Consider the following 53,173-nt stretch of genomic DNA (forward strand, 5'->3'; position numbering starts at 1 on the left):
TAGCCGGCACCGCCGGTAACGAGTACCTTCATGATGTCCTTTCGAGCAAAAATTCCGGTGTGAACCGGACGGAGCATGTGCTGTTGAGCTGTATCTAATGGTACAGGGGTCGGGGCAACAGAATGGTTTTATGCACTGTGCGCTTGTGCACTCCGGTGTGAGCACGTGGGAGGCGTTATTGAGATGTGTCGCCACTCGCCCCCACCTCGCTGTATAGATTGCGTCTAATCCCACCAGAAATACCACTGGCGGCTCTGGTGAATGAACTCCGTCAGCTGCTCAACATCTTCAAACACCTGGAACGGAAGATCGGAACAAAATGCGAACTGCTCGACCGCCAGATTCTTCGCCTCGATCGGGTCGGTGACGGGGCGTTCCACCAGAAACTCCAGGCAGTCAGCACCGTCAAGAGCCGCCGGGATGGCACCGTACTTTTCACGCCAATAGTGGGTGAACGCCAGCTGCGTTTCAGCGTTCGGGCAGTCATTCCAGCCGCCGAAGGGCAGGTACGCGGGAATATCGGCGGGGTCATCGGTCGGAATCTGTAGCAGAAGCATCTCGCCTTGATCCTCCTCATCCGCAAGCTCGTAGCGGAGCAGAGCAGAAAGAGTCGGGGCGTCAGCTTCTGACTCCTCATCGGGCAGAAAATCGGAGCTCATAAACTCGTCAACAAGCTCGTTGAGGTTGAAGTCGTCCGGGTCGTCCTCACTAGTATCTTCGCCGTCGCCTACAACCCGGCGCAACTGCTGAGCAATGGTGACGCTGCCGTACTCTTCGGCGGAGGCGGCACCCCGGGCGGTACGGTAACGCTGCAGGACGGCACGAGTGTAGGCGCTCACCTGCTCGGGGGTCAGAGTCTCAACATCGTCAATGATGTCGTGCTCAAGGGACACCGCGATAACCATGCTTTCAAGCACCGTATCGTTCAGGTTCAGGAAGAAGGGGACGAACCCCTCCGCGCGCCCCAGCTTAGCCAACTCATCGTAACGAGTCATGGCATCAGCGGCAGGAGCGCCCACCGCAATACGCTCGTGCGGGTAGAGGAAGAGGCGCGTAAAGTGCCGGTAGGTTTCGCTCATCGTCGACTCTGACTTAATCGATTCGGGCATCTAAATTCCTCTCTGAACTGTGCAGGTGGTCAGTCATGGCGGGTGCGCTATACCCGGTACTACCAGCCTAGCGAAAGCCCGAGCAACCCGCCCTGAAAACGGTCATCGTAGCCACCACGGATTTGCGCCCAGCCTGTGAGAGCGGCGGACGAGGGAAGACAGGGCACAGAAAAGGGGCCGGGATGCTTCACGCATCCCGGTCCCTAAAGTTCACGGGCCGACCCCCAACGTTCGCAAGGGCAACCAGCGCTAGTCCAGGTGCAGACTAGTTCAGATGCAGACTAGTTCAGGTGCAGTGCCTCGTTCAGCTCCACGGTGTTCTTCGCACGCGGCAGAACCTCAATCGCGCCGCTCAGCGAATTACGGCGGAACAGCAGATTCGACACGCCGGACAGCTCCGCAGCCTTCACCACGCGCGCCTCCTGACCGGGCAGCAGCACGCTCACGCGCGAACCTGCGGTCACGTACAGACCAGCCTCAACCACGCAGTCATCACCCAGGGCAATACCGATACCGGACTCCGCACCCAGCAGGGAACGCTCACCAATGGATACGCGCTTCTTGCCGCCGCCGGAGAGGGTGCCCATCGTGGAGGCGCCGCCGCCCACATCCGAGCCATCGCCCACCACAACGCCCTGAGAGATACGGCCCTCAACCATGGAGGTGCCCAGGGTGCCGGCGTTGAAGTTCACGAAGCCCTCGTGCATCACGGTCGTGCCGGAGGCCAGGTGCGCGCCCAGGCGCAGGCGATCGCCGTCGCCAATACGCACGCCGGCGGGAACCACGTAATCCACCAGGCGCGGGAACTTATCAATGTGGCTCACGCTCAGGTGACCCAGCTTGCGCAGACCAATCGCCAGCTTCTGGAACTCGGCAGCGAGCACCGGGCCGTGGTTGGTCCACGCCACGTTCGCGAGGGTGCCGAACAGGCCGTCCAGGTTCAGCTCGTTGGGGCGAACCAGGGTGTGGGAGAGCAGGTGCAGACGCAGGTACGCGTCGAGTGCGTCTTCGGGTGCCTCATCCAGGTTGATGGAGGCGGTGCGCACCTCGGTACGGGCGTTGCGCGCCGGGTGCTCGGCGGCCAGGTCCTCCAGCTCGTCCGCGATGGACAGGTCGGGGGTCTGGGTGAGGGAGGGGGCGGGGAACCACGCATCCAGGACGGTGCCGGCGTGCTCGCCAGAGACAACAACATTGACCAGTGCGACGCCGGAGGCGTAACGGGGAGTGTTTTCAGACATGCACACCATTATATGGGCTGTAGCACACCGAGCATCAGGGCCGTCGGCGTTCGTCTCACGAACAGAAGCGCGGGCCCCGGGATGCGGGGCGCCCCCAGCCTGTATCGTGGAGGGATGACTGTGAATCACCACGCACCCCTGGACCTGAACGTATCCATGCCCGAGCTGACCCGCGCCCTGCTCGACTACGAATCGGTATCCGACCACGAGAAAGACCTGGCCGACGCCGTGTACGCGGCGCTCGCGGCCTACCCGCACCTGCACCTGACCCGTGACGGGGACGCCATCATTGCCCGCACCGAATTCCCGCCGCTGCCCAGCGAAGAGGGGGAACGCACCCGCATTATCCTGGCCGGTCACCTGGACACCGTGCCCCTGCCCACCGTTGAGGGTTCCCTCGGCACCGTGCCGGCAACCGTCCGCGAGGAAGACGGCGAGTACGTGCTCTACGGACGCGGCGCGACTGACATGAAGGGCGGCGTGGCCGTCCAGCTGAAGCTTGCCGCTGAGCTGACCGCGCGGGACACCGACTACAACCTGACCTACATCTTCTACGACCACGAGGAGGTCGCGAGCGAGCTCTCCGGCCTGGCGCGCCTGATTCGTAACCACGGCGAGCTCATCACCGACGCCGACTTCGGCGTGCTGCTCGAGCCGACCAACGGCACGATTGAGGGCGGCTGCAACGGCACCATGCGTTTCTTCGTGCGCACCCGCGGCCTGGCCGCCCACTCGGGCCGGGCCTGGCGCGGCGAGAACGCGATCCACGCCCTGGCGCCCGCGCTGGCGGCGCTCGCCTCCTACGAGCCGAAGACCATTGCTGTGGAGGGCCTGGATTACCGTGAGGGTCTGAACGCTGTGCAGATTTCTGGTGGCGTGGCCGGCAACGTGATTCCCGACGCGGCGGCGATGCACGTGAACTACCGCTTCGCCCCGGACAAGACCCTGGACGAGGCTGTTGCCCACGTTCGCGAGGTGTTCGCCGGGTACGAGCTGGACTTCGTGGACCTCTCCCCGGCGGCCCGCCCCGGCCTGGACACCCCGCTGGCCGCCTCCCTGATTGAGGCGGTGGGGCAGGAGCCCCAGCCGAAGTACGGTTGGACGGACGTGGCGCGCCTGAGTGAAATCGGAATCCCGGCCGTGAACTTCGGCCCCGGTGACGCCCTGCTGGCCCATACCGATAACGAGCACGTACGCTTCAGCCAGCTGACCCGCTGCCACGCGGACCTGCGCGCCTGGCTACTCAGCGACCGCGACGACGAGGACTAGGAGGAGAGCTAGGAGGCGCTTCCCGGCCCGGTTGCGTGCCGAACCCCGTGCGCGAACCCCGTGCGCGAACCCGGACCAAAGCCCTCCGCCTGCCGGCCACCGCGTTGTCGCCCCGGCCGGCCGGCATCTCACAGCGTCATAGAAGGGGAGACAACGCATCTCTCTTCTAAGATGGAGAGTATCCATACACGTTATTCGAGAGGACAGAGTTGAACATTCTTCTGATTCTGCTCGCCCTGATCCTGCTGGTCATCGCCTCGCTCACGGTGATTGCGCTCGGCGGCCACCGCGCCGTGCCCGGCGCAGCGTTCTTCAACGCCGTGGGCCGTGACGGCCTGGGAGTCTTCGACACGGTCGACGACCTGGACGTCATCGCCAAGCCCTTCGTGGCCCCCGCATCGCAGGCCGTGCCCGCCGAGGGCCCCCGGGCCGTGCAGGAAGAGCCGGAACCCCTTCCTCTGGCCGTGCCGCATACCGGTAACGTTGAGCGGACCCTGAGCGCCCACGACTTCGTGGATCACCATGTGGACAAACCCTCGGGCGCCTCCGCGGTATCCTCCGCCGAGAAGCCGCAGAGCGGGGAGGCCCGATGAGCGCACGCGCCGGGCTCACCGAATCGAGCGAGCCGGCGGAGCATACCGCATCCCGCGTCGAGCAGAACCGGTCCGAGTCCTTCGACGAAGCCCTGACATGGATGTACACCTCCTCCGCCGAGCGTCTGCGCCGCGTGGGGGAGCGTCTGCGCGCCCTGCCGGCCTGGCTTTCGGTGCTGCTCATCTACGGGATTTCGCGTATGTGGGGCTTCGTGGTGTTCGCCGTGGTCGGCCAGCAGCAGCTGCGCGGCCCCTGGGGCGAGCATCTGAGCTACCTCTCCTTCATCAGCACCTGGGATGCCGGCTGGTACGAGCAGATTGCGCTCAACGGCTACCCGAGCGAGCTGCCGGTCAACGCGATGGGTGTCGTCCAGCAGAATCAGTGGGCGTTTTACCCCATCTTTCCGCTACTCTCGCAGGGAATCAGCCGCCTGACGGGCATTGCCTACTACCCGGTGGCCGCCACCGTCGCGTTGTTGGCCGGTTTCGCGGCGGCCTGGATCATCTACCTGCTCTTTGACGCCTCGGTGAAGGCGGCCCGCCTCGCGCGTTCCGGATCTGACTCCGCCGATGCGGAGAGCTCCTCCTCGCTGGCGCTGTGGGGCACGGCCCTGGTGTCGTTCCTGCCGGTGGCTCCCGTGCTTCAGGTGCCTTACGCCGAGTCGCTGAACCTGGTGTTCCTGGCCGGTGCACTGCTGTGCCTCGTGAAGGGGCGTTACGGCTGGCTGGTGCCGGTTGCGGCCCTGGCCTGCCTTTCCCGCCCGGTGGGCGTTCCGCTGGGTGCAGCGGCGGGCCTGTGGTGGTTCGCCTGCTGGGTTCGGTCGAGTCGCGCTATGGGCATTGGCACGGCGTTTGTGCGCCGTGCGGGGCAGCTGCTGAGCGCCCTGCTGGTGTGTGCGTGCGCGCTGGTGTGGCCCGCGATTGCGTGGTCGGCTACGGGCCGTGTGGATGCGTACACGGCCACGGAGACGGCGTGGCGCGGTACCCATTTGGCGCCGATTCAGCCGTGGCTGACACAGGGGTACATCTACTTTGGGTATGCGGCCCCGATCCTGCTGGTTCTGCTGATCCTGGGTTTCGTCGCGCTGTGCCTGAGCCCGGTGGCGCGAAGCGTTTTGGCGGCCCCGCTGAATCTGTGGTGCGTCTGCTACTTCGCCTACCTGATTCTGTTCCTCAACCCGCAGTCGTCGACGTTCCGTCTGCTGCTACCGCTGTTCCCGCTGGTCGTGGTGATTGCGGCGCTGAGCCGTTCGCGAGCTTACCGCTGGGCGTTGCTGGTTGCGGGCGCGTGCGCGCAGTGGGGCTGGGTGGGCTGGCTGTGGCATTGGAAGCAGCTGCCCGGCGGTGGGGATTATCCGCCGTAAACCGCTGATTCTTTCCAACGGGTGCTTGGGACCGCCGGTGTGCTGCCGGCGGTCTTTTACGTTCGGGAGGCGGGCGTGTCTGCGGTAGGAGCCGCAGCGTTTTAACCCGGCGGTGGAGACTACCCGCCGTAAACCGCTGTTGTGGCGTTCTTAGCCGAGGGCGCAATACTTTCGGCGGGGCTTTAGCTCGCGCATCCCGCAGGTCCAGAGCTTAAAGACACGTTCGTATGGGCCCTTTTGGTCGGCGGCACCGGCCCGGAGCTGATAATCTATATTCTGTGTTTGGTATTAGTGGCACCGAGTTGATTATTCTGGCCATCATCACGTTTGTGGTGATTGGCCCCGAACGCATGCCCGAATACGCCCGTCAGATTCGCGAGTTCGTCAAGACCGTGCGCCGCATGGCCTTCGACGCTAAGGACGACTTCAAAGAGGCCCTGGGCGAGACGGGCCTGGAGGACATCAACTGGCGCCAGTACGACCCCCGCCAGTACGATCCCCGCGTGATTGTGCGTCAGGCATTCGCCGAGGACGACGCCGAGCGCGAGCGCGAGGCGAAGGCCCGCGAGGAGGCGCTGCTGAAGGAGCAGGAGAAGGCTGAGAGCCATTCCCTCCCGCGAGGCGCGTACGCCCCCTTCGACGTGGACGCCACCTAAGATTTTGAAACGAAAGAACCCCGCACCGGTCACGGCGCGGGGTTCTTTTTTTCAGTGTCAGCTTTCTATCGGCGGCTTCTAGCGGCTCTAGCCCTAGACGAAGAGCGGCAGGCTCTGCCCCGCCCTCGACTCGCCGGAGTGCAGAAGCTTCGAAGCGATGGACTGGATCTCTTCGGCGGTCGCGGAGTCGGGGCGACCCCACACGACGGGCATGCCCTCGTCACCGCCGGTGCGCAGGTTCACGTCCAGGGGGACCGAGCCGAGCAGCGGGACGGGGTAGGAGAGCGCCTCCGAGAGACGCTCGGCGAGCACCTGCCCGCCCCCGGAACCGAACATGTCGAGCACGGTGCCGTCGGGCAGGGTCATGGCGGCCATGTTCTCGACTACGCCCACGACCTTCTGACCGGTCTGCAGGCTCAGGGTGCCGGCGCGTTCGGCCACATCCACGGCTGCGTGCTGCGGGGTGGAGATGAGCACAAGCTCCGCATTGGGCAGCAGCTGCGCCATGGAGATGGCAATATCGCCGGTGCCGGGCGGCAAATCGAGTAGCAGCACATCCAAGGCACCGAAGTGCACGTCCATGATGAACTGCTCCAGCGCGCGGTGCAGCATGGGGCCGCGCCAGGCCACCGGCTCGTTACCCTTGAGGAACATGCCGATAGAAATCACGCGAATAAAGCCGCCGCCGACCTGCGCATCGCCCCAGCGGCGGGCGGGGGCGGGAACATCCACGGTCGGCGGAAGAATCAGGTCGTCCAGGCGCGTGGGGGCGTCGGTGATGCCGAGCAGGCCCGGAATCGAGAAGCCGTGCACATCCGCGTCGATGATGCCCACCGAGAGCCCGCGCGAGGCGAAAGCCGCCGCAAGGTTGGCCGTCATGGAGGACTTACCCACGCCGCCCTTGCCGGACACCACGCCGAACACGCGGGTCAGCGAGCCGGGGGCGGTGAACGGGTTGGTGCGTTCGGGCTTGAGCATCGAACGCAGGGCGGACCGCTGCTGCGGGTTCATCGCGCCCACCTGCAGCTGCACTCGCTCGATGCCCTCGACGGTGGCGGCGGCCTCGCGCACCTGCTGCTCGATGGTGTTCTTCAGCGGGCAGCCCTCGATGGTGAGCAGAACCTTCACCTCGGCCCAGTGGCGGCCGGGAATCGGCTCACCGCGCTCATCCAGCTCGGGATGCACGAGCGCGGTCTCGACCATGCCGAGCTCCGTGATGGGGCGGCGCAGCTCGGGGTCCTCCACACGGGCAAGGGCCGCGTAGAGCGCGTCCTGCAGCGGGTTATCGGCGCTCACGGGCGCCTCCCTCCGGGGCATCGCCCGAGGTCTTGGCCGGGCTCTCGGCCTTCCGCTCGCCCGGGTCCTCAGTGTGCGCGGAGCCCTTGGTCTCCTCGCCCTCGGTCTCCTCACCCTCGATGCCGTCGGAGGGGTCAATATCGTCGATGGCCTCCTCCAGGTCCTCAATGTCCTCGCTGATGTCCTGCAGCTGCTCGGCGTGGCGCTCCTGCTCCTGCGCAATGTTCTGCAGTTCCTCAAGAATGTCGCGCAGCTCGCTACGGACGAAGTCTCGGGTCGCCACCTCGCGCAGGGCAATACGCAGCGAAGCGATCTCGCGGGTCAGGTACTGGGTCTCCTCCAGGTTCTGCTGATCGCGCTTGCGGTCCTCGGAAGCCACCACGCGGTCGCGGTCATCCTGACGGTTCTGCGCGAGCAGCAGCAGGGGAGCGGCGTAGGAGGCCTGCAGGGACAGCATCAGGGTCAGCAGGGTGAAGTTCAGGCTACGCGGGTCGAACTGCATCTCTTCCGGCGCCAGGGAGTTCCACGCCAGCCATACGCCACAGAAAATGGTCATCCACATCAAGAACTGCGGGGTACCCATGTAGCGCGCAAACGCCTCGGTCATGCGGCCGAAAGCATCCGGGTTGGGGCTCGAGAACAGCTTCGGCTTGCGGGTGCCGGGGGTGCTCAGCTGCGAGTCGCCGCGCTGCGGGCGGGAATCGCCGCGCTCGCGGTTGCGTTCAGCGTACTTCTTCTCCAGGCGGTCCTTGAGAAGACGCGCCTTATCGATGCGGGGGTTCTCTTCAGTACGGTTTGCGTCGCGGCGGTTCGAATCAGGCAAAGCGTCGTCCTACCTTTCGTACGGGAGTTCCATCATCGTAAGTTCGCCAGTCTTCGGGCAGGAGAGCATCGAGCACGTCGTCGATGGTCACCGCGCCTACCAGGCGGTGCGAATCGTTCACAATGGGAACGATGGTCAGGTCGTAGGTCGCGAGCACGCGAGCCAGCTCTTCGAGGCTAGCCTGGTCAGAGACCGGCTCGGTGTCGGTATCGAGGATGTGGCCGATGGGCTCGCTCGGCGGCACGCGCAGCAGCTTCTGCATGTGCACCAGGCCCAGGTACTTACCCGTCGGGGTTTCCAGGGGCGGGCGGGTCACCATGACGGCAGCCGCCATCGCCGGAGGAATCTCCTCGGCGCGGATGTGCGCAAGCGCCTCGGCAACGGTCGCCTCGGGGGAGAGGATAATTGGCACCGGGTTCATGAGCGAACCGGCGGTACCCTCATCGTATTCGAGCAGTCGACGCACGTCGTCTGCCTCATCGGGTTCCATGAGTTCCAGCAACTTCTCACGCTGGGCGTCGTCCAGTTCGATAAGCAGGTCGGCGGCGTCGTCCGGTTCCATCTCTTCGAGGACCTGCGCGGCGCGCTCGTCGTCCAGGTGCGACAGAATCTGCACCTGGTCCTCGGCGGGCAGCTCCTGCAGAACGTCCGCGAGGCGCTCGTCCTGCAGCTCGGCGGCGATTTCGACCATGCGCTTATCGCTCATCTCGTGGATGGCGTCCGCCAGGTCGGCAGGCTTGGAGTTTTCGTGGTTGGCCACGAACGCGGTTGCCGCCTGCGGTTCCACATCGGTGGAGAGCAGAGCCTCGTCCCAGTCGACGATGAGGGTCTCCTTGGAACGGCGGCGCCACGTGCTGGAGCCGGAGCTGACGCGGGAGACGAACAGCTCGGTCACGCCCCAGTCGCCGTTGCGGCGCTGCTCAATCGCGACGTCTTCAATAACGGCGTCGCCGCTGCCGTCAAGCAGGCGTACGCGGCGGTCGAAGAGCTCACCGACGATGAGGGTCTCGGAGTTGCGCTGCTCGAAGCGGCGCAGGTTCACCAGGCCGGTCGAAATAATCTGGGAGGCGTCGATGCTGCGCACGCGGGTCATGGGCATGAACACGCGTTTCTTGCCGAGCACCTCAACGATGATGCCGACGACAATCGGCTCGGTGCCCTTGGCGGGGCGGGCGCCGGCAATGGAGGCACCCAGGCCGCGTTTGAGCACGACAACATCGCGGAGACGGCCGAGGCGGTCACCGAAGGGGTCAAAAACGTCGAGGCCCAGAAGGCGGGCAATGTAAATCTTGCTGGGGGCGCTGAACTTAGAATTGCTCACCCCTCTAGGGTACGCTTCGCCGCCTGGAATCGCACTTTGAGCGTTCTCGTTCTCAGCGGTGCCCGCAGGGAAGCCCCGCGGCCGGGCCCGGACAGGCCGGTACAATTAATGCCATGACTTTTCAGCTGCCGAATCTGCCCAATACCCCGCCCTCCTCGTTTATGGCCTCGCGCCTGGCCCAGGCCAACGGCCACCCCCTGCCGAGCGGCGAGCCGGTCGCCTCCTTCGTGCGCCACGACGACGCGCTATCCGCTTTTGACGTGCTGAACGAGCAGCAGTTCCCGGTGACGGCCCTGTACCTGGTCAACGACGGCATCCGTCAGGTGGAGTACCCCGTGCAGACCGGCTACGGCCGCGCCCTGCTGGTATCCGCCATCCAGGGTGTCATGATCGGTCTGCTGTACTCGATGTTTGTGGCGGCCGGCGGCACGAACTTTATGAGCGCGCTGCTCTCAACGGTGCCGATTTCAGTGGCCATTTTTGTGCTGTGGCGCGTGTTCGACCTGCGCCGCGGCCGCGGGGTTCGCTACCCCATGCGCACCGAGGCGATTCCCTCGCGTACCGTGCTGTACGCGCTGCCGGAGTACGCCCAGGAGGCGCGCCGCGTGCTGGGCGGTCATTCCCGCTTCTCGGCCGCGGTTGCGGCCGCGCGTGCGGCGACCGCCCCGGAGGCTTCGCAGGCGCGTGCCGCTCAGAGCACCGTCTCGATGAACGGTGCGCCGGTTCCGACCGGTGCCCCAAAGGCGCCCTCCTACCGTTCGCAGGCCGGTAGCCAGCCCGCCCCCAACCAGAACCTGCCCGAGCGTGATACCACCGCGCAGAACACGATGGCGCAGAGCGCGGCCCCGAACATGCCCGCGCCCGTCCAGCCCGCCGCTCGGGAGGCGGCAACCGCCGAACAGGTAAACAGCGCGCAGGCGACCGATCAGAAGGCAACGCCGCAGAAGCGTCCGGCTCAGCGCTTCGGCCTGCGCGTGGACGACCCGGAGGAATACGCCAAGCTGATTCAACCCAAGCCCGAGCGTCCCACCCCGCGCCCGCAGGGCCTGCACGATAAGTCCTCGAAGGACTCCGAATAGGCTCCAGCCGCCACGGCGGAAAACAGGCGGAGAAGACGGCGACTGAGAAGAGACGCGAAAGCCCCTCACCGATTCACTCGGTGAGGGGCTTTCCTCATGCATAGACAACCGGTACTAACCGGTACGTCCGGCGGGGATGGGGTTACGCCTCCTTGGAGAGCTTAGCCATCCACTCCTCAATCTCCTCGACGGTGCGAGGCAGTGCAGCGGAGAGGTTCACGTTGCCGTCCTCGGTGCAGAGCACGTCGTCCTCCAGGCGGATGCCGATGCCGCGGTACTCCTCGGGAACCGACAGGTCCTCGTCCTTGAAGTACAGGGCCGGCTCGATGGTGAAGACCATGCCCGGCTCCAGCTCAGCCCACATGTAAAGCTCAGCCTTAGCCTGCGCGCAGTCGTGCACGTCCAGGCCCAGGTGGTGGCTGGTGCCGTGCGGCATCCAGCGGCGGTGCTGACCGCCCTCAACGGTGAGCGAAATATCAGCGGAAACCGGCAGCAGGCCCCACTCTTCCAGGCGGTGCGCCAGAACGTTCATGGCGGCCTCGTGGATCTCGTAGAACTTGGTGCCCGGCTTAGCCACAGCGAATGCGGCGTCGGCGGCATCCAGCACGGCGTTGTAGACCTTCGCCTGAACCTCGGTGAACTTGCCGTTCACGGGGAAGGTGCGGGTCACGTCAGCGGTGTACAGGGTGTCGTCCTCAACACCGGCGTCCAGCAGCAGCAGCTTGCCCTCGTCCACGGTGCCGTTGTTACGAATCCAGTGCAGGATGGTTGCGTTGTTACCGCAGGCCGCGATGGTGTCGTAGCCCAGGTCGTTACCGTCGGTACGTGCCACGGAGAAGAACGCGGTCTCAACCACGCGCTCGCCGCGGTGGTGCTTCACGGCCTTGGGCAGCTCGCGCACGACCTCTTCGAAGCCCTTGACGGTCATGTCAACGGAACGCTGCAGGTTCTCAACCTCGATAGCGTCCTTAATCAGGCGAGCCTCGGAAAGAGCCACGGCCAGCTCGGAGTCCAGCTTGTCAGCCTGCTCCAGCTCCACGCCGGTGTTGTAGCGGGAGGTGTCAACGAGAGCGTCAACAGCCGGGTCAACGTTGCGGACCAGGCGGATGTTCACGCCGCCCAGACCCTGGTTGCCGGCGTTCTTGGTGATGGCCACCTCAAGCTCGGACAGGTCGCGGGTGCGGATGCCGAAACGCTCCGAGAACTCCTTCAAGGTCGGGCGGGGGCCAACCCAGAACTCGCCGTAGCGTGCATCGGCGTAGAACTCGGTGGTGTCGCGGCCGGCCAGCGGGCGGAAGTACAGGGTCACCTCGTGGTTGGAACCGTTGTCGCCGGTACCCTCCTCGACGGGCTCAAAAATCAGCACGGCGTCCGGCTCGTGGTCAACGCCCAGACCGGTCTGGTGAGCGAAGGCCGAGTGCGGACGGAAGCGGTAATCGCAGTCGTTCGAACGGACCTTCAGCGGGCCTGCGGGCAGAACCAGGCGCTCGCCGGGGAAAGCCTTGGAAATCTTGGCGCGGCGCTCAGCTGCGTAGTCTGCTACGGGCTCGCGGGTGTAGCCGCCGTCCTCGGCCTTGGCCCAGTCCTTAGCGATGAATTCGGTAAACGCAGACGCTTTGGGGGTGCTGCGGTGATCAGTCTTCTGAGCTTCGGTGCTCTTCTTATTGTTCTCAGTCATGCCTTAATCATATCGCCTTCGCCACAGATGGGCGCATATTCGGGTCCCCACGACCAAATAGTCGGTGGGCCGCCGCCAATGTTGGTAGGGTGGAAGAAGAGAAAGACACCGTAGACACCATTCAGACACAAATCCCCGAGAAACGGGCCCCGCCGCGTGAGGCGGCGCGAGCACCCGTACGGGGTGAGGAGACGGAGCGGCACATGAGCCAGGCAGAGACGAACCCGACGGCCCCGACGGCCCCGGAAGGTCGAGAGCACAACGGACGCTACGATCTGCACATCCACTCCGCCATCTCAGACGGCACCCAGAGCCTTGAAGAGCTGGTGCAGCTCATCGCCCAAACCGGGCTGGCCGGGTTCGCCCTGACCGACCACGACACCGCATCCGGGTGGGATAGGGCCTCCCGCCTGGCCGAGGAACACGGCCTGGACTTTCTGCCCGGCGCCGAGTTCTCCTGCCGCTACCACTACACCGAGGACCGCCCCCGCACGAAGACGATTCACCTGCTGGCCTATGGATTCGACCCGGTGCGCTCCGAGCTTGCACACCGCGTGGAGCAGATTCGCCTCAGCCGCGAGGGCCGCGCCCGCGCCATCCTCGAACGCCTGGCCGCCGACTACCCGCTGACCTGGGACGACGTGCTCGCGCAGGTGGGGGAGGGCAACGCCGCCGTGGGCCGCCCGCACATCGCCGACGCGCTGGTCGCCGCCGGAATCGTGCAGGACCGCACCGAGGCCTTCAACCGCCTGCTCTACACGGGCAGCCCCTACTACGTGCCCCAGCAGGCCCTGGACCCGGTGGAGGCGGTGCGCCTGGTCCGCGAGGCCGGCGGCGTGCCGGTCATCGCGCACCCCATGAGCACGATGCGCGGGCCCGCCCTGAGCCTGGAGTACCTGGGCAAGCTGGTGGATGCGGGCCTGGCCGGCGTGGAGGTGTACCACCGCGAGAACTCCGCGGAAGACCGCGCGCGCCTGCTGAAGTTTATTGAGGAGCGCCGCGCGGCGGGCACCGACCTGCTGGTGACCGGTTCGAGCGACTACCACGGCGCGGGTAAGCCGAACCTGCTGGGCGAAAACACGACGGACGCGGCCACGGTGGCGCGCATCCGCGAACAGATCGCGTAGGGCGGCTGACGGGCCGCACCTATTCACGCCTATTCACGCCTATTCAACGAGCCCACGCAGGGGCGGGACGGAACCTCAGAAGATTCCGTCCCGCCCCTTTTCGCATACGGGTTGCGCCTCTGGCGGCGCGGTTAAGCCGGCCCGAATTACCGGGCAGGTCGAACGAGCTGAGCCGGCCTGAAAAGCAGAACCGGCCGCGCGGTTACAGGCTCTCGCGGGAGGCCCGGTGCTGCAGCACCTCATCGGCCGTGGAGGCGGCGGCCTCCGCAGCCTTCGCCGCGCGAGCCTTCGCGCGCGCCTGGCGCTGGCGCTGACGGCGCAGTTCGTTCCGCCCGTCGACGCGCATCTTCCGGTCCACCGCATCCATCGACCAGTGACGCACAAACTTGCACGAGGCGCCCTCAACCGGGTGGGTCGTCTCGGTCAGCGTCTCCAGCACAGCCTTGAGCGCGTGGCGGCTCGCCGCCGTCAGCGCGTCTCGGCTCGTACCGCCGCGCACGCCCACCGTGCGCTTGGGGGTGAACAGCACGCTCGCCCCGCGGGGCACGCCGCGGTACGCCTCGAAAGAGACCGGGTCCACGTTCAGGCGCTTCGCCATGACCTCAATCGCCGGGGGATTCTGGTCCACGCACACGAACTTGCGGCCCAGCTGAGCCGCCGCCGCGCCCGTCGACCCCGAACCCGCGAAGAAATCCAGCACCCAATCGCCCGGGCGGGAGCTTGCCGCAATCATGCGGCGCAGCAGGCCGGTGGGCTTCTGCGTGGGATAACCCGTCTTCTCCTTACCCGTCGGCGAGACAATCGTGTGCCACCACACGTCCGTGGGGAGCTTGCCGCGCGAGGCCTTCTCCTCGGTCACCAGGCCGGGGGCCATGTACGGTTCGCGGTCTACCTCGGCGGTGTTGAAGTAGTAGCTGCGGTGATCCTTCGCGTACACGAGGATGTTGTCATGCTTGGTCGGCCAGCGGCGCGTGGACTTCGCGCCGTAGTCGTACGCCCAAATCAGCTCGTTAATGAAGTTCTCACGCCCAAAAATCATGTCGCACATGATCTTCACGTAGTGCACTTCGCGCCAATCCAGGTGCAGGTACAGGGTGCCGTCCTGCGCGAGCAGGCGGTGCGCCTGCTCAATGCGCGGGGCCAGGAACGCCCAATAGTCCTCGAAGGAGTCGTTGTAGCTCGCCAGGGTCTGCAGGGTGCTCGAGTAGCTCTTGCCCTTGAACCCGGTGCGGTCGCCCTTCTCGGAGGCCTCCGAGCTCAGCGTGCGGCGCGTCTGCTTTTTGCCCGTGTTGAAGGGCGGGTCAATGTAGATGACCGTGAACGCGCCGTCGGGTAGCTCGCGCAGGTAGTGCAGGTTATCGGCCTGCACAATCAGGGAGGGGCCCTGCGGGTCGAACGTGCCCGAACGCAGGCCGGGCTGCGCGGAGGCGTCACCCGGCTCGGCGGGGGAGGGCACGGCGGGCGCCGGGGATACTGAGATACCCAACCCTAGCCCTCAGCACCGGGGCGCTCGGCGCCGGAACGCTCGGAGGAACGGCGGCGGGTGCGGCGGCGCGGCTGACGCTCCGCGGACTTGCCCTCCACCGGCTGGCCCTCAACGCGGCGGGTGCGGCGACGCTGGCGGGGCGCACGCTCGGCGCGGGGTGCCTCGGACTCAGAACCCGAACGCTCGGAGGAACGCTCAGCCGAGCGCTCAGAGCGGCGGCGGCCCTCGGAACGGCCGCCCTTCTCGCCATCGCGGGAACGGCCACCGCGGCGGCCGCCCTTCTCACCGTCGCGGGAACGGCCACCGCGTCCACGGGAATCGCGGCGGGAACCGCGACCGTCACGGCTTTCGCGCTCCTCGCGGGCGTTGGCGAAGAACTCGTCGCCCATGCCCTCGGCCACGCGCTCCTCGCGGGGCAGGCGGCCCTTCGTACCGAGCGGAATGTTTAGGTCGTAGAAGAGGTGCTCGGAGGAAGAGTAGGTCTCCACAGGTTCGGGCACGCCCAGCTCGAGGGCGTCGTTGATGGCCTTCCAGCGGGGCAGGTCGTCCCAGTCCACCAGGGTGATCGCGGTACCCTCGTTGCCCGCGCGGCCGGTGCGCCCGGTGCGGTGCAGGTAGGTCTTCTCGTCCTCGGGCACGCGGTGGTTAATCACGTGGGTCACGTCGTCGACGTCGATACCGCGGGCGGCCACATCGGTGGCGACCAGGATGTCGACCTTGCCGGTGCGGAAAGCCTTCAGCGCCTGCTCACGGGCCACCTGGTTCAGGTCGCCGTGCAGGGGAGCGGCCGCGAAGCCGCGGTTGACGAGCTCCTCGGCCACGCGGGCGGCGTCACGCTTGGTCTTGGTGAAGATGATGGTGCGGCCGCGGCCCGTGGCGCGCAGGATGCGGCCAATCATCTCGTCCTTGTCGAGGTGGTGGGCGCGGTAGACGACCTGGCGAATCGACGCCTTGGTCTTCGAGGCGTCCTCGGGGTCGGCGGCGCTAATGCGCATGGGCTTGGTCATGTACTGGCGCGCCATGGCAATCACGGGGCCGGGCATGGTGGCGGAGAACAGCATGCTCTGACGCTTCTCGGGCAGGTAGCTGAGAATCTTCTCCACCGAGGGCTGGAAGCCCAGGTCCAGCATTTCGTCGGCCTCGTCGAGGACCACAATCTTGACCTGCTTGAGGTTCAGGAAGCCCTGCTTGTACAGGTCGATGATGCGGCCGGGGGTGCCCACGGCCACTTCCAGGCCGCGGCGCAGTAGCTCGGCCTGCGGCTCAATCGGCACGCCACCGTAGAGGGTTGCGACGCGGGCGTTGCGCAGCTTCGCGGCGAGAGCCAGGTCGTCGCCCACCTGAATGGCGAGCTCGCGGGTGGGAACCAGAATCAGGGCCTGGGGTGCGCCGGGGTACTCCAGGTCGGCCCAACCCTCGTCGTCGCGGCCGACCACGCGCTGGATGGTGGGCAGACCGAAGCCGAGGGTCTTACCGGTACCGGTCTTGGCCTGGCCGATGATGTCCTGGCCGGACAGGGCCACGGGAAGGGTGAGCTCCTGAATGGGGAAGGGGGAGGTGATGCCCACTTCGGCGAGGGCGTCGCTAATGTCTTGGCGTACGCCGAAGTCCGCGAAGGACTTGGGCTGCTGAGCGGTTTCCTGCGTATTCGTATCAGTCACTGGACCGTATCTTTCTACCCCGCGCGCGGGGTGTGTCGTCTCCCCGAAGGGGTAGGGGCCAGTGCCAGCGGGGCTGTGCAATGGCCGGTCGATATCGAAAGCCGGCCGCGGGAAATTCTAGTGCGGGAAATTCTTCCGAGAACGCCGCGCTCGAGCTGGTCCGGCGGGTGGGCCGGTGCGGTGTTGCGGGCTCGCCGCCCGGCGTAGGGGGTGCCGGGGTGCGGTGCCGCGCTGCGGCGTGATACTCGGGGTACAGGGTGGGTACGACCGGTCATTCACTTAACCCCTCAATATTAACCCGGATCGCTCCGGAACGCACCATCGGGAGGCTGTGGTGTACGCCCCTCGCGGCCGGTGCGGAGGCGTGCGGGAGGAATGCGGAAAGGGGCGAGGAACACTGCGAGAGGCCCCGCGGATGCGCAGCGCCCCGCCGCTCCGCGGGTGAATCGCGGAGCGGCGGGGCGTGCAGGGTACGATGCGGCGATTAGGCGCCGATGCCGAAGCCCACGTGGCGCTTGGCGTCGCTACCGAGTTCGACGTAGCTGATCTGGCCGCCGGGAATCAGGGTGGTGTTGCCCTTATCGTCCATGATTTCCAGGATCGAGCCGTCCTCGATGGCCTTGGTGACCTTCTCGGTGAGAATTTCCTTAGCCTCGCTGGTCTCGACAACGATTTCGCGGGTGTTGTGGCGAACGCCAATCTTGATTTCCATGGTTCTCCTTGCGGATACTTTCGGGGCTCGCCGCCGGCCAACCGCGGTCGGGGCGCGCCTCTGCTTCGTTCTGTCTCTACCCTCTACTCTAGCGCGCGAGTGCCCCGCGGTACGGCCCGCCGCGGGCACTTCGCCCCGGGCTGAGAGCGAGCTGGGCTGAGCATATGCCGGGTACAGCGGGCACGGAAAGGGCCCGGCGCGCATGTTCGCCGGGCCCAATACACAAGCTCTATCGCCTAGTCGTCAGCAACCTGAATACCGTACAGAACCTCCAGTGCGTGCACGTACTCGTCCGTGCGGCCCTGAGCCGCCAGCATCTTCGCGCGCACCGTCGGGGTGTGCAACAGGGACTTCACGGTGCGGCGCATCGCGATTTCCAGCTGCTCGGCGGCGGCACCGCATCCGAACTGGTTGCGGGCCTTCTCCAGCTCGGAGTCGAGCACCGCCATCGTGTGCGAGCGCAGGGCCACAATGGCCGAGTCAATCGTGCGGGCGCGCTGGCGTGACAGGAAGGCGGCCAGCTCGGACTCCACGATGCGCAGCGCGGTGGCCACGGCCTCCTCGGTCTCTTCGGGGGCGGCCAGGCGCACCGACTCGAGCGTAATCAGCTCGACGTTCGGCAGGTCGGCCACAGAGGGATCGAAGTCGCGCGAGAGGGCCAGGTCGAGGATCGTGTGGTGACCGGCGGGAATCTGCTCGGGCTGAAGCGGTGCGGAGCCGCCCGAGCAACCGATAATCAGGTCGGCCTCGGCCATGGCCTGCTCCGTGCCGCCCTCGGGCACCGCGAAAACATCGCGCTTGGCGGCGAACTCGGGGGCGCGTCCGGAACGGGAGTTCACCCAGATGTCGGTGCAGCCGCGGTCGCGCAGGGCCGCAATCGTGGCGCCCGCGTAGGCGCCAGTGCCGAACACCAGGGCGCGGCGGGTGGGCCAATCCTTCTCGGTCACCTCGTCGGCCAAATCCAGGGCCACAGAGACGATGGAGCGTCCCTGCGAGCCCAGGAGGGTGTGCTGGCCGACCTGGCGGGCCGTGTGCGCGGCGTGTTCGAAGAGCTGAACCAGCTCGCCGGGCAGGGGGCGCTCATCCCGCTGTGCCTTCTCCTGGGCGGAGGCGAGGGCGCGGCGTACCTGGCCGGCAATCTCGCGCTCACCCACGACGGCGGACTCCAAGCCGGAGGCGACCGTCAGCAGGTGGCGGACGGCGTCCTCGCCCTCGTACAGGTCGAAGCTGCCGGAGACGAGCGCGGAATCCAGTCCGGACCGACCGGAGATGCTGGAGGTAATCATGTCGCGGATGGCGGGCAGGTGCGCGGCAATAGGGAGCTGGACGTACATCTCGAGGCGGTTGCAGGTGGCCAGGACCACCGAACCGGTCACGCCCAGCTGACGGGCGTCGTCGCTAGAGAGGACGTCGGGTATGCCAGAGGCACCGGCGCTCAGGGCAGCGACGGTGGTTAGATCTACTGTGTGGTGCGATGCCACAAATGCATAAGTACTCACTAGTGACTAATCATAACCGCCGGGGGTGACGGGCTGTAAAGCGCGCATAACCTAAGTGACTTCATGAAGTGTCATGTTGGCGGGGTGCGGATGAGGAATAACGGGGAGCAACTACTTTCTAAAGGGCTCAAAAATAGGCACGGGAGATAAGGAAAGTAAACACGGGTCGTTGCGGGTCATATGACCCAATGTATAAATAATCACTTTCGCTGGGTTCCCGGCTCTCCAAATGATGCCTTATGAGCCTCCCACTAGGGGTTTTATTCATCGGTGGCCGCGAATAGCCTCGCCCTGCTCCCGCTACATCGCGGATCAGATAAGGTAAGCCTGACACATAACATAGTGAACCTTGGGGGAACCTAAGCGTGACAAAGTGTCGTAAAAACGCCCACATAAACCTGTCACACTAGACACTATGAGCGAAAACCAGCAGCACACACTTCCGGCCGAAAGCTCTGCACCCTCGCAGACCCTGCCCACGCACCCCACCGACGCACAGCGCCCCCTGCTCACCGACGAGCAGCTCGCGCACCTACCCGCACAGCACCCCCTGCGCGCCGGAACCGCCGCATCCTCGCCTATGCTCCAGGCCCTCACCGGCCGCCCCTCAAGCCACCGCCCCGTCTGGTTCATGCGCCAGGCCGGCCGCTCCCTGCCCGAGTACCGCCGGGTACGCGAGGGCATCCCCATGCTGGAAGCCTGCCTCACCCCCGAACTGGCCGCGGAAATCACCGTGCAACCCGTCCGCCGCCACAAGGTCGACGCCGGCATCTTCTTCTCCGACATCGTCATCCCCATGAAGCTCGCGGGCGTCAACGTGGACATCGTGCCCGGTAAGGGCCCGGTCCTCGACCGCCCCGTGCGCACCCTCGAGGATGTGCGCGCCCTGCCCGAGCTGACCGAAAGCGCCCTGGACCCCATCCGTGAGGCCATCGCCGCAACCGTCGAAATGCTCGGCGATACCCCGCTCATCGGCTTCGCCGGCGCACCCTTCACCGTGGCCGCCTACATGGTTGAGGGCGGACCCTCCCGCGACCACCTGCGCCCGCGCACCATGATGCACGCCGACCCCGCCGCCTGGCACGAGCTGGCTTCCTGGGCCGCCCGCACCGCCGGCCAGTTCCTGCGCGCGCAGATTGAGGCGGGTGCCTCCGCCGTGCAGCTCTTCGACTCGTGGGCGGGCTCCCTCGGCGAGGGCGACTACCGCCGCTACGTGCAGCAGCACTCCGCCGAGACCCTGGACGCCGTGCGCGAGTACGGCGTGCCGCGCATCCACTTCGGCACCGGTACCGCCGCGCTGCTGCCCGCGATGCACGAGGCCGGCGCGGACGTCATCGGCGTGGACTACCGCCTGCCGCTCTCCGCCGCAAACACCCTGCTCAACGGCGCCGTACCCCTGCAGGGCAACATTGACCCGGCCCTGCTCGCCGCGGGCTCCGAAAGCCTCTACGCGCACGTGGACGAAGTCCTCGCCGAAGGCTCCGCCGCCCCCTCGCACGTGGTGAACCTCGGCCACGGCGTACCCCCGACCACCGACCCGCAGGTACTGACCGACCTGGTTCGCTACATTCACGAGAAGACGGCGAACTAGGGCGACGAACTCGCGGGGCCGGCGTAGAATCGGCACCGTGGGAACCCACAACCACCGGCCACCAGCTGACAGACAAAGGAGAAAACCATGGGGAATCACGATAACCAGGCGCACCGATACACCGCGCAGGGACAGTCCTCCACCGCACGTCTGGCGGCACGAGCGGCTCACCGCGCCAACGACAAGGCGCCCACCGCGATCGTTATCGGCGGCGGCCCCTCCGGCCTGATTGCGGCCCGCCGCCTTGCCGCGGCAGGCCTGCGGGTGACCCTGCTCGAGCAGCGTCCCCACCTCGGCGGTGCCGTGGGCGCGCACGAAGTCGGCGGTCTACTGCTGGACTCCGGCGCCGAATCCTTCGCAACCCGCAGCCCCATCGTGCGCGAACTCGTCGAGGAGCTCGGCCTGGGCGATCAGATCGTCACCCCCAATTCCTACGGTTCCTGGCTGTACCTGCCGCAGGGAGCCTGCCGCACCCCCAGCACCGGCATTATGGGTATTCCCGGCAATGTGAGCGATAAGTCGCTGATTCCCGTCATCGGTAAGAGCGGCCTGCGCCGTGCCCAGCTGGACCGCCTCCTGCCCGCCTCCGTGGGCGAGAAGGCGAAGACCCTGGGCGAGCTCGTGCGCCTGCGCATGGGCCAGAAGGTGCTCGATAACCTGGTCGCACCCGTGGTCTCGGGCGTGTACTCCACCCACCCCGACAAGCTCGACGTGGACGCCACCATCCCCGGCCTGCGCGCGGCCCTGCGCAAGCACGGCTCCCTCTCGGCAGCCGCGGCCGCCTTCCGTTCGGCGGCCCCCGCCGGCTCGCAGGTTGCGGGCATCGTGGGCGGCATGAACCAGCTCTCCGAGCGTCTCGTGGAGGAACTCTACGAGGCCGGCGTGCGCATCGTGACCAACTTTGACGTCATCGCCGTGGACCGCGACGAATCCACCGGCCAGTGGTTCATCATCCAGCGCCACACCACTGACGGCGAGAACACGCCCCTCTACGCCGACTACCTGGTGCTCGCCACCGACGGCCCGACCGTGGCCCGACTCATCGGCCCGCACGTCTCCACCGCCCTGCCCGCCGTGGAACCCGGCCCCGAGGTCGCCCTCGTGACCCTCGTCGTAGATGCGCCGGCCCTCAACCAGCACCCCCGCGGCACCGGCCTGCTCGTCTCGGAACAGGCCACCGCCGTGCGCGCCAAGGCCCTGACCCACGCGACCGCCAAGTGGCAGTGGGTGGCCGACGAGGCCGGCCCGGACCGCCACGTGGTGCGCCTGTCCTACGGCCGAGGCGGCGAGGACTCCCGCTTCTCCGAGGTCGCCCTGGCCGACGAGCAGCTCATCACCCTGGCCCTGCGCGACGCAACCCGCATGACGGACGTGCCGCTCACCCGCAACAATCTGGTGGATGCGGACGTCGTGCGCTGGCGTGGTGTTCTGCCCGCCTCCACGCCGGGTCACCGCAAGCGCGTGCAGGAGTTCCGCGAGCGCGCCAGCGAGCTGGGCACGCTCAGCACCGTCGGCTCCTGGGCCGCAGGCTCGGGCCTCGTGGCCACGGTGCGCGACACCTACGAGCAGATGGACCGCCTCATCACCCACGCCGCCCAGAACTGGGAGAGCGTGAAGGCCCCCGAACCCAAGCAGGATGCGGCGGGCACCCCCGGCACCCCCGGCGCCAAGCCCAAGGGCGCGTAGCGTCCCCTCAAAGACTTCCCACGCCTGTGGGATGCCTCCTACCGCTTCGGGCGGGAAGAGCGCAGAATATTCACTAATCAACCGGTGCGCGGCTACGGAAGCCTCGCACCACGAACAGCGGGTTACCGCTGAGGAAAGGAAGAGAAGAACCATGTCTCACCCCCACGCAGCACAGGGCGGCCACGGCCACGGCGGTTACACCCACCCCGGCCAGGGTTACGGTGGCGCACCCAAGGGCTACGCTGTTCAGCACTCCGCAGCCGACGAGAACCGTCGCGGCCGCGAAGAGGGCGAAACCCTGCACTACGCCCTGTACACCGTGTTCGCACGCTCCGGCGCACGCCCGGCAGAGGCTAACACCGACGAGGCCCGCGCTGAGTTCGAGAAGGTTGCCGAGCAGCTGGCCGCCGAGGGCGTGACCCTGCGCGGCATCTACGACGTCTCCGCAATGCGCGACAACGCCGACATCATGATTTGGACCCACGGTCAGAGCCCCGAGAAGCTGCAGGCAGCCGTGCGCAAGATTCGCCGCACCGCACTGTTCTCCGGCACCACCATCGTCTGGTCCACCATGGGCGTTCACCGCGAGGCCGAGTTCACCCGCAACCACGCACCCGCCTACGCCCGCGGCAAGGCCCCCGAGGCTTGGGTCTGCGTGTACCCCTTCGTGCGCTCCTACGACTGGTACTACATGAACCCCGAGCGTCGCGCCGAGATGCTGAAGAACCACGGCATGAAGGCCATCGACTTCCCGCAGGTTCTGGCCAATACCGTCGCATCGTTCGGCCTGAACGACTACGAGTGGGTCCTGGCTCTCGAAGCACCTGTGCTGGTTGACCTGGTCGACCTGATGCGCCACTTCCGCAACACCGAGGCTCGCCTGCACGTTCGTGAAGACACCCCCTTCTACACCGGTCGTCGCATCGGTGCCGATGAAGTAGCCGAGGTTCTGGCGTGAGCCAACAGCCTCACGGCGCTACCCGCGGATGCGGTTGCTCCCACCCCGGTTCGTCCAGCGCGGTAGAGGCCGCCGCCGAGAACACCTCGGTTGCGTCCTCCGCCGCCGGCGCGGCCGGGGTGGCGGCGCGTCCCGCGCGTTTCGCCCCCGCACACACAAACCCCTCGGGCGAGGGTACCCTGAACGGCTCCCTCCTGCCCGATGATGTCATCCCCAACCGCACCGATCCCGCCAACACGGCCTCCAACGGCCCGGCGCGGCTGACCGAGCAGACCCTGGGGGAGTACCGCAGCGAGCGGACCATCATCCGTGTTCGCGCCGAGGAACCCCGCCCCTACGACCTGGTGATTCTCTCCTCCTTCGGCGGCCCCGAGGGCCAAGAGGACGTCATCCCCTTCCTGCGCAACGTGACCGCCGGCCGCGGCATCCCGGACGAGCGCCTCGAAGAGGTCGCCACCCACTACCGCGCCAACGGCGGTGTTTCGCCGATTAACGAGCAGAACCGCGCCCTGCTCGCCGCGCTACAGCAGGCGCTGGCCGAGCGCGGCCCGCACATCCCGATTACCTGGGCGAACCGCAACTGGAAGCCCTACGTGAAGGACGTGCTCGCCGAGGCCTACGAGAACGGCCACCGCAACGTGCTGGTGCTGGCCACCAGCGCCTACCCGGGTTACTCAAGCTGCCGCCAGTACCGCGAGGACTACGGCATCGCGCTTCAGCAGCTCGGCCTGGAGGGCCGCATGCACGTGGGCAAGATCCGCCAGTTCTTTGACGTTCCCGGCTTCGCCCGCGCCTTCGCCGACGGGCTGAAGGACGGCCTGGCCACGGTGCGCGAACAGCTTGCCGCACGCGATAGCGGTTCGCTCAATCCACGCCTACGCATCATGTTCTGCACCCACTCGGTACCCACCTCCGCCGCAAACGAGGCGGGCCCGCGCGGCGTGAACTACGAGGGCGGCTCCGCCTACGTGGAGAAGCATCTGCAGGTCGCCCGCGCCGTGCTTTCGCTCGTGCGCGATGAGGCCCCGCAGCTTCTGCAGAACGTCGAATGGGAGCTGGTGTACCAGTCCCGCTCCGGCCCGCCCTCCATGCCCTGGCTGGAACCGGACGTCAACGACGCCCTGGAGGCGCTGCCCACCCCCGCCAACCCCGGCGAGGACGGCGAGGCCCCCGTGGAAGGCGTCGTGCTGGTGCCCCTCGGCTTCGTCTCCGACCACATGGAGGTGAAGTGGGACCTCGACACCGAGGCCCTGGACACCTGTGAGCGCCTGGGCGTGGTGGCCGTGCGCACCCCGACCCCCGGTACGCATCCGGCGTACGTGGAGTCGCTGCGCCGCCTGATTGAGGAGCGCGTGGAGAACGGCGTTCCCGCCGACCTGAGCCCCGGTCGCGAGAGCGTGTGCGCCCCGAGCGCGAGCGGCCAGTACGGCTGGTTCGACGAGTGCGAGCCGGGCTGCTGCAAGCCGGGCCGTGGCGCGGAGAAACCCGTCATCGCCGAATATTGCACCGGATGCACCGACCGGTCCGAAGAGGACTAGAGCAGGAGAGAAATGAGCCACAGCGAGTACATTCTGGGCACCCGAGGCTCCGCGCTCGCGCTCACCCAGAGCCGTCTGGCGGCCGAATCCGTCACCGAGCTTTACGCCAAGCACCAGCCGGGCGGTGAGCCCGCCGAAAGCGTGAGCTTCGAGCTGCGCACCGTCAAGACCGAGGGCGACGTGCTCACCGGCCCGCTGGCCACCCTGGGCGGCACCGGTGTGTTCGCCGCCGCCCTGCGCCAGCGCCTGCTGGACGGTGCCGACGCCCCCGCCGAGCAGCGCGTGGACATGGCCGTTCATTCCCTGAAGGACCTGCCCTCCGCGCCCTGCCCCGGCCTGGTCGTCGCCGCAACCCTCAAGCGTGAGGACCCGCGCGACGCCCTCGTGGCCCGCGACGGCCTCACCGTCGACACCCTGCCGGAGGGCTCCCGCGTGGGCACCGGCTCGCCGCGCCGAGCCGCCCAGCTGCGGGCCCTGCGACCCGACCTCGAGATCGTGGATATCCGCGGTAACGTGGGCACCCGCATCGGCCGCGTGAAGGGCCTCGAGGAGCACTCCGGCAAGCAGGTCGTCCTTCGCCAGAATACCGAGACCGACGAGCACGCAGACCGCGGCGTGGGCACCGAACGCCTTGGCGATTGCGACGCCGTGGTGCTGGCCGTCTCCGGCCTCAAGCGCCTGGGCAAGGAACACCTAATTACCGAGTACCTGGACCCCAGCCGCATGCTGCCGGCCCCCGGCCAGGGCGCCCTGGCCCTGGAGGTGCGCGAGAGCGAGTTCGGCAACCCCGATCCGGCCGTGCTCGACGACGCCGAGCTGGCCCGACCGACCCGCTCCCTGGGCCGCGCGCTGATTACCGCGAACCACTACGAGACGCGCCTGGCCGTCAGCGCCGAGCGCGCCCTGCTGCGCCGCCTGGAGGCCGGATGCGCCGCCCCCATCGGCGCTTTCGCCGAGATCGTTGAGGGCGACCTGGTGCTCAGCGCCGTGGTGGCCTCCCCGGACGGCACCGACCTGCTGCGTCACACCTCCGCGACCTCCGAGCTGGATGTGCCCGGCGCCGAGCGTCTGGGCGTGCGCGTGGCCGAGGACCTGCTGCAGATGGGTGCCGCCGCCCTGGCCGGTCTGGACGTCAAGTAGCCATGGACGAGGAGCAACGCCCCGCCGAACGGGGTGCCACGGTTCTGCTGACCCGCTCGGCGGCCCAGGGCGCGGCCTTCGCGCACGCCCTCGCTGAGGAGTGGGAGGCTGAGCGGGCCGCTAAACCGTCCGCTCGCGAAAGCACCAGCGAAGAGACCCGCGAAGGTGACAACGGGGAGGGCCCGCGGGACCCCTCGCAGGACCGCCTGCGGAACGCCGCGGCCCCTCGCGTGCTCTTCGCGCCCCTGCAGCAGGCACGCACCGTGCCCGCCACCGAGGAGTTGCGCGGTGCTCCCACGCTCCTGGAGTCCGGGGTCTACGCCTGGGTGAGCTTCACGAGCGCACACACGGTGCGCGCCTGCGCCGAGCTCTGGGGTGAGGACTTCGCCCGCGCGGTTCACGCCGGGGGAGCGCGCATCGCCTGCGTGGGTGCGGCAACCGCCCGCGCCGTGCGCGCCCAGCTCGGGCTGGACGCGGACTTTCAGCCGAGCGTTCAGAGCGCCGCCGGCATGCTCGCGGAGCTCGAAGGGCCCGCGGCCGGGGCTGTCTCAACCGATTCAGCCGCGGCCGGGCCCGCTTCAACCAAGCCCGCCACCGTGCTGGTTCTGGAGGGCTCCAACGCCCGCCCGACCCTGCGCGAGGGCCTCAAAAACCTGGGCTGGTCGGTGACCGCGCGCGTGCTCTACGACATGGTGCCGGCCGAGCGGGTGGAGCCCGGCGAGCTGAGCCTCAGTGCCGCCCGCGCCCTCCTGCGGGGCGCAGACGCCCCCAACCCGGACGTAATCGTGGCGACCGCCCCCTCCCGCCTGCACGCCCTACTCGACGGCGCGCCCGCGCTAGGACCCGAATCCGTGCCGCCGGTGGTGGCGATTGGGGCGACCACCGCATCCGCCTGCCGCGCCCTCAACCTGCGCCACGTGCAGGCCGATTCACCCTCCCCGAGGGATTTGGCGCGCGCCGCCGTATCCCTCATTTAGGCGCATCCCTCATGCAGGTTCCCCACAGCTAAGACCACATATTTCTATCGAAGTTTTCAGGAGAGATCATGAACCTCACCCGCCGTCCCCGCCGCCTGCGCACCACCGCAGCCATGCGCTCCCTCGTCGCTGAGACCACCCTGCGCCCCTCGCAGCTGATTCAGGTGTTCTTCGTGCGCGACGGCATTGACGAGAAGCAGCCGATTCGCTCCATGCCCGGCCAGTACCAGCACACCCTGAAGAGCATCATCCCCGCCGTGCGCGAGGCCTACGAGGCGGGCATCCGCTGCATCGACCTGTTCGGTATTCCCCGCGACGAGGATAAGGACGAGATCGGCTCGACCGCCTGGGATCCGCAGGGCATCCTGAACCGTGCGATTGCCGTGTGCCGCGAGGAGTTCGGCGACGACCTGGTGGTCATGGCCGACACCTGCCTGGACGAGTTCACGAGCCACGGCCACTGCGGCGTGCTGGTCGATGACGGCCACGGCACGCTCGTGGTGGATAATGACGAGACCGTGGAGCTGTACTGCAAGATGGCGGTTTCGCAGGCCCGCGCGGGTGCGCACACCGTCTCGCCCTCGGGCATGATGGACGGCCAGATTGCGGCCATGCGCGCCGCCCTGGACGAGGCCGGCTTTGAGGATGTGTCGATTATGGCGTATTCGGCGAAGTACGCTTCGGCGTTCTTCGGCCCGTTCCGTGACGCTGTGGAGTCGACCTTTAAGGGCGACCGTAAGACCTACCAGCAGGACCCGGCCAACCGCCGCGAGTCGCTGCTGGAGGTGCGCGCTGACCTGGAGGAGGGCGCGGATATGGTTATGGTGAAGCCTGCCGGTAGCTACCTGGATATTGTGCGTGAGGTGGCGGAATTTTCGCCGGTGCCCGTGGCCGCCTACCAGGTGTCGGGCGAGTACGCGATGATTGAGGCGGCCGCCGCAAATGGCTGGATTAACCGTAAGGCCGTGGTACTGGAGTCGCTGCGTTCGATTCACCGCGCCGGTGCGGACGTTATCCTGACCTACTACGGTACGGAGGCGGCCCGCTGGCTCCGCGAGCTGGACGCCTAAATCCCTCCCTCTTTGAACGCTGAGAAGCCACATGCTGTGTGAACAGCATGTGGCTTCTTTAGTGTTATACGGCTATCGGTTTACTTGTACTGCGCCTTCTGGAAGGATGCGCGGCGCGCCGCCTCCTCCGCGTGCTTACCCGCGGGGATGTGACCAAGGGTCGTGCAAATCGCGCGGCCGTCCAGGAAGTACCCGGCCAGCTTCTCGCGGTCGGCGGGGGAGTCGAGTCGAGCCCAATCCCCCTGCTCCAGCTTGAACGCGAGCTGCGCAATCAGGCAGTCAATATTCGGGTCCTTCAGCGGGAAGGTGCGCTTGCTGCCGTTGGGGAGCATCACCTCCACCTTCCACTGCGCGGGATCCTTCGCGTCCGTCTTAATCGCGTCCGGGTTATTCGGGAGCACCCGGAACGCCCGGAGCGTCGAGTACTCGCGGGTCTTCGCCGGCAGCAGCACGCGGCCGGTCACGAAGGAATCGGGGTTGAACAGAATATAGCTGCGTACCTGCGCCCACGCCGTCAGGAGCGAGATTACCGCGCCGATTCCCAGGAGCATCGAGGTGTGGCCAACGTAGGGGAGGGCGATATCCTCCATCTCGAGCCCCGAGAGCGAGTACAGGAAGTACAGCAGGGCCTGAGCCGCCAGGAACTGCAGAATCCAGAACCCAACGCGGTCCAGACGAATCGGGCCGATGCCGGGAACCGCACCCTTCACGCGGAACGGCGCGCTCAGCCGACCCAGGGTCGCGGAGTAGATGCGGGGCATGCCCAGCGTGCGCTCATCGGCGCTGAAGCCGCGGGCCGTACGCCAGCTGCGGCGGCCCCAGCGGGCACCCGCGTACACCATGAGGAACGGCAGGATGAGCGCCGGTAGCAGGATGCCGTCGTAGGCGATGTCCCAGTACAGCGTAAAGATGGACACCATCACGACCCACGCCCACGCGTACATCAGCACGTGCAACCAGCCGCCCACGATGCTACTGCCGGGGATGCTCTCCAGCTGCTTCTTTGCCCGCTTCGTCACCGAGCCCTTCTGGGCAGAAGAGAGCGGCAAACCGCTCGCGGCCATATCCTCGAGGCGGATTCTCGCGGCCTCAACGGGATCCCCCTTGACCGCCACGAAAAGCTCCCGCGCCTTGGCGGCGGGAATATTCACCGGGTAGGCGATATCCACCAGCAGGCAGGCGAAGGTGTACGCCATGAAGGCAATCAGCCAGACATCACGCACCGGCTCCAGGGGAATTCCCAGGGCAGACAAATCCATGGGTTTCTCCTCTCTCTATTCGCTCGCGTCTAGGCGGATGCGGCAGCAGCTGCGGCGGCCGGAAGAGCCGAGATGATGCGGTCCATGGCCGCGTCGTCGTGAGCGGCAGAGACGAACCAGGCCTCGAACGCGCTCGGCGGCAGGTACACGCCGGACTCCAGCATCGAGTGGAAGAACGCGGTGTAGCGGCTGGTTGCCGAGGCCTTGACGTCCGCGTAGTTGTGCACGCCCTTCTCGGAGGTGCCGAACGCCACCGAGAAGAGGTTACCGGCGTTCTGGATGGAGTGGTCCACACCCGCGGCGGTGAACGCCTCGGTCAGGGCTCGGCGCAGCTGGGCGCTGCGGGCGTCCAGGGTCTTATAGACCTCTTCGTCGGCCAGGGTCAGGGTCTCAATGCCTGCGGCCACCGACAGCGGGTTACCCGAGAGGGTGCCGGCCTGGTAGACCGGGCCGACCGGGGCCAGGTACTCCATGATGCGGCGCTTACCGGCCAGGGCCGCGATGGGCATGCCGCCGCCGATGACCTTGCCGAAGGTGAAGATATCGGGAACCCAGCCGCCGTCCTCGGGGGCCGCGTAACCCCAGTAACCGGCCGAGGAGACGCGGAAACCGGTCAGCACCTCGTCAAAGATGACGAGCGCGCCGTTGGCGTGGGCAATCTCGTGCAGGCCGCGGTTGAAGCCGGGTTCGGGGGCGACCACGCCCATGTTGCAGGGGGCCGCCTCGGTGATGATGGCGGCAATCTGACCCTCGTGGGTTTCGAAGGCCTCGCGCACGGCGTCCAGGTCGTTGTAGGGCAGCACGATGGTCTCCGCGGCGGTCGCGGCAGTCACGCCAGCAGAACCGGGCAGCGCCAGGGTTGCCACGCCCGAACCGGCCTCGGAGAGCAGCGCATCCACGTGGCCGTGGTAGCAGCCGGCAAACTTAATAATCTTGTCGCGGCCGGTCACGCCGCGGGCCAGGCGAATCGCGGTCATGGTCGCCTCGGTACCCGTGGACACCATGCGCACCTGCTCAATCGCGCCGGGAATCGCGGCGTTAATGCGGTTGATGACCAGCTCGGCCAGCTCCGCCTCGGGGGCGCTCGCCGCACCGAAGGACAGGCCGCGCGTGGCGGCCTGCTGAACGGCCTCCACGACCTGCGGGTGCGCGTGGCCCAGAATCGACGGGCCCCAGGAACAGACCAGGTCAACGTATTCGTTGCCGTCCGCGTCGTACAGGTAGGGGCCCTTAGCCTTCGCCGCAAACGCAGGAGTGCCGCCCACAGAATTGAAGGCGCGCACCGGGGAGTTCACGCCGCCGGGAATCACCGCGCGGGAACGCTCGAATAGCTTCTCGCTGGCTTCGTGGTGTAGCGGGTGGGTGGGGGAGGGGGTCATCGTATCGGTGCCTTTCAAACGAGACGGCGAATTCAAGAATTACAGGGGACGAGGCGTGCCGGGCGGCAGAGCCCGCGCGCCGCTAACGTCCCGTACCCTAACCATCATAGGTGCTTCAGGTAAACCGCAGGTGACGAGCGTCTGAACGTACCGAAAGGTGACGATAAAACACTCCGGACGGGCGGGGTAACGGGCTGAGAACGCAGCTGGGTCGCGCGCGTGGGGGGGCTACGCGGTAGGGGACCGGTAGCGGTTTAGCGCAGGTGGCGGTCGGTATCCAGGCGGTTCAGCACCTGCGTGTCCTGATCGAACAGCCAGTTCTTATCGAATAGCAGACGCACGAAGGCCAGGCCCATACCCAGCGCCATGAAGATGAGCAGGGACTGCACGAAACCGGTTGCCGCCGAGTACATGTCACCGCTGGCAAAATGCGACATGGAACGGTAGAACGGGACACCCGGAACCATCGTCACCACGGCCGGAACCGACAGGGAAATACGGGTGTACTTGCGCTGGTGCAGCGGGGCCACAACCTCGGCCAGGATGCCCACACCAAACACGGCAATCGTCGCGGCCATATGCGCGGGCATGCCCGCCTCCACCATGTGAATACGGATGGGGTTCGCTACCGCAGCAATCACGCCACCCCACACGCAGGCCACCGGCGAGGCGGCGAAGAGCATCGCGAAGCCGGCCGCCGCAACACCCGAGGAGATAATCTGCAGGAGCAGATACAGGGTCGGGTCCAGATTCAGAGGAGCCGGGGAAGCCAATGGCAGGTGGAAGAGCGAACCCAAAACCCACACCGCAAAAGACGCGCTGAGCAGCAGCAAACCCACGTAGGTCAGGCGCGAAATACCCGCGAGGAAGTCCATACGGGAAATGTCGAGCATGCCCGTCACCATGGGGAAGCCCGGCACCAGGAACAGCACCGAGGAAATAAAACCGATCATGTGGTTCGGGCTAACCCAACCAGCCGCAACCAGCACATTGACAACCGCAATGTACAGGCCGGCCGCCAGGAAGCCGCAGGCCATCCAGGTGGCCAGGTGGCTCACACCGCGCTTGAGCAGGGTCGAACGCAGAAACTGGCCGGCACCGGCGGCGAGGAACACGACCGAGCACTCCACTAGGCCGCCGCGGTTCAGGAACGCGAACCCGGCACAGGCCACCGCGGAGGCCAGCGCCAGCATCCAGCGGGTGTACAGCGGCTTAGCCGAATCGATGCGGTCCAGCTCGGCGTTCGCCTCCGCCGGGGTGATGCGTTCGGGCAGTTCGGAGATGAACTTGCCCAGCTGATCGATCTTGTGGGCGTTAATGCCCATGGTGCGCTGCTCGGCCACCTCGGTGCGGAAGTTGCCTTCGGTGTACGAGGAGGTGGAAATCTCGGTGAAGGTCACCTGCGCGTGGTGCTCCTTCAGACCCACAGCCTTTGCCAGGCGCGCCATGGACGCCTTAATGCGGTACGCGCTCGCACCCGACTTCATCAGGATGCGTCCCAGCCGGAGCACCACCTGCGACTGCGCCACCAGGTGCTCGTGGGCGAGGCGGCTCGACCCTAGGTAGATGCTTCGGGTGTTCGTGTCGTAGTACTGTTCTGCGGATTCTGAGGGGTTGCTGGGCTGATGATCCATTAAAAACTCCGTGGCGCGCCGTCGTATGTGTAGTGGCTGGGGTTCGTGTACGTCCCTCACTAGGATAGGCGAGATGCCGCGGCGGCGGTAGCGGCGGGGCGCCCCTTACCGGAGGACGGGCCAGCGGCCGTCGATGACCTCGGATTCCTTGCCCGGCTGCGTGCGCAACCACGCCTGGAAGCTCGCCGCCTGCTCCGCCGCCCACTGAATCTGCTGCTCGTGCAGCTGGTGGGCGTCCACGTTGAGGACCTCGGGGAACTGCTCGGTGAGCTTGACGAGCAGGCGCTCTGCGGCCAGGGCATCATCGGCGGAGGTGTGCGCGTTCTCTAGGGAGACACCGTACTCGGCGGCAAGAACCTCGAGGGTGCGCTTGCCTCGCTTGCGGGGGATGACGTGCTTGTGCAGAACGTAGGGGTCGAGCACCGCGCCGGGCGGCAGCTCGCCGTTCGCGATGCCGTAGCGCAGCATCTCGTGGTGTAGCACCGAGAAGTCGTAGGCGGCGTTGAACGCGATGATGGGCACGCCGTCGAGGTTGAGCGCGCCGATTGCGCCGGCAAGCTCCCACACGACCTCGCGGGCGGGGCGGCCGTGCTCACGCGCGTACTCGGTGGTGATGCCGTGCACGGCGGCGGCACCGGCGGGGATCTCAACGCCGGGGTCCGCCAGCCACTCGCCACGGCGCACCACATTACCCTGAGGGTCCAGCAGGATCAGGGAGGCGGTCACGATGCGGGCGGTGGTGACGTCCACACCGGTGGTCTCAAGGTCAAAAGTGGCGCGCAGGCCGTTCATCCAGGTCATGGTTTAAGACTAACCCAGCGGCGAAGAAGGCGCGCGCCGGTTCGTTACGCGCGCACGCGCTATAGATACGGATGCGGGAGGAGGCGAGCCGCCGCGGGCCTTAGCCGGGGAGCGGGGAGAGGGGAGTGCCCGAAGTCGGCCCCGAATGACCTGCGGCGGGGCGGACCCGCCGCCCACCCGATAGACTGAAGCCATGACAACTCAACTGCTCACCGGCATCCCCGGCACCGGCAAGACCCATCACCTCACCGAACGCGCCCTGCGCTACCTCGCCGACGGGCGCGACCCCGCCCGCCTGCTCATCCTCGCACCCACCCGCACCGCCGCAACCCGCATGCGAGACGCCATCGCCGCCGCCAGCGACCGCAGCCTCTCCGTAGCGCCCACCCGAGCCTGGGCCGCCTACGCCTTCGACCTGCTCAAACGAGCCCAAACCCGCGGGCTCCTCACCGGCGTCGAAGGCAACCTCAAGCTCCTCTCCGGCCCCGAGCAAGACGTCATCATCGGCGAACTGCTCGCCAACCACGCCGAAGGCATCGCACCCGGCCCCGCCTGGCCCGACTCCCTCCGCGAAGCCCTGCCCACCCGCGGCTTCCGCCACGAAATCCGCGACTTCTTCGACCGCATGGCCGAATACGACCTCACCGCCGAGGACGTCCAGGCCCTCGCCCGCGACTACAACCGACCCGTCTGGGCCGCCCTCGCCCAGCTCCACACCGAATACCGCGCCGTGCGAGCCCTCCGCTCCAAAAACGCCTACGACCCGGCCGTGCTCATCAACGACGCCTGCCGGCTACTACTGCGCGCCCCCGAATTCCTCGCCGAAGAACGCCGCCGCTACGACCTGATCCTCATCGACGACGTGCAGGAACTCAGCCCCTCCATCTACCGACTGCTGCGCCTCATCGCCGCCGAAGAGCCGCCCGCAGACGCCGCCGCACTGGCCGCAGAACGCCCGGACGTCTTCGCCGCCGCGCCCGAAGTCATCATGACCTACAGCGACGAAGCCGTGGTCCAAGGCTTCCGCGGCGCACGCCCCGACCTGGTGCGCACGCTACCCGAAAGCTTCCCGCACCTGGCCGAACGCACCCTCACCACCTCCTACCGCCTGCCCGCGCTCATGATGCCGCTCGTGGCGGATATTCGCCGCCGCCTGCCGCGCTACAGCCGCTACGTGCCCACCGCCGAGACGGATGGACAGAAGCCCCCGGCAACCTTCGGACGCATCAACACCACTCCCGCCGACGAAGCCCTCACCTGGGGCGCCGCGGACGAGCCGCTGCTACACCTGGGCGCCGACGGCAAAATCCTCGACCCCGCGCACTACCGCACCGCACCCGCCGGAGTGTATAAGTATGCGCTCTCGAGCGCCCAGGATGAGGCAAACCTACTCGCCCAGCTGCTGCTCGAAGACCGCATCTACGGCAACCGCCCCTACCGCGAGAGCGCCATCATCGTGCGCAACGGCGCGGACGTGGCGCGCATCCGCCGGGTGCTCTCGGCCAGCGGTATTCCCTCGCGCACCTCCGCCGCCCTCGTGCCGGTGCGCGACGAACCCGCCGTGCGCCCCTTCCTTGACGCGCTCAGCCTGCTCGTCTACGCCCGCAAACGCGGCGAGAAGGCCCTCAACCCAGCCGTCACCGGCGCGGGCTACGAGGCCCTGGGCCCCGACGAGGCCGAAGAGATTATGCGCAAGAGCCTCGACGACGTCATCGCCGAAGAAAACCGCTCCAACCCCCTCAACGGGGCGAACAGCGCCATCACCCTGCTCACCTCGCGGCTCGGCGGCGCATCCAGCATGGACGTGCGACGACTCCGCCAGCAGCTACGATCCGTCGAACTGCAGACCGGCGGCCACCGCCCCAGCGACGACCTGCTCCTGGGCGCACTGCTCCACCCCGAAACCCTCCCCGAAGAGGGCGTAGGGCGCGCCGTGCACCGCATTGCCGCCGTGCTCTCCGCGGGCCGCAAGGCCCTCGCCCGACCCGACTCCACCAGCACCGAGGTGCTCTGGGCCCTCTGGGAAGCCAGCGGCCTCGAAAAAACCTGGGTCGCCCAGACACGCGGCGCGGGCCCCGAAACCGACGCCGCCCACCGCAACCTCGACGCCATGATCGGACTCTTCGAAGCCGCCAGCCGATTCGACGAGCAGATGCGCGGCGCCGGGGCCGAACAATTCCTCGACTTCATCGACGCGCAGGACCTACCCATGGACACCCTGGCCGCCCGCGGCGTACGCCAGGACGCGGTGGAAATCCTCACCCCCGCACTCGCCGCAGGGCAGTCCTGGCGCACCGTATATGTATGCGGCCTGCAAGAAGGCAGCTGGCCCAACACCACCGTGCGCGGCTCCCTGCTGGCTACCGGCGACCTGGTCGACATCTGCGACGCCAGGATGCGCCGCCCCGCCCCCGCTAACCCGGCCCACGCTAACCCCGACGCGCAGGCAGAGGGGGAGCAGGTGCCGCCCGCACGTATTCGCAGCTACCCCGAACGCGTGCGCGACACCCGCCACGACGAGCTGCGCATGTTCGCCGTCGCCGCGACCCGTGCCAGCACCCGCCTGGTGCTGACCGCCGTGCGCAACGAGGACGAAGCTCCCGGCGAGTTCTTCGACTTCGTGGTACCCACCGACGCCGAGAACGACTCGCCCGAGGTGCCCATCACCCGCGTGCGCCGCCCCGCCACTCTGCGCTCGCTCGTGGCGGAGCTGCGCCGCACCCTCGTGGAGGATGCGCTCACCGCCATGAGCGCCGAGGACGCCGAGCTGAAGAACGCGGCCGGCTCGCCTGGCTCCGAAGCTCACGTGCCCGAAGCTCACGCGCCCGATGCCCCCGACACTGCAGAGGACGCTCAGAACCCGGAAGCCGCCCTGAACCCCGAGGCCGCGGCCTTCCGCTTCGACGCGGCATCGCGCACCCTGGCCCGCCTGGCCCGCGTGCAGGCGCCCGGTGCATCCCCCGAGCAGTGGTGGGGCCTACTGCCGCTGTCGAGCACCGAGCCGTTCTTCGCCCGCCCCGCCCACGACACGCCGGAAAACGACACCGACGGAAACGCCCCCGACGAGGGGCGACGCACCATTGCGCTCTCTCCCTCGCGCCTGGAAACCATCCACAACTCCCCGCTGGACTGGCTGGTATCCGCCGCCCGTGCCGAGGCCCAGACCGACCTCTCCCGCTCCCTGGGTACCCTCGTGCACGCCATCGCCGAGGAGTACCCGACCGGCACCCTCGAACAGCTCCAAACCGCACTGGAGGAGCGCATCGGCTCCCTGGGCGTGCCCGCCCGTAGGGAGGACGAGAGCGAAGAAGAATACCGCGAGCGCGTGCCCTGGGAAGCCTACGCCCTCTACGAGCGCGCCAAGCGCATGATTCTGCGCCTGAGCTACTACTACCGCCTGCACATGGGCGATGCCGGCTGGCAGAACCTCGGTGTTGAAGGCTCCTTCGCGGTGCGCGTGCCCGTGCCCTTCGACCCGCAGGGGGAAGTGGGCGAGCTGGATGCGCTCCTCACCGGCCGAGTGGACCGCCTGGAGGAGGCCCCGGAGAAGGACGGCACCCGCCGCTTCGTCATCGTCGACCTGAAGACCGGCAAAAGCAAGCCGGACGGGACGGCCGTGGCCACGCACCCGCAGCTGGCCGCCTACCAGATCGCGGTGGAGGCCGGCGCGGGCGAGCAGCTGGCCGAGCGGTACCGCGCCGAGGCCGCCGCGGCGGAGTCCGGGGAACCCGCCCCGGATGCGCGTCCGCAGGAGCTGACCTACGAGTCATCTTCGGGGCGTTCCGCCGGTGCCGCACTCATGCAGGTGGGCGTCTCGGACGTGAACGATGACAGCAAGGCCCGCCTGCAGATTCAGCCCGCGCTGGAGGATAACGACGAATGGGCCGTGGACCTGGTGCAACGTGCCGCCGAGCTTATCGCCGGCGCGCAGGTGCAGACCCGCCACCGCGAAGGCACCCACGGGCACGGGTGCCGCCTGCCCGAGCTCTGCCCGATATGCACCCGCGGCCGCCAGGTGACTCAGCCCTAACGCGGCGCGGCACCCGACCGACCACTGACCGCGCACGCCGGTACCCCGGCACCGGTACAACACGAACCATTCACTCACCCTCAACGACGAAAGATGAGGACCCATGACCAACCCCGCCACCGCCTCCGGGCAGCCGCTCACCCCCGCCCAGTGGTGCGAGCGCAACACCTGGCAATTCGCCGACGGCACGCTCCTGGCCGACCTGCCCGCAGGAGCGACCCCCGCGGGCGGCTACCGTAGCGCCCTCGACATCGCCGCGATGCTCAACGGCCCCGAGGGCAAGAAACCCACACCCGAGCAGATCCGCATGATTGAGGCCGGCCCCGCCCCGACCCTCGTCATTGCCGGTGCCGGTTCGGGCAAGACCGCAACCATGGTCGACCGCGTGATCTGGCTGGTCGACAACGGCTTCGTGCGCCCCGAAGAGGTGCTCGGCGTGACCTTCACCCGCAAGGCCGCCACCGAGCTGCGCAACCGCATGCGCGCCGGCCTGAACACCCTGCGCCGCAGCCGCCGACTCGAACCGACCGAGGAGGAACTGCGCAACGGCATCGCGGACCCGACCGTGCTGACCTACCACTCCTACGCGAACAACCTCGTCAAGGAGTACGGCCTGCGCCTGGGCGTGGAACAGGACGCGCAGATGCTCGGCGATGCGCAGAAGTGGCAGCTGGCCGCGCAGATCGTGCAGTACTGGGAGGGTGAGCTGCCGCAGGATCAGGGTGATGTGCCCCTCTCGGCGGCCACCATGATTAACCAGCTGCTGCAGCTTTCCGACGAGTGCGCCGAGCACCTGCGCGAGCCGCAGGAGGTCATCGACTTCTGCACTGAGCAGCTGGCCGCCTACGCCGCGGTGCCCGATTCTCGCCGCCCCGTCAAGAAAGAACGGGACATTCAGAAGGTTCAGCGACTCCTGCGTAACCGCCGGGTGTACGCGCAGATGGCACAGAGCTACGCCCGCGTGAAGGCGCGCATGCAGGTGCTGGACTTCGGTGACCTTATGCGCCTGGCCGCGCGCATCGCCGAGAGCGACCCGGCGATTCGCGAGGGGGAGCGCACCCGCTTCAAGGTGGTTCTGCTGGACGAGTTCCAGGACACCTCCCACGCGCAGATGCGCCTGTTCTCCTCGATTTACGGGGCCGATGAGGCGGCCGGTATTCCCGCACACCCCGTGATGGCGGTGGGCGACCCGAAGCAGTCGATTTACGGCTTCCGCGGCGCCTCCGACGGCCAGATGTTCAGCTTCTACCGTCACTTCCCGACCCCGCACGCGCAGCCGCTCTTCCTGTCCGTGGCGTGGCGTAACGACATCTCGATCCTGAACGCCGCGAACCACGTGGCCGAAAAGCTCAAGGACGTTCCCGAGTGGGTGCGTGCGGTGCGCGGCGATATCAGCGCCGATCAGGTGCCCGACCTGCGCCCGCGCTGCGTGCTGGTCGGGGAGGAAGGCACTCCCGCCTTCGAGGAGGCCGCCTCCGGGATGACCGGTCGCGTGGAGATGACCTACTACGACTCCGACCGCGCGGAGGCCGCGGGCATCGCCGAGCGGATTGCCGGGATGCGCGCCGAGGCCGTGCGCGAGTACGAACGGGCCTACGCGGCGCACCGCGGCGGCGACGGTTCGGTGCGTCCGCGCCTGAAGATGCCCGAGGTCGCCGTGCTGGCCCGCTCCCACGGCCAGCTGGACACGATTCGCGAGGAGTGCGAGCGCCTGAACATTCCGGTGCAGCAGGTGGGCCTGGGCGGCCTGCTCTCTCAGCCGGAGGTCGTGGACCTGGTCTCGGCGCTGCGCGTGCTGGCCGACCCGAACCGTTCGGATGCGCTGGCCCGCCTGCTCACGGGTGCCCGCTGGCGCCTGGGCGGTGCCGACCTGCTGGCGCTGGGGGATTGGGCGCAGTCGCTGGTTCGCGAGCGTGAGCGGGCCCTGCGGGAGCAGATGGCCCTGCGCCTGCTCGAGCAGGCCGAAGAGGTCGAGGACGCAGAGGACGGCCCCTCCGAGGGGACCGGCCAGGGTGCTCGCAGCCGCCTGACCGCCGAGCATCTGCGCGCCGCCCAAGAGCAGCTGGACGAGGTGCTCAAGGGCGCGGTGGACGACTCCTCGGGGTACGTTTCGCTCATCGAGGCGGTCGAGAACCTGCCGCAGGACGGCCCGGACGGCGAACCCCTCTACGGCGAGCACTACCGTGGCCGCCGCTTCTCCGCGGCGGGCCTGGAGCGTCTGCGCGCCTTCGCCGAGCAGATGCGCGTGCTCCGCGCGGGCCTGAGCGACGACCTGGGCAATCTGCTCTACGAGATTGAACGCACCATGCTCCTGGACATTGAGCTGGCGGTCCGCCCGGGTACTGACCCGCTGGTGGCGCGCGTAAACCTGGACGCCTTCCACGAGGTGGCCGCCGCCTACGGAATGTCGGCCCCGCGCATCAACGCCATGATTTACGCGGGCGCCGACGGCGTGAGCGCGGAGGAGGGGGAGCCGGGCGCTCGCCGCTTTATGCTCTCCTCGGGCGGCGTGAGCTACGTGATGGGCTTCCTCGCCTGGCTGGAACGCGCGGACGACGAGGAGAAGGGCCTGGAGCTGGGCTCCATCGACCCCGACCCGAACGCCGTTCAGCTGATGACGATGCACGCCTCCAAGGGTCTGGAATGGGACCGCGTTTTCCTGCCGGGCCTGTGCGGCACCGTTGGCGGCGCGCAGACCCCGAACCTCTGGCAGATCACGGCCAACGTGGCCCTGCCCTGGCCCCTGCGCGGCGATAGCGAGTACCTGCCCTCAATCCTGGAACGCCCCGAGGAAATCGCGGAGTTCGAGGAGGCCAAGAAGCTCGAGGAATACCTGAAGGCCCACAAGGGGGACGCCGGCGAGCACGCGGGCATGGAGGACCGCCGCCTCATGTACGTGGCGATGACCCGCGCCCGCAACCTGCTGGCCGTGAGCGCCTTCCGCTGGAAGAGCACCGCGAAGACCCCGCAGCCGGTCCAGCCCTTCTGGATGGAGCTGCTGTGGACCCTGGCCGAGGCCTACCGGCGGCACGCCGAGGACACGGTGGAGTTCCCCTGGACCGCCCCGCAGCTGGTCGGCATGGGCCTGGTCTTCGTCGTGGCCGACCCCTCGGACGACGGCAAGAAGAAGCCGATCGATAACGTGACCCCCTGGGTTGAGTTCATCGCCGACACGGGCTACCGCCTCAAGGAGCCGGTGACCCTGGCGCAGGGCACGGTGCTGACTCCCGAGGGCCTGCCCGACCCCGAGGAGGCGGGTGAGGTCCCTTACGCCTGGGCCCTGGCGGGGGCGATAATTCCCTCCCTGATGCGCGAGGTACAGCTCTCGCCGCTACCGATGCGCGTGCGCACGGTGCGGGAGAACTGCGAGCGCCTGGATCTGCCCGCGCCCGAGTGGCTGGACGAGCTGGCCGCCGAGGAGGCGGAGCGCGCCTCCCAGCCTCCGCGCCCCGGCTATTCCCCCGTGATGGCCGCGGCCCTGCCCGTCGTGGCGGGCGGCTGTTTCAGCGCCCAAACCTACGAGACGATAAACCCGCACCTGGGTGCGGTGCTAACCGCCATGTGGCCCTTCGACCCGCTGGAACGCCCCGTGATTTGGCGCTGGCGCTCCGAGGAGGACCTGAACGAGGGCACCGAGGCGATTCTGCGCCACGGACGCCACGAAGAGTTGAACCGCGAGATTGCCATTAACTCCACGAGCCGCCGCGAGGCGGTGGAACGGGCCGCCCTGGCCGTCGAAAACGCGGTCGCCGAGCTGGAGGCGCAGCTTGCCGCCGGTGCGGATCTCACCGCCCCCGAGCCCGCCGGGGCCGTTCCCGAGGCCCTGCGCCGCCGCGCCCAGGATTGGGAGCGCGAGGCCGATTTGCTCATGCGCCTGGCCGAGCACACCGAGCCGGTGCTGGCCGAGCAGCTGCCCGGTCACCTCTCGGCCTCCACGTTCATTCGCCTGAGCGAGGATCCGCAGGGCACGGTGCACGAGCTGTTGCGCCCGGTGCCGCAGCGTCCCTCGCGTGCGGCGACCATCGGCACGGAGGTGCACGCCCTCATCGAGGAGCATTTCGGGGTGGTGCCGAGCGCCGATCCGCTGGAGGCCCCAGAGGCCGAGGACACGCTGGGTGTGACCCTGCCCGGCGCGGTCGAGCCGGCGGGAGAGACAGCGCCGGAGGAAGTAGCGGGGGAGGAACACCTCGAGTTCGCCGAGGATATTCCGCAAGACGCCCTCTTTGACGAGCTGTCCCTCGCCGAGGAAAGCGAGCTGGATTCTTCCGTGCGTTCGCTCTGGGAGCGCTTCGCGGCGAGCGAGTGGGGCTCCCCCGAATGGAAGGAACGCATCTGGGCCGTGGAGTACCCGGTTGAGACCCACGTGGAGGGCGTGAGCCTGCGCGGCCGCATCGACGCCGTGTTCCGCACCGAGGACGGGGACGGCGAACGCTGGATTCTGGTGGATTGGAAGACCGGCCGCCGCCCGAAGGCCGCGGACATGCAGGCGCGCCGCTTCCAGCTGGGCCTGTACCGCATCGCGTTCTCCCGCATCATGGGGATTGACCCGGAGCGCATCAGCACGGTGTTCGTCTACCTGGGCGGCAAGCGCGTGGAGGAGGTGTGGGACGAGCAGATTCGCGGTGGCCTGCCCTCGGAGGCGCAGCTGGCCGCGGTGATTCGCAAGGCCCGCGCGGGCGAGGGGTAGGCGCTCGCGCTTCCCGGCCCGGCCGCCAATAGCCCTGCCCGGCCCCGGCCGTCAATAGCCTAAACGGATGCGCAAAAGCCCGGGCCGACCCCATCGCGGGGTCGGCCCGGGCTTTTCTCACTCTCGAAGTGAATAGCAGAAAACGCCTCTCGGCCCTACTGCATTAGGGCGGGGAGGCGTTCTCAGCCGCTGAAGAACTATAAAGGTACTTCGTGCCCTCGCACGCTCGGATCATCCGCAGACAACTGCCGCCGTGGCGGCCTCACTCACGCCGTCTGCGTGCCGTGGGGTTCGCGTGCGTCTTTACTCTCAAACACAACCTCGAAAGTACCTCTATAGAATTCTGCCATCGGTGATTGGTTGCGCGGTGCATGAATCCGGCTCGGGGTGTGACATGACCGGTCACGGTCCCCGTCCAATCGTTCCCCCTCGATACCGCTGCCACGGTATCGGCGCTGGTCAGTACGCTTTTAGGGGCTGTGCTCGTTCTCTGTGGAACGGCACAAGAAAAGTATTCCAGGACTTGACAAAAAAGTCTAAGCGTAAAATAATTGCCCCAAAATGCATGTTTTTGAGCATGTTTCAAGGTGAAATTGAAGCCTTGTGGAGTCCTATTCTGGGTGTTTGGGTTGTGTGGGATTTTGTGAATAAACTCTGCGCGAAGAGGTGCGTTCTTTTTTAAATCACACCTTCAACTCTCACCCTTAATTGCAATTTTTCGTGCACAAAAATGCAGAACAGGCGCTCAAAATGTGTTGGAAAATACATTGAAAAAATTCGGTGGGAACGCCCTAAATCCTCCGGAAAAGCGCTCTATTAGTATGTTCATGGCCCCCGGGGGTCTGCGCGAAGCAGGCTCCCGGGGGCCATGAATCTTAAAGAATAGGGGGGGCTCGGCGGCTCGGCGGCTCGGCGGCGCTCACTGAGGGGCTCATGCGGCCGCCGTCCAATAACGGGCTACCCAATAACGAGCCCAGCTCTGCTAGTCTTGCGGTCCGCTCATGAGCGGGGGAGTGTCCTCCTGGCCGAGTAGCTCGCCCGAGGAACGCAGATCGTCCTGAATATCCAGGAGCATCGACACCGCGTGGGTCGCGCCGTCCTTATCGTCGGTCTCGACCGTGTGGGTGAGCCACTGGGCCACCGCGAACTCGGCGTAGAAGTTCGCGCGCTGCGCCAGGTAGGCGTCGGGTAGCTGCGGCATCTGCTGACGGTACACCTCCACGGCCTCGTCGGTGAAGTCGATATCCTCGCACGAGTACAGCCACGCGAAGTCCTGCGCGGGGTCGCCCACGTGCACGTCGGACCAGCCGGTCACCTCGACGATGCGCGCCTCGGAGGGGGTCACCTCCAGCACCAGGTTCTCGGCCCCCATATCGGCGTGCACCACGCGTGGGCGGAACTGCCACATGGGGCCGGGGGAGAGGACCGCCTGCCAGTGCGCGAGCAGGTCGGCGGGCACCTTGCCGGTAGCGGCGGCGCGCTCGAGTTCGGCAATCTTGCGGCGGCGAATCTGCTCCGAAGAGTAGGAGGGCAGGTCGGCTTCGTAGATGATGTCCTCGGGCATCACGTGCAGGGTCGCAATATCCTTGGCGATAATCGCGGCCAGGGAGGGACGCCCCTGAGCGACCTCGCGGCGGCTCAGCTCGGCAAGCTGGTCCACGTCGTAGACGGAGCCGGGAATGTGCGTGTACACGAAAACATTGCCGCCGGCATACGGCACGATGCCGGCGACCGTGGGCACGGCAAAGGGCAGGCGGGCGCGCAGGCCGGGGCTGAAGGACTGCAGGATGAGGTGCTCGGCCTCCAGACGCATGCTGGCATCGGGACGGCGCGGGGCGCGCACACGCCAGCGGCGACCGGCCGAGTCGGCGATGATTGCCGAGTCGAAGTCGCCGCTATCTTCGCGGACCGCCTCGGCGCCGACGGGGTAGATTCCGGGCACTCCGGCAGAGACGATGGCTGCAAGCTGAAGGGGAGATAAAGTCACGGGTTAAGGTTACCAAACCATATGAGCACCCCGAGCCTTTCACCGTATGTTTATGCTGACTAGTGAAGAAAGTTTTGGGTGATGCGCGGCCTGCCGGCGGGCGGAATCCCGGGGGAACGCATCACCACGCATTTCGCCGCCCGCGCACGGCCGCCTGCAAGTAGCCGCTGCGGCCGGTTCCCTGCGGTTCCCCCGCGGGTGGAGCGCAACGAAGGGGCTGGTTCTCGGTGAACGGGCGCGCTTGCGGTGAACGGGTGCGCGCCCGGGCCTGCTGCGATGTTCGGCAGGGAATACAATGGAAGACCGGGCAATAGCGGCGCAGACCTTCCCGGTCCCGCCCCGTACATCCCGTACGCCCAGCCCGCAGAACCAGCACAGATTCAGCGCGAATCCAGCAACCGCGCCGAGCCCCGATGGAGAACGATGACCGCACTACCCCCGCAGCCGCAGCACGCACTCTCCGCTGACGATATCCTCGCGGGCCTCGACCCCGACCAGCGCGCGGTCGCCACCGAGCTCGACGGGCCCATGCGCGTGCTCGCCGGTGCCGGCACCGGCAAGACCCGCGCGATTACGCACCGCATCGCCTACGGCATCGCGATTGGCCGCTACCAGGGCCCGCGCGTGCTCGCCCTGACCTTCACCCTGCGCGCGGCCGAAGAGATGCGCACCCGCCTTCAGCAGCTCGGCGCGTTCGGCGTGCAGGCGCGCACCTTCCACTCGGCGGCCCTGCGCCAGCTCACCTACTTCTGGCCGCAGGTCGTGGGCGGCACCTTCCCCTCCATCGTGCAGAACAAGGCGGCGCTCATCACCGAGGCCGCGAACCGTCTGCGCATCAGCACAGACCGTTCCCTGCTGCGCGATTTGGCCTCGCTGATTGAGTGGGCGAAGGTTCAGCTGCTCACCCCCGACACCCTCATGCAGCGCCTGAGCGAGAAACAGCTGCCCTCGGCGATTACCCCGCAGAACATGCAGCGCATCTTCCAAGCCTACGAAGATCTCAAGGACGAGCGTAACCTCATCGACTTTGAGGACGTGCTGCTGCTGACCATCGCCATGCTCGAGGAGGACGAGAAGCTCGCTGCGACCGTGCGCCAGCAGTACCGCCACTTCGTGGTGGACGAGTACCAGGACGTCTCCCCGCTGCAGCAGCGCCTGCTGGACGTGTGGCTGGGCGGCCGCGACGACATCTGCGTGGTGGGCGACGCCTCCCAGACGATTTACTCCTTCACCGGCGCGACCAGCCGCTACCTGCTGGAGTTCCCGCGACGCTACCGCGGGGCGCACACGGTCAAGCTGACCCGCGACTACCGCTCCCACTCGCAGGTGGTGGAGCTCGCGAACCGCCTGCTGGCCGCCCGCCGCCCGCACCCCGATTCGAGCCCGCACTCCTGGGCACCGCCGCTGGAACTGATGTCTCAGCGCGGCCCCGGCGTGGACGTGGAGTGGTTCGGCTACGCGGACGACGAGCAGGAAGCCGCCGGCATCGCCGAGGATATCCGCGACCTCATCGACAAGGAGGGGGTGGCCCCCGCCGAGATTGCGGTGCTCTTCCGCACGAACGCCCAATCGGCGGCGATTGAGTCGGCACTGTCCGCCGCCCACATCCCGTACCAGCTGCGCGGCGCGGAGCGCTTCTTCGAACGCCCCGAGGTCAAGCAGGCCATGCTCGCCCTGCGCGGCTCAGCCAAGTCCACCGACGGCACCGAGGATGTCACCCGCTACACCCGCGACGTGCTCGGCGGCCTCGGCTACAAGGAGGAGGGCCCCCTCTCGGGAGGCGCCACCCGCCAGAAGTGGGAATCCCTCGCCGCACTCGTGCACATGGTCGACATGATGGCGCAGAACCGTCAGGAGCAGCTGAAGGAGCACCGCGCCAACCCGCGCCCCGGCGTGCCCGAGCCGCTGCCGCTGACCATGCACGAGGTCGTGGCGACCCTGAACCACCGTAGCGAGTTCAACGAGGCCCCGCAGATGAACGGCGTAACCCTCGCCTCCCTGCACGCGGCCAAGGGCCTGGAGTGGGACGCCGTGTTCCTGTGCGGCCTCAACGAGGGCCTCATGCCCATCACCTTCGCGACCACCCCGGATGAGGTGGACGAGGAGCGCCGCCTGCTGTACGTGGGCATCACGCGCGCCCGCAAGTACCTGTGGCTGACCTGGACGATGACCCGCACCGTGGGCGGTAGAGGTCAGCGGAAGCGCTCGCGTTTCCTGGATGACATTGACCCGGCCAAGCGCCGCCGCCCCGCCTCCAACGGCTACTCGGGCGGCTACGGCGGAACGGCCCGCGGCGCGCGCCAGAACCACTCGTACGGAAACCACTCGTACGGGAACCGCTCGCAGGGCCGTCACCAGAAGGGAGAGGACTATGGCTCAGCGTTTTAAACGAGAGATTCTGCCGGCCACGGCGGATCGCCCGCAGATTGAGCTGGTCCGCTCGGCCCGCCGCACCCGCACCATCAGCATGCAGCGCGACGGCGTGGACGAGCACGGCAACCCCGCGTACCGCCTGCTCATTCCCGCCGCGAGCACGAGCGAGGAGATAGACGAGCATATTGCCCGCCTGCTGCCGCGTATTCAGCGTCGCGCCGCCCGCCGTGAGCGCGCCGCGCAGCTGAATGTCACCGACGAGTACCTGCACGAGCGGGCCAGCCTGCTGGTGCGCGCCTACCTGCCGGAGCTGGAGGGCACCGAGCAGTTCAAACGGCTCTCGATTCGCTGGGTGAGCAACCAGCGTCAGCGCTGGGGTTCGGCGACCTACGCGACCGCGCAGATTCGCATCTCCTCGGAGCTGCAGGGGGTTCCGGAGTACGCGCTGGATTCGGTGGTGCACCACGAGCTGTGCCATCTGCTGCAGCCGAACCATTCGCGCTCCTTCCGCACCCTGGAGGCGCGTTACCCGCAGCTGGAGCGTGCCCGCGCCTTCCTGGACGGGTACGCGATGGGGCGCTCGCGGGCCGAAGGCTCGCGCGGCGAGCGCGGCGAAAACAGCGCCGGATAGGGCTTTTTCCGAAAACTAATAAGCAAAAAACAAACCGGCAGAACCAGCCGGAAATACTCGAGCGGGGGTGGCTTGTGCGTTCACAAGCCACCCCCGCTCGAGGTTTCAGTATTATTTTGCCGGTCTATCGGGGTAGTCCCCGCGGTTACTTCTCTTCGGGAGCCTCGCCGAAGCCGCCGTCCAGCAGCTTCTGCAGCTCAGACTCGAAGTCCACGTCATCCAGGCTGATTTCGTTCATGCGCGCGTCGTATGCGGTGAAGTCTTCCAGCTCGGCGGGGGTGGGCAGGGTCTCCGGGGTGTCCCAGAGGCCGTCGCGGGCCTCGATGCCGTGGGAGTTTTCGTACCAGCGCCAGAACTGCTGTGCCTCACGCACCAGGCGCGGGCGCAGTTCCAAGCCGACCAGGTTCTCGAAGACCTGCTCGCTGGGGCCGCCGTCGATGCGGCGGCGGGCCATGATTTCGGTCAGCTGCGGAGCCTTGGGCAGGTTGCGGGTGGCGTCCTCGGTCACGACGGACACCCAACCCTCGATGAGGGCCAGTAAACCCTCGAGACGCTGAACGGCCAGCTCCTGGTCCTCGGTGCGCTGGGGGCTGAACATGCCGCCCTCGAAGGCCTCCTGAACGGCCTCGGGGTCGTTCATGTCCACCTGGGAGGCGGCGTCCTGCATACGGTTCATGTCCACGCGAATACCGCGGGCGAAACGGGCAACGAGCTGGACCAGGTCCTCACGCAGCCAGGGGTTGGCCTTGTGCAGGCGAATCAGCGCGGCCTCGCGAACGGCCAGGTAGAGCAGAACCTCCTGCGGCGGCACCTCGATGTCGTCCGCGAGCTGCTGGTAGCCGTTGGGCAGCAGTGCGGAGTGGCCGGGGGCGAGGGGGAAGCCCACATCGGTGGAGGAGTACACCTCACCGGCGAGCTTCGCGAGGGCCTGGGCCATCTGGGCGCCAAAGATCATGGCGCCAACGTTGTTCAGGAATCCGCTGTTGAAGATGGCGGCGATTTCTTCGGGCAGCTCGTCCGCGGGGCCGGGCATGACCATGGCCTGGGTGACCTCGGCGGCCACGGGCTCGACCATCTCGCGCCAGGAGTCGAAGGACTCCTCAACCCATTCGGCCTTGGACCAGGCCTGCACGGGCAGGTTGTGACGCTCGATGGAGGTGACCGCATCCAGCCACAGGTCGGCCAGGTTGGCAGCGTCCTCGACGGCGCGCTTGAGGTTTTCGGGAACCGCCGGGTCTTCGCCCATGGAGGCGAGCATCTGGCGGGTCTGGTTCTTGACGTTGGTCCAGTTCACGCCGCTAGGGCTGGATTCGTCGGATGCGCCGGCAAACATGGCCTGCACCTGCGAGAACATGCCCTGCAGCATAGCGGGGTCGAAGCTGATGCCCATGTTCTTGAGGTCCTCGGGATCGATGTTAATGCCGAAGGGGTTCTGCCCGCCCTCACCGAAGAGCGCGCCGAAGGGGTTCTGTGCGTTGGAGGAGGCGCCCTTACCGCCCTGGCCGGTTGCCCCTGCGGAGGGGTCGAAGCCCTGCTCCTGCATCTTCTTCAGGAATTCTTCGAGGGGGTCACGCTCGTTGGAGGCGTCGCCGTGGTGGTGATCAGACATCTGAAACCTTTCCTAATCCGAAGGTGGGCACAGCCGGCCCGCTCGCTGTCCAGCCTACCGATTTTTGCTGTGAATTTCCCGTGTCGGCGCCTCGGATGCGCCTTAATCAGCTGAGGGCTCACAAGCGGGTCTTCACCCGGTTTACCCCCGACCTTACCCCCGGCAGGGGGATTGACCAGAAAAGGTGTGTTGATGAGGACGTTCATCCGGTAGTCTAGAAAACATGACTAAGCCCACCTCACCGTCCGAATCCGAGAAGTCCTCATCGAAGGCTTCCGCCGAGTCCTCAGCTCATCGCCGTAAGCGCGGATCGCGTGGCCGCGAGCGCCGCTTCAACCTGCGTTCCGTGAGCGCCGTGGCGACCTGCGCGTTGCTGGCCGGTGCGTTTGTCCTGCCCAGCTCGTACGTGAAGGAGGGCCCCGGACCGCTCTTTGACGTGCTCGGCACCTACCAGGATAAGGACGTCATCGAGGTTTCGGGCGCCCCCAGCTATAAGACCTACGGCAAGCTCAATATGACCACGGTGTCGGTGGCGGGCGGCCCGTACACTGAGCTGTCTGGCGCGGAGGCTTTCTACGGGTGGCTGGCTTTTGACGGCAACCGCAGCCTCGTGGTGCCCACCGACGCCCTGTACCCGCACGTGAGCCACGAGACGGCCACGGCCGAAACCGGCGCGCAGATGGCCGATTCGCAGACGCAGGCGAAGGTCGCGGCCATGCGTCACCTGAAGATGCAGGTGACCGAGAAGGTGCTGGTGAACACGACTGTTGAGGGTTCTCCCGCGGCGGGCGTGCTGGAGAGCGGCGACCGCCTCCTGAAGGTGGGGGACAAGCAGATCACCACCCTCAAAGATGTATTGCAGGCGGTGAACGCCTCGAACGGCTCGCCGATTCAGGTGACGGTTGAGCGCGACGGCCAGCAGCGCACGGTGACGCTGAACCCGGTGCGTTCGGCCGAGGGCGACCGCTGGGTCGTGGGCATCAGCCTGAAGCAGAGCTACGATTTGCCGGCGCAGGTGCAGTACAACCTGGACGGCGTGGGCGGCCCGAGCGCGGGCCTGATGCTGGCCCTCGGCACGGTGGATAAGCTGAGTGAGGGCACCCTGCTGGCAGACGAGGACGCCGGCGGCGACCCCTACCGCAGCTACGTGTCGGGTACCGGCACGATTGATGCGAACGGTAATGTTGGCGCGATTGGCGGCATCAAGTACAAGATTTTGGCAACGGGCCGCTACGGCGCGCGCTACTTCCTGGCCCCCAAGGAGAATTGCGATTCGGTCCTGAAGATGCAGGAGCAGGACCCCTCGATGCTCAACTACTATCATGCCGGCCAGGTGCGCGGCACGATGGTGGTGGTCCCGGTTTCGACGCTGGACGAGGCGGTGCAGGTCGTGGGCGCCATTAAGTCTGGCGCCCCCGATGATTCGCTGCCGCGCTGCGGATCCTAACGTGCAGCTCTAACGGGCAACCCCTGACGAACGCGGGCGCTTCCCTCCGGGAGGCTTCGGGCCCCGGCTCACTCGAGCCGGGGCCTTCGTTATGCGCGGTGACCGCCTCGCGACCGGTGAGCGTGTGTGCGAATAGTGGGATAGCGGGCGAACGACCCCTCCTCTGACGTCATGTCAACGTTCGTTCCTCCAACCTCTGCGATACTTAAGGTAAAGAACATTTTGAAATGATGAGCGAGGAATTGTGTCTGAGTCGACCGATAAGACCCCACGCCCACAGAAGAAGGAACGAGCAAAGAAGCGTCGCAGCCCTCTACTGATGACGATTGTGGTTGTCGCGGTTCTGATTGCCGCATTTGTGGGACTATCCCAGGTGTACACGGACTGGCTGTGGTTTGACCAGCTGGGCTATAGCACCGTCTTCACCACCCAGATTCTTTTGAAGGCCGCGGTGTTCGTTGTGGCCGCCCTCGTGGTGGCCCTGCCGCTGTGGGCCTCCATGACCTACGCGGTCCGCCACGCGGATGTTCTGCCCGCCACCCGCGAGCAGAACGCGAAGGATGAGGCCGGCCCGAACCAGAGCGTCCCGACGAGCGCCTCGGATGCGACCGAGCAGATGCTCCGCGACGTGTTCGGCCAGCAGCGTGCCGAGGATAGCATGCGCCGCTACCACGAGAGCGTGGATAAGGCGCGTAAGCTTTTGCTGATTGCGGTTCCGCTGCTACTGGGCCTGTTTATTGCCTCGGCAACGATGTCGCAGTGGAGCACGGTCGCCCTTTTCTTCAACCAGCAGTCTTTCGGCAAGACCGACCCGGAATTCGGCCTGGACTACGGCTTCTTCGTGTTTGTGCTGCCCTTCCTGCGCGTGGTGGTGTCGCTGGTGACCTCCTCCGTGGCGCTCGCCGCGGTGGCCGGCCTGTTCATGCACTACTTCTACGGCGGCATTAAGGTGCAGCCGGGCGGCGTGACCACGACTCACGCTTTCCGCCGTCACGCGGCCGTGCTTGCCGTCGTGTTTGTTCTGACCCGCGCGGTGAGCTTCTGGCTGGACCGTTACTCGTCCACCCAGCAGCAGGCCGGACGCTGGGCCGGCGCCATGTACACGGACGTGAACGCATCCATTCCCGTGAGCGCCATCTTGGCGGTTTCGGCGTTGCTGGTGTCGTTCATGTTCATTGCTGCCGCGGTGAAGAATCACTGGCGTCTGCCGCTGATTAGCACCGCAATGCTGGCGGTCGTATCGCTGGTGGCCGGTGGCCTATACCCGTGGGTTGTGCAGCGTTTCCAGGTGGTTCCGAACGAGCAGGGCGCGCAGTCGCAGTTCATTCAGCGCAATATTGATGCGACCCGCTACGCCTACGGCCTGGACAAGATTGAGACCACCCCGTACGACGCGACCATCGACACTCGCGCCGGTGCCCTGAGCTCTTCGAGCGCGACCATCGCGAACATTCGTCTGCTGGATCCGAACGTGGTTTCCTCCGCGTTCGCGCAGATGCAGCAGTTCCGCCCGTACTACCGCTTCGAGTCGCAGCTGGCGGTGGACCGTTACACCGTGGGTAACACCACGCAGGACACCGTGCTGGCGGCCCGCGAGCTGAACCCCACGCAGACCAACGGCGATTCCTGGTACAACCGCCACGTGGTGTACACCCACGGCTACGGCGTGATTGCCGCGTACGGTAACCAGGTGGATTCGGCGGGTAACCCCAAGTTCTTGCAGTCCGGCATTAAGGCGACCGGTACCCTGAGCGAGGATTACGAGCCGCGCATCTACTTCGGCATGAGCTCGCCGGAGTACTCGATTGTGGGCGGTAGGGGCGACACCCTGGAGCTGGACCGTCCGCTCTCTGCTGACGAGACGAACGCCTCCGACGCGAAGTACACCTTCTCAGGTAACGGCGGCCCCCGCGTCGATTCGCTGCTGGCCCGCCTGTCCTACGCGATTAAGTTCCAGTCTTCCGACATTCTGCTCTCGGATGCGGTGCGCGACGGCTCACAGATTCTGTACGAACGCAACCCGCTGGACCGCGTGCGCAAGGTGGCCCCGTACCTGACGGTGGATTCCAAGCCGTACCCGGCGATCGTGAATAACCGCGTGCAGTGGATCGTGGACGCCTACACGACGAGCGACCAGTTCCCATACGCGCAGGGTAGCTCGCAGGATTCTGCCACCGCGGCGGGGGCTCAGCGGTCGAAGTCGGTGAACTACATCCGTAACTCGGTGAAGGCCACCGTGGACGCCTACGACGGCTCGGTGACCCTGTACGCCTGGGATGAGGAAGATCCGGTGCTCAAGGCTTGGCAGAGCGTCTTCCCCGGCACGGTGAAGAGCTATCACGAGATGAACGCTTCGCTCATGAGCCACGTGCGTTACCCGACCGACATGTTCAATATTCAGCGCACCATGCTGAATAAGTACCACGTGACGAACGCTCACAGCTTCTACGCGGGCGATGATGTGTGGTCGATTCCGAACGACCCGACCAATGATCGTAACCAGCCGATTTCGCCGTACTACCTGTCCCTGCAGATGCCCGGGGATTCGCGCGCGCACTTCTCGCTGACGACGACGTTCATTCCTCAGCAGAGCGATTCGAACTCTCGTAACGTGATGTACGGCTTCCTTGCCGCTAACGGCGACGCCGGTACCGGTAAGGATGGCGAGCGTAGCGCCGACTACGGCAAGCTGCGTCTGCTGGAGTTGCCGCGTTCTTCGGTGGTTCCCGGCCCGGGCCAGGCTCAGAATATCTTCAACTCTGATGCCGAGGTCTCGAACCAGCTGAACCTGCTGCGCCGCGGTTCCTCCGAGGTTATTAACGGCAATATGCTGACCCTGCCGGTGGGCGGCGGCATGCTGTACGTTCAGCCGGTGTACGTGCAGTCCAGCGGTGACGCTAAGTACCCGCGTCTGCAGCGAGTGCTGGTGAGCTTCGGCGATAAGGTTGGCTTCGCCCCGACCCTGGAGGAGGCCCTGAACCAGGTGTTCGGCGGCTCTTCGGGCGCTAAGCTGGACGGCTCGGCCACGGCTTCGCCGGCTCCTTCGGCTTCTGGTTCCTCTTCAGGTTCCTCGTCTTCGTCGGGCTCGAACGATTCCGAACTGAAGCAGGCTCTGAACGACGCTTCGAAGGCTATGAGCGATAGCGACGCCGCGATGAAGAAGGGCGACTGGGCTGCCTACGGTGAGGCCCAGAAGCGTCTGGAAGCGGCCGTGAAGAAGGCCCTGGCGGCCGAGGAAGCGCAGAACAAGGGCTCGGCAACTCCGAGCGCCTCTGCCTCCGCGGCGGCCAGCCCCTCGGCTAACGCTTCGCCGAACGCATCCGCAAGTGCTTCTGCAAGTGCTTCGGCTAGTGCCTCTCGCTAGGCCGGAGGCCTTGGCGAGCAGTTCCTCGGGCTGCTGAGCGTGCCCGGAGCCTTCATTGCGCATGAGGCGGGGCCTCTCCTCCACACGGGGGAGAGGCCCCG

Annotated in this window: 36 protein-coding genes (1 of these 36 only partly in view); 19 read left to right on the plus strand and 17 right to left on the minus strand. The window is 66.8% G+C overall.

Going from position 1 to position 53,173, the window contains the following annotated elements; genetic code table 11:
• The 3 genes from galE to dapD all read right to left on the minus strand — a co-directional run.
• Positions 1-32, minus strand: the start of a protein-coding gene (gene galE, locus HMPREF2630_RS05395; RefSeq protein WP_049346648.1) for a UDP-glucose 4-epimerase GalE. The gene continues 982 nt to the left of window position 1, outside the view; the window shows 32 of its 1,014 coding nt (coding positions 1-32); it begins with the start codon at positions 30-32; the stop codon falls past the left edge of the window.
• A 192-nt stretch (positions 33-224) separates the two neighbouring features.
• Positions 225-1,109, minus strand: a complete 885-nt coding sequence (locus HMPREF2630_RS05400) for a DUF4253 domain-containing protein (RefSeq protein WP_070483754.1) — start codon at positions 1,107-1,109, stop codon at positions 225-227.
• A gap of 281 nt (positions 1,110-1,390) precedes the next feature.
• On the minus strand, positions 1,391-2,356 hold the full coding sequence (gene dapD / locus HMPREF2630_RS05405; protein ID WP_070483755.1) for a 2,3,4,5-tetrahydropyridine-2,6-dicarboxylate N-succinyltransferase: 966 nt from the start codon (positions 2,354-2,356) through the stop codon (positions 1,391-1,393).
• Positions 2,357-2,461: 105 nt separating this feature from the next.
• Here dapD and dapE point away from each other — a divergent pair, with 105 nt between their 5' ends.
• The 4 genes from dapE (at position 2,462) to HMPREF2630_RS05425 (ending at position 6,229) form a co-directional block, all read left to right on the plus strand.
• A complete protein-coding gene (gene dapE, locus HMPREF2630_RS05410; protein WP_070483757.1) occupies positions 2,462-3,616 on the plus strand; it encodes a succinyl-diaminopimelate desuccinylase in 1,155 nt (384 codons plus the stop codon).
• 209 nt (positions 3,617-3,825) lie between these two features.
• Positions 3,826-4,209, plus strand: a complete 384-nt coding sequence (locus HMPREF2630_RS05415; protein ID WP_070483758.1) for a hypothetical protein — start codon at positions 3,826-3,828, stop codon at positions 4,207-4,209.
• Positions 4,206-5,573, plus strand: a complete 1,368-nt coding sequence (locus HMPREF2630_RS05420) for a hypothetical protein (RefSeq protein WP_070483760.1) — start codon at positions 4,206-4,208, stop codon at positions 5,571-5,573. Before HMPREF2630_RS05415 ends, HMPREF2630_RS05420 begins: the two co-directional genes overlap by 4 nt.
• Positions 5,574-5,851: 278 nt before the next feature.
• Entirely contained in the window at positions 5,852-6,229 is a 378-nt protein-coding gene (locus tag HMPREF2630_RS05425; RefSeq protein ID WP_049332091.1) for a twin-arginine translocase TatA/TatE family subunit, read from the plus strand.
• A gap of 93 nt (positions 6,230-6,322) precedes the next feature.
• On the opposite strand, the gene HMPREF2630_RS05430 is transcribed toward HMPREF2630_RS05425, so the two are convergent.
• The 3 genes from HMPREF2630_RS05430 to HMPREF2630_RS05440 are packed head-to-tail and all read right to left on the minus strand — an operon-like array spanning position 6,323 to position 9,669.
• Positions 6,323-7,525: a P-loop NTPase gene (locus HMPREF2630_RS05430; protein ID WP_070483762.1), complete on the minus strand. Its 1,203-nt coding sequence runs from the start codon at positions 7,523-7,525 to the stop codon at positions 6,323-6,325.
• Positions 7,512-8,348, minus strand: coding sequence for a DUF1003 domain-containing protein (locus HMPREF2630_RS05435; protein ID WP_070483764.1), 837 nt, complete (start codon positions 8,346-8,348; stop codon positions 7,512-7,514). Before HMPREF2630_RS05435 ends, HMPREF2630_RS05430 begins: the two co-directional genes overlap by 14 nt.
• Complete coding sequence (locus HMPREF2630_RS05440) at positions 8,341-9,669, minus strand: magnesium transporter MgtE N-terminal domain-containing protein (protein WP_049343908.1); 1,329 nt, start codon at positions 9,667-9,669, stop codon at positions 8,341-8,343. The genes HMPREF2630_RS05435 and HMPREF2630_RS05440 overlap by 8 nt, the downstream gene beginning before the upstream one ends.
• Before the next feature lie 113 nt (positions 9,670-9,782).
• On the opposite strand from HMPREF2630_RS05440, the gene HMPREF2630_RS05445 reads away from it, so the two are divergent.
• Positions 9,783-10,748 (plus strand): PspC-like choline-binding domain-containing protein, encoded by a 966-nt coding sequence (locus tag HMPREF2630_RS05445; protein ID WP_070483766.1) that lies wholly within the window; start codon positions 9,783-9,785, stop codon positions 10,746-10,748.
• 142 nt (positions 10,749-10,890) lie between these two features.
• Here HMPREF2630_RS05445 and HMPREF2630_RS05450 read toward each other — a convergent pair whose 3' ends face one another.
• Positions 10,891-12,426: an aminopeptidase P family protein gene (locus HMPREF2630_RS05450; RefSeq protein ID WP_070483770.1), complete on the minus strand. Its 1,536-nt coding sequence runs from the start codon at positions 12,424-12,426 to the stop codon at positions 10,891-10,893.
• A 203-nt stretch (positions 12,427-12,629) separates the two neighbouring features.
• Between HMPREF2630_RS05450 and HMPREF2630_RS05455 the strand changes: the two genes are divergently transcribed.
• Positions 12,630-13,553: a PHP domain-containing protein gene (locus HMPREF2630_RS05455; protein ID WP_083298892.1), complete on the plus strand. Its 924-nt coding sequence runs from the start codon at positions 12,630-12,632 to the stop codon at positions 13,551-13,553.
• 202 nt (positions 13,554-13,755) lie between these two features.
• On the opposite strand, the gene HMPREF2630_RS09465 is transcribed toward HMPREF2630_RS05455, so the two are convergent.
• The 4 genes from HMPREF2630_RS09465 to HMPREF2630_RS05475 form a co-directional block, all read right to left on the minus strand.
• On the minus strand, positions 13,756-15,039 hold the full coding sequence (locus HMPREF2630_RS09465; protein WP_070483771.1) for a DNA-methyltransferase: 1,284 nt from the start codon (positions 15,037-15,039) through the stop codon (positions 13,756-13,758).
• A gap of 2 nt (positions 15,040-15,041) precedes the next feature.
• Positions 15,042-16,700: a DEAD/DEAH box helicase gene (locus tag HMPREF2630_RS05465; RefSeq protein ID WP_070483773.1), complete on the minus strand. Its 1,659-nt coding sequence runs from the start codon at positions 16,698-16,700 to the stop codon at positions 15,042-15,044.
• Between the two features lie 484 nt (positions 16,701-17,184).
• Positions 17,185-17,412 (minus strand): DUF3107 domain-containing protein, encoded by a 228-nt coding sequence (locus HMPREF2630_RS05470; RefSeq protein WP_049332104.1) that lies wholly within the window; start codon positions 17,410-17,412, stop codon positions 17,185-17,187.
• 236 nt (positions 17,413-17,648) lie between these two features.
• The gene (locus HMPREF2630_RS05475; protein ID WP_070483775.1) at positions 17,649-18,911 is read right to left on the minus strand and encodes a glutamyl-tRNA reductase; all 1,263 of its coding nucleotides are present in this window, start codon (positions 18,909-18,911) and stop codon (positions 17,649-17,651) included.
• Between the two features lie 415 nt (positions 18,912-19,326).
• Between HMPREF2630_RS05475 and hemE the strand changes: the two genes are divergently transcribed.
• The 7 genes from hemE (at position 19,327) to hemB (ending at position 27,871) form a co-directional block, all read left to right on the plus strand.
• Positions 19,327-20,502 carry a uroporphyrinogen decarboxylase gene (hemE, locus tag HMPREF2630_RS05480; protein WP_070483779.1) on the plus strand — a complete coding sequence of 392 codons (1,176 nt, stop codon included), beginning with the start codon at positions 19,327-19,329 and terminating at the stop codon, positions 20,500-20,502.
• Between the two features lie 87 nt (positions 20,503-20,589).
• Entirely contained in the window at positions 20,590-22,188 is a 1,599-nt protein-coding gene (gene hemG, locus HMPREF2630_RS05485) for a protoporphyrinogen oxidase (protein WP_070483780.1), read from the plus strand.
• Positions 22,189-22,339: 151 nt separating this feature from the next.
• Complete coding sequence (hemQ, locus tag HMPREF2630_RS05490; protein ID WP_070483782.1) at positions 22,340-23,146, plus strand: hydrogen peroxide-dependent heme synthase; 807 nt, start codon at positions 22,340-22,342, stop codon at positions 23,144-23,146.
• Between the two features lie 209 nt (positions 23,147-23,355).
• Complete coding sequence (locus tag HMPREF2630_RS05495) at positions 23,356-24,684, plus strand: ferrochelatase (protein WP_210389020.1); 1,329 nt, start codon at positions 23,356-23,358, stop codon at positions 24,682-24,684.
• Positions 24,685-24,696: 12 nt separating this feature from the next.
• Positions 24,697-25,824, plus strand: a complete 1,128-nt coding sequence (locus HMPREF2630_RS05500; RefSeq protein ID WP_070483784.1) for a hydroxymethylbilane synthase — start codon at positions 24,697-24,699, stop codon at positions 25,822-25,824.
• 2 nt (positions 25,825-25,826) lie between these two features.
• On the plus strand, positions 25,827-26,801 hold the full coding sequence (locus HMPREF2630_RS05505) for a uroporphyrinogen-III synthase (RefSeq protein ID WP_070483785.1): 975 nt from the start codon (positions 25,827-25,829) through the stop codon (positions 26,799-26,801).
• Between the two features lie 68 nt (positions 26,802-26,869).
• Entirely contained in the window at positions 26,870-27,871 is a 1,002-nt protein-coding gene (hemB, locus tag HMPREF2630_RS05510) for a porphobilinogen synthase (RefSeq protein WP_070483786.1), read from the plus strand.
• A gap of 80 nt (positions 27,872-27,951) precedes the next feature.
• Here the strand turns inward: hemB and HMPREF2630_RS05515 are convergent, their stop codons facing one another.
• The 4 genes from HMPREF2630_RS05515 to HMPREF2630_RS05530 form a co-directional block, all read right to left on the minus strand.
• Positions 27,952-29,130, minus strand: coding sequence for a sugar dehydrogenase (locus tag HMPREF2630_RS05515; RefSeq protein WP_070483788.1), 1,179 nt, complete (start codon positions 29,128-29,130; stop codon positions 27,952-27,954).
• 29 nt (positions 29,131-29,159) lie between these two features.
• Positions 29,160-30,509 carry a glutamate-1-semialdehyde 2,1-aminomutase gene (gene hemL / locus HMPREF2630_RS05520; RefSeq protein ID WP_070483790.1) on the minus strand — a complete coding sequence of 450 codons (1,350 nt, stop codon included), beginning with the start codon at positions 30,507-30,509 and terminating at the stop codon, positions 29,160-29,162.
• Between the two features lie 254 nt (positions 30,510-30,763).
• Positions 30,764-32,143 (minus strand): threonine/serine exporter family protein, encoded by a 1,380-nt coding sequence (locus tag HMPREF2630_RS05525; protein ID WP_070483792.1) that lies wholly within the window; start codon positions 32,141-32,143, stop codon positions 30,764-30,766.
• 105 nt (positions 32,144-32,248) lie between these two features.
• Positions 32,249-32,944: a 3'-5' exonuclease gene (locus HMPREF2630_RS05530; protein ID WP_070483794.1), complete on the minus strand. Its 696-nt coding sequence runs from the start codon at positions 32,942-32,944 to the stop codon at positions 32,249-32,251.
• Positions 32,945-33,137: 193 nt separating this feature from the next.
• Between HMPREF2630_RS05530 and HMPREF2630_RS05535 the strand changes: the two genes are divergently transcribed.
• Complete coding sequence (locus HMPREF2630_RS05535; protein WP_070483796.1) at positions 33,138-36,974, plus strand: UrvD/REP family ATP-dependent DNA helicase; 3,837 nt, start codon at positions 33,138-33,140, stop codon at positions 36,972-36,974.
• A gap of 103 nt (positions 36,975-37,077) precedes the next feature.
• Positions 37,078-41,661, plus strand: coding sequence for an ATP-dependent helicase (locus tag HMPREF2630_RS05540; protein ID WP_070483797.1), 4,584 nt, complete (start codon positions 37,078-37,080; stop codon positions 41,659-41,661).
• A gap of 982 nt (positions 41,662-42,643) precedes the next feature.
• Here HMPREF2630_RS05540 and HMPREF2630_RS05545 read toward each other — a convergent pair.
• Positions 42,644-43,648 (minus strand): phosphotransferase, encoded by a 1,005-nt coding sequence (locus tag HMPREF2630_RS05545; RefSeq protein ID WP_049343936.1) that lies wholly within the window; start codon positions 43,646-43,648, stop codon positions 42,644-42,646.
• Between the two features lie 423 nt (positions 43,649-44,071).
• On the opposite strand from HMPREF2630_RS05545, the gene HMPREF2630_RS05550 reads away from it, so the two are divergent.
• A complete protein-coding gene (locus tag HMPREF2630_RS05550; protein WP_083298894.1) occupies positions 44,072-46,036 on the plus strand; it encodes an ATP-dependent helicase in 1,965 nt (654 codons plus the stop codon).
• Positions 46,020-46,652: a M48 metallopeptidase family protein gene (locus tag HMPREF2630_RS05555; RefSeq protein ID WP_049343941.1), complete on the plus strand. Its 633-nt coding sequence runs from the start codon at positions 46,020-46,022 to the stop codon at positions 46,650-46,652. The genes HMPREF2630_RS05550 and HMPREF2630_RS05555 overlap by 17 nt, the downstream gene beginning before the upstream one ends.
• A 145-nt stretch (positions 46,653-46,797) precedes the next feature.
• Here the strand turns inward: HMPREF2630_RS05555 and HMPREF2630_RS05560 are convergent, their stop codons facing one another.
• Positions 46,798-48,261, minus strand: a complete 1,464-nt coding sequence (locus HMPREF2630_RS05560; RefSeq protein ID WP_049332142.1) for a zinc-dependent metalloprotease — start codon at positions 48,259-48,261, stop codon at positions 46,798-46,800.
• 223 nt (positions 48,262-48,484) lie between these two features.
• On the opposite strand from HMPREF2630_RS05560, the gene HMPREF2630_RS05565 reads away from it, so the two are divergent.
• Positions 48,485-49,708, plus strand: coding sequence for a YlbL family protein (locus HMPREF2630_RS05565; RefSeq protein WP_049343943.1), 1,224 nt, complete (start codon positions 48,485-48,487; stop codon positions 49,706-49,708).
• A 244-nt stretch (positions 49,709-49,952) separates the two neighbouring features.
• Complete coding sequence (locus HMPREF2630_RS05570) at positions 49,953-53,072, plus strand: UPF0182 family membrane protein (protein WP_070483798.1); 3,120 nt, start codon at positions 49,953-49,955, stop codon at positions 53,070-53,072.
• Positions 53,073-53,173: the final 101 nt, after the last annotated feature.

The organism is Rothia sp. HMSC072B03, from assembly GCF_001809565.1.
GTDB lineage: Bacteria > Actinomycetota > Actinomycetes > Actinomycetales > Micrococcaceae > Rothia > Rothia mucilaginosa_A.

Excerpts from the sequence above, each read along its gene's own strand:
- HMPREF2630_RS05400 (WP_070483754.1), bottom strand. The coding sequence starts at position 1,109 with ATGCCCGAATCGATTAAGTCAGAGTCGACGATGAGCGAAACCTACCGG.
- dapD (WP_070483755.1), bottom strand. The coding sequence starts at position 2,356 with ATGGTGTGCATGTCTGAAAACACTCCCCGTTACGCCTCCGGCGTCGCA.
- dapE (WP_070483757.1), top strand. The coding sequence starts at position 2,462 with ATGACTGTGAATCACCACGCACCCCTGGACCTGAACGTATCCATGCCC.
- HMPREF2630_RS05420 (WP_070483760.1), top strand. The coding sequence starts at position 4,206 with ATGAGCGCACGCGCCGGGCTCACCGAATCGAGCGAGCCGGCGGAGCAT.
- HMPREF2630_RS05445 (WP_070483766.1), top strand. The coding sequence starts at position 9,783 with ATGACTTTTCAGCTGCCGAATCTGCCCAATACCCCGCCCTCCTCGTTT.
- HMPREF2630_RS05450 (WP_070483770.1), bottom strand. The coding sequence starts at position 12,426 with ATGACTGAGAACAATAAGAAGAGCACCGAAGCTCAGAAGACTGATCAC.
- HMPREF2630_RS05455 (WP_083298892.1), top strand. The coding sequence starts at position 12,630 with ATGAGCCAGGCAGAGACGAACCCGACGGCCCCGACGGCCCCGGAAGGT.
- HMPREF2630_RS05470 (WP_049332104.1), bottom strand. The coding sequence starts at position 17,412 with ATGGAAATCAAGATTGGCGTTCGCCACAACACCCGCGAAATCGTTGTC.
- hemE (WP_070483779.1), top strand. The coding sequence starts at position 19,327 with ATGAGCGAAAACCAGCAGCACACACTTCCGGCCGAAAGCTCTGCACCC.
- hemG (WP_070483780.1), top strand. The coding sequence starts at position 20,590 with ATGGGGAATCACGATAACCAGGCGCACCGATACACCGCGCAGGGACAG.
- hemQ (WP_070483782.1), top strand. The coding sequence starts at position 22,340 with ATGTCTCACCCCCACGCAGCACAGGGCGGCCACGGCCACGGCGGTTAC.
- HMPREF2630_RS05500 (WP_070483784.1), top strand. The coding sequence starts at position 24,697 with ATGAGCCACAGCGAGTACATTCTGGGCACCCGAGGCTCCGCGCTCGCG.
- HMPREF2630_RS05505 (WP_070483785.1), top strand. The coding sequence starts at position 25,827 with ATGGACGAGGAGCAACGCCCCGCCGAACGGGGTGCCACGGTTCTGCTG.
- hemB (WP_070483786.1), top strand. The coding sequence starts at position 26,870 with ATGAACCTCACCCGCCGTCCCCGCCGCCTGCGCACCACCGCAGCCATG.
- HMPREF2630_RS05515 (WP_070483788.1), bottom strand. The coding sequence starts at position 29,130 with ATGGATTTGTCTGCCCTGGGAATTCCCCTGGAGCCGGTGCGTGATGTC.
- hemL (WP_070483790.1), bottom strand. The coding sequence starts at position 30,509 with ATGACCCCCTCCCCCACCCACCCGCTACACCACGAAGCCAGCGAGAAG.
- HMPREF2630_RS05525 (WP_070483792.1), bottom strand. The coding sequence starts at position 32,143 with ATGGATCATCAGCCCAGCAACCCCTCAGAATCCGCAGAACAGTACTAC.
- HMPREF2630_RS05530 (WP_070483794.1), bottom strand. The coding sequence starts at position 32,944 with ATGACCTGGATGAACGGCCTGCGCGCCACTTTTGACCTTGAGACCACC.
- HMPREF2630_RS05535 (WP_070483796.1), top strand. The coding sequence starts at position 33,138 with ATGACAACTCAACTGCTCACCGGCATCCCCGGCACCGGCAAGACCCAT.
- HMPREF2630_RS05540 (WP_070483797.1), top strand. The coding sequence starts at position 37,078 with ATGACCAACCCCGCCACCGCCTCCGGGCAGCCGCTCACCCCCGCCCAG.
- HMPREF2630_RS05550 (WP_083298894.1), top strand. The coding sequence starts at position 44,072 with ATGACCGCACTACCCCCGCAGCCGCAGCACGCACTCTCCGCTGACGAT.
- HMPREF2630_RS05555 (WP_049343941.1), top strand. The coding sequence starts at position 46,020 with ATGGCTCAGCGTTTTAAACGAGAGATTCTGCCGGCCACGGCGGATCGC.
- HMPREF2630_RS05560 (WP_049332142.1), bottom strand. The coding sequence starts at position 48,261 with ATGTCTGATCACCACCACGGCGACGCCTCCAACGAGCGTGACCCCCTC.
- HMPREF2630_RS05565 (WP_049343943.1), top strand. The coding sequence starts at position 48,485 with ATGACTAAGCCCACCTCACCGTCCGAATCCGAGAAGTCCTCATCGAAG.